A 57163-nucleotide genomic window follows, 5' to 3' on the forward strand; every position below is an offset into this window, starting at 1 on the left:
ACCTCACAACCATCACCAACGCTTTGGGCCACACCACAACGGTCACCCCCAACCCGGCCGGCCTCCCGATCGCGGTAACCGACCCACTCGGCGCCACCACGAAGCTCACCCGCAACGCCTTCGGCCGCCCCACCACGCTGACCGACCCCATGGGCCACACCACCAAAACAACCTGGACGGTGGAAGGCCAACCAGCACGGCGCGAACGCCCAGACGGCACGATCGAATTTTGGACCTGGGACGGCGAGGGCAACCTCCGACACCACGTCAACCCAGCAGGCTTCACCACGTCCTACGAGTCGACGCACTTCGACTTGCCGGCGGCCCGAACCGGACCCGACGGCGCAAGGTTGGAATTCACCTACGACGCCGAACTCCGCCTCACCGAAGTCACCAACCCACAGGGTCGCACCTGGCGCTACGCCTACGACTCGGTAGGCCGCCTCGCCGCCGAGACGGACTTCAACGGTCGAGAATTGACCTACCATTACGATGCAGCCGGCCGGTTGATCCGACACAGGAACGGCGCGGGAGAGATCATCGCGTACACCCGCGACGCCACCGGCTGGGTCACTTCGCAGCGCCACGACGCAACCCAGTATGAAACGATTTACCACTTCGACGCCGCCGGCCGCCTGATCCGGGCTATCGCTCCGGAAGCGGATCTGATCCTCACGTATGACGCCCTTGGTCGTATCACGGCCGAGACTACCAACGGCCGTACGTTGTCCAACGCGTACGATGCGGCGGGAAACCGTATTCGCCGGACAACCCCCGCCGGCCACGTCACCGAATGGACCTACGATCCTTCGGGCCGCCCGACGGCCTTACATATTGCTGGAAATAGGCTCGAATTTACCTTCGATCCCGCCGGGCGCGAAACAATCCGTCGTTTCGGAGACCGGGTAACCTTCGCTCAAGAGTGGAACGAGACTCATCACCTCATCTCCCGGACAACCTGCGTCGGAGATCCGGCCGGCAGGATCGCTGCTTCCTTGGACCCGGACCTCGGCGTCATCGAACGTTCTCGTCAGAATTACACCTTCCGGGCCGACGGCTTCGTCACGTCGATCGACGAACCGAACATCGGCCTCAAGACGTATGACCTGAACGAGGTGGGCCGCGTCACCGCCGTTCGCGCGCATGGTTGGACGGAACGCTATGCGTACGACCGGGCCGGAAATCAACTTCATGCCGACTGGCCCGAATCCGAAAGCGCCGGAGGCGGGCGGGAAGTCGTCGGAACCCTGATCCGTCGCGCCGGCCGTATCCGCTATAAATATGACGAACAAGGGCGCATAATCCAACGGACACAAAAGACCCTGTCCGGAAAATCCAAGTCCTGGATCTACGCCTGGGGTCCGGAGGATCGACTGACGAGCGTCGTCACGCCGGACGGCATCACCTGGCAATACATCTATGATGCGCTGGCCCGCCGGATAGCCAAGCAACAATTGACGCCCAGCGGCACCGTTGCGACTGAAGTGCTCTTTTCCTGGGACAACTCATTCTTGGCAGAGCAGGATACGCCGGAGGACGCAACGACCACCTGGGAGTACGAATCCGGGGATAATCACCGTCCACTCCTGCAGGTCGACACTTCTGTAGGAGAGGAAGGAAAAAACGTGTGCTGCCTCGCAATCGTGTGTGCCCTCGACGGAACTCCCGTCGAACTCATCGACACCGAAGGGGCAGTTGCCTGGCATTCCCGGCATACGCTGTGGGGTGCGAGGATTGCGGCCACTCCCGGAGACTTGGACTGCCCACTCGGTTTTCCGGGACAGTACCGCGATTCGGAGTCTCAAATATTCCATAGTGTTTTTCGACAATATGATCCAATCCTTGCTCAATTTTGCAGCCCCGACCCTTTGGGTATCGAAGCGTCACCCAACCATCACGCCTACGTTATAAACCCTGTCGCGTGGTCCGATCCGCTCGGACTGGCCCCCCAGGGCGCCAAGGATCCCATAAGTCTCGGTCCGGGATTCACGGCAAGAATTGATGTATTTCCCATGGGGTTGGGGACCGACTTCGAAATCCATGTCTACAAGGGCGGCGTCGACTACGGTGTCTACGGCAGCACTGGGTGGTTCGCCAAGCATGGCCACGGAACGGACATCGAAGTCCCCGCCGCGATCGAAAATTCATTGAGGGGGATGGCTATCGAAATGCTCCGCAGGACCAATAGATTGGGTCCACGCGGAACCGAAGACATCTCGGGCGATAATTGGCATCGCCCGAGGCTGACGGGCGGAGGATGTAAATGAAATTCATCGAGATCGAATGGCGGGACGACATTCGAGGATTTTGGCTGGACCCTCGGTCATATCTTGGTGAATTGCCGAAAATGAGTTCGCAACTTCCCCAGGGAGCCCGAGGATTCGCCACCGATCCGGGGCACTACGATTTCAGCAGCCCCAGATGCGTGAAGGATTTGGGGTTCGAAACCCTTGTAACCCCATCGGACAGTCGACAGGGTCTCGAGATCCTTTTCTCGCCCAATCCATGGAAGCACGAGGAAGCGCTTCGTATCCGATATGACGGCGTCGAAAGCCTGTCTGTGGATTGGGAAAGTCAAGCCGCGGGCGGCGGCGTCAAAGATTCCCTGCTGCTCGATGAAATCCTGCCCGCCGATGCGGGGTGCCGGCACGAGATCGCCCTCACCGGCGCAACCATCCTGATCGCGTGCGCCGACCTGACCGCATCGTGGGAGCCTCACAACCCATAAGACAACGAACCGGCATTTTTTGTGGAGCCGGCGGCTGTAGGCACCCTGAAATGCGCGGCGGCCTCGGGTCGCCAGGGTTTCGGGGTGGTCGACGACGATGGTGGGGTGGGGCTGTGCGGTGGGAGTTCGCGGTCCGGGGGACTGCGGAGGTGTACGCGTTTTCGGGTGGGATCGTGGACGAGATGGTGCGGGCGTTCGCGGTTTCGGAGGAGGAGGCGTTTCTCCGAGTGGATCGGCACATGCGGCCCTACCGTTGGGATTTCACGGAGGAGGGCGACCGCCGGTTCCTGTTCGAGTACTCCGAGGAACACTGGGCCGGCGAGATCTACCTGGAGTCGGATCCGTGGCTGCAACGGTCGGCTGACGATCACAGCCGGTCGCGGCCTCGGCCGATGCCCGAGGCCGGGGATCCGGAGTTCGGGGGCTTGGCGCTGGGGGACGATCTCGCGCCTGTCGAGATGTTCGTGACGTGGGACGGCGAGCTCGACGACTTCGCGTCCATCGTGGCCGGATCGCGGCAGAGCACGGGTGGGCGTGCCGCGCGGATCGAGAACGAGCGTGTGGTGATCTCCATCATCGATGAGTTGCACGACACCGAGTCCGACCGGGGATATGTGTCGATGACGTGCCGGCCGAAGCACGGCACATCCTGGGCGGACCTGTCCGAGGATTTGCGGGCGATCGTCTACCGGCTGCACGCTGCGGGATTGCAGTACTCGCGGGTGACCGTGGCCGATGCCGGCGGACCACTCAGGATTCTCCGACGGGATCGACGCACGTTCCATATGTTGCGGAGGGCGTGAGGTCGGGTTCGGCCGTCGGGTCGCCGAACTCGATGCTCATCCGAGTCGCGCCTGCCTCCTGTAGGCGCCAGGCCATACGGCGTACGTCCCGCAGGGCCTCCTGCCACGAAACTCCTGCACGGGGCGTGCAGATCAGCGCCCACATCGGAATCGCCTCGGGGTCGTCGGGGGCCGGCTCCGGCAGGCGGGCGATCCGGACGTCGACGGCGGCGAGTTCGATCGCGTCGGCTTCGGATGAGGGGGCGCCGCCGGATCGTGTGCAATGGGCCGTGCCCGCAAGAGGGTTGCCGTGAGGACGTCCGCCTCCACCACCCACGCGACCAGGCACACCAGCGCCGTCCTCAGTCGCCGATCACCTCGCGGACCAGTTGCGGATCGACGGGCTCGGCTGCCGCCTCGGGAGCGAACTCGGCTCGCTCGATCACCTCCGCGAGCCGATCGCGGTCCTCCCACCCGTCGGCGATTGCCGAGGCCCACTGATTGGCGCTTGCGCGGCGAAGGAAGCGGGCGGCGTGTTCCCGCGGCATTCCGGCCACGGCGTCGAGCAGCGTCGACACCACCCAGCGGAACGCGTCACCGGCATACCAGTGGTGGCTGTCGGCCAGCTCTCGAACCACCTCCGTAAGCGCCTCGCACACTTCGTCGTCGCCGGTCACCGTGGGCCCTTGTCCAACCGGAACCCGCCCACGCGGCAAGAGGCCCGCGTCGATCAGCGAGGCCGCGACGTGCATCGCCATCGGTCCTCTACGGCGAAGCAGAACTCGGTGTGCGACTCGCGTCCGGCCGGGGGCTCGTATGGAGCGGGCACCACGTACACCCGGACGGCGTCGCGGTCGGGGACGAAGCCGATCTTCGCCAACCAACTACGGGTGCCGGGCTCGCCAAGCCACCTCGGATTCAGATGCGAGACGTCGACTCCCGGCTGGGTGTCGTCGAGCCCTGCGGCGACAAGCACCATGATGTACGGCTCGGATTGGGCGATGCGCTCGACGATCTCCTCTTCCGGGAGATCGGTCCACTCCATGAGCGTTTCGAGTGCCTCGGATTCGGGGTTTCGCGCGACGAAGGCGGCAAACATGACCACGTCGCCTGCGGTACGCATATTGCGCCCCCGCGACGGAACCGCACGAAACCGACCGGGATCCGCATCCACCGCCATCGTCGGCCCGTGCGACACATCAGTCCCTATGAGTTCGCCAGACATGCTGCGACAGTATCCGGCGCGTAAATCACCAGGTCCCGGAGGCGAATCGCTCACGGTGGCGGTGGCGCCGGCGGTGGGCGGGGGCCTCTTGACATCGGCGCTTCGGTTGCGGGGTGCCGGTGCGGCGTTGATCCGGCCCGAGAGGCGGGCGGCACCCGGCGTTTCAGGGCTGCGAGACTCGAAGTCCGCGACGATACGGACGTATTGCTCGGCGAGAACCGGCCGGCAACGGAGCAGCGCACAAGGGGTTCGGTCGGGTTCCCGAAGAGCCTTCCCGAGCAGGTCGCGCGGGGAGTTTTCGAACCGGCGGCTCCATTCACATGGAAACAACCCGAACAAGTGACCGAGGGGGCTAGGGTTTGACGACCATCATCTCCGAGGAGGTAGGAAGTGTTTAGAGAACTAATCGTCCCATCGGATGATGATTTCCTTACCCACCTGGGCGTTACTCTGGAATCCTTGGAGCCCCACGGCACTCGGCAATTGATGTGGGAGCCATCGTCCGGCGCCAGTATCGCATTCTCCTTCTATATCCCGGGGCGCTCGGTTCGTCTGATCTGGCGTGAACAGGGGAGAGTCGTCGCCGATGTGTTTCGGGAGGGAGCCACGCAGATCTCACTGAAATCCGACAAACAGGAAGCCCATATGTGGATTCAATTTTTCATGGATTCACTAAACGGGGAACTGAAGGTTTGGCTCTACCCGAAGATTCGACTACAGGATCGGATATTACTGACCTGAAGAAAACTTTCGCGTCACAGGTCATTCCGTCGACGTTTTTCGATCGAGATCTTTTAATCAGAGAGGTTTCCGGGATGAGCGCGATCGTTGAGTTGTGGAAAAGACAGTCTCTTCCAATTTATGACGGCCTTTACTATGCAAATGGTCGATCATACGATCTGGCTCAAGACCCGTCTTCGCCGAGTGGAGTCACGATGGGGCAGGCTTTCGACCTCGATTCCCTACTCCGGACTGCACCGGATCGGGTCACGAGCATCGATGTGACCAGAGTGGAGCAGATCAGCGAAGCGGAAGGCTATCTGTGCTGCGGCGAAGGTTCTTATGGTTCAGAAGGATTCTTCGCCAAAACCGACAGCGCCAAGCAACTGCTGTGGGTTGTGTATCTGGAAAACTCCAACCCCTTTCACGAAATCGAGATTCGGGAAGGCATGGCAATTTTCCGATCCACCTCCGGTACATGTATCACTGCCCCAATATATCTCTTAGGTTCGGGGCATGTTGGTCCCCGCCTCGATCCGAACCATCCACATGCCTGAAAACCCGGGGATGATCACAATGGATCCCTCGAATGCTCACATATCTGCCCTGGAACCACATGGCAGTCGTGGCTATGGGGACACGCCGCTGGGGAGCAAGAGAGATCGGTTGATCGGGGCCTTCGTGGATCTTGTTGCAGGCCACGATGATTTGACCTATGCGATCGAAGTCGGACGGCAGAGCAGGCGGTGGGATGCTCTCGACACCTACGCCGCTCGGATGGCGTCGATCGCCGTTCGGGAACGTGACTCCGACATGCTTCGGCGAGGGCTGGTCGCGGCACTGATCGCCATGAAATCGACCGACGATGAACGTGAGGCCCTCCCGACCCTGAGTCTCCTCTACCGGGCGTGGGAAATTCTGGACGATCGGGGCTTGTGTTTTCGGGCGCCGCGCGATCTGCAAGTCCGAGAAGAGGATGATCCTTTCGTCGCCTTCGCTCGGCGCTCCCCCGATGACCGGGGAATCCGAGCAATGGGCTACCGCGAAGGGAGCGACTCCGAAGGGTTTCGATTCCTTGATCAATGACTCGGCGGAGATGAGCGTCCGGGGTCGTGGGCGCCATTTGTTCCGCTCCGCGGCCGACCCCAACGCCCTCTCGTCGCGCCGCCGACCGGCAGTGGTTGTTTGTTGTCCTCCGGGCTGATCTGGCCTGTCCTGGCCTTCCCGCGTAGCCGGCCGTTTCCGGCGCGTGGTGCCGTTGCGTCTCGGGTTGCGGGGGGCCGGTGCGGGGTTGGTCCGAGTCGGTGATGGGCCGCCGCCGGCGTTCGGGGCTCCGAGGCTCCGGGCTCCCGACGGGACGAGCGTCTTGCTCGGCGAAAACCGGCTGGCGACGGTGGGCGGAGAGGCGGTCGGGTCGAGTTCGCCGGCCGGCCTTTCCGAGTGGGTCGGCTGTTTCCGGCTCGCGTTGCTCTGTGAGTCTCGCGGGTGCCTGATGCGGGGCCGGTCCGAGTCGATGGTGGGCCGCCGCCGGCGTTCGGGGCTCCAAGACTCCGGGCTCCCGACGAAGCAGGTGTGTTGCTCGGCGAAAACCGGCTGGCAGCGGCGGGGTGGGAGGTGGTGGGGTCGAGTTCGCCGGGGGGCTTTCCGAGTGGGCTGGGGCGTTTGGGGAGGGGTTGGGATTCGGGACCGGATCTCGGCGGTGGTTGTGGGCTTCGAACTTGGGTGACCTGTGGTTTTGGGTGGGCGGGGTGGGGAGTTGGGCGTCGAGGGCCGGTTTCGAGTGCTTCGGGCACTGCGGCCGCTCGGAGGCCGTGGAGGGGACCGCAAGTGCCCAGTGGGGGCGGAAACCGGATCTCGAGGCGCCTCAAACGCGCCGATTTTGGGCTGACCTGCGGTTTTCTCTCACACCGAGGCCACGGCAGCCCACGCCGTCCGGTTTCGTGAACTCTCGCCCCTCACGCACGCTGACCGCACTTCAAAATGCCCTGCCCGGCCCACTCGGGAAGGCTCTCCGGCGGGCCCGACCGCACCGCCCTCCCTGCCCGCCGCTGCCGGCCGGTTTTCGCCGGGCAAGACGCCCGTCTCGTCGGGAGTTTGGAGTCTTGGAGCCCCGAACGCCGGCGGCGGCCCATCACCGACTCGGATCAGCCTCGCACCGGCCACCCGCAACCCAAGACGCTGCGCCCGCCGGAAAAGCGGTCGAGGTGCCCGGGTGGGGACTTCGGGGGGACGTGGTGGGGACGGGGAGGGGCGGATTGGGGTTTTGGCGTGATCGTGGGCATATCGGCGGTAGCGTGGCCGGTATTGGTCCATGCAGCCCTCGGGGGTGGCACGTCATGACGGCGAAACCCGGCAATCCGGCGCTTGTTCGCGCCCGATACGCGCATGGGTGGATTGCGCAGCGGCATCTCTCGGCCGCCTTTCGGGAGTGTGCGGCGGGGTTGGGGCTGCGGTTGGACGTGAGTGCGCGGCAGGTTCGACGCTGGGAGTCGGCGAATCCGCCTTGGCCGACGCCCGATTACGTACGGGTGCTGGAGAGTATGTTCGGCGTGCCGCTGGATCGGCTGGGGTTCGTCCGCCCGGCGCACCTGGTCGATGTGGATCCGGACGGCTACGACGAAGGTCGGGCCTTTCATGAACTCCGAGGTGGCGAACAACCTGGCTGGTGGCGCTCCGAGTCCGACGAGATCGCGGCGAACGCCCACTATGCGCGACTGGTGGAGGCAGAGCAGTCCGCGGTGGCAGTGCGGTCGTATCTACCCACCCTGCTGCCTGGGCTGTTGCAAACCTTCGAATACGCCTTCGCCGTGATCAGGGCCAGTTCGCCGACCCTGACACAGGACGACGTGTTGCGCCGTACGAAGCGCCGCGTGGAACGACTCGGGTACGTCGGCAAGTGCTCGCCTGTGGGACGCTCCTTGTGGTTCATCGTCCACGATTCGGCGCTGCGCAATCCGGTCGGTGGATGGCATGCGCTCGCCGATCAACTCGGCCACATACTGGTCGTCCTTTCGCAGCGACCCGATGTAAGTCTCCAGGTGCTTCCCGATGATGTGGGCGCACATCCGGGGCTCAACTCCGGGCCATTCACCTGGTATGACTTCGGGCGCGAACGTGTCGTCTATTTGGAAGATCTCACCGGCCGCTCTTGGACGTCACGTCCAACCTGTCTAGCGACCTACTCCCTGGCCTACGATCACCTGCAAGCGGCTGCCCTGACGGTGGACGAGTCCATCGAACTCATCGCGAAGAGGGCCCGGGAAGCGGAGATGAAGGCGTGGACCACAGGGACAGGCCGGCTCGGTGGAGGGTCAGCAGCCACAGCGGACACGAAGACTGCGTCGCCGTCGCCCACTTCGGACACATCGGAGTCCGAGATTCCAAGGTCGCCGACGGACCGATAGTCACCCTGTCCCCGGCCGCGTGGCGTGCGCTCCTCTACGGAGTCCGTCCGCGCTGATTGGGGACCTCTCGCCGCGAGCCGCGTATCCGCCGGAAGCAACTCGGCCCATGGCCGACTGAGTTAGCCATGCGCAACCGCCAAACCCCCGCATCCACACGGTTACACGGGCGGACCCGAACTCGCCCGGTATCCCGCGGGACCGTAGGGCCTGTGTAACACCCGCCATCGAGGTCCGCCGTGACGGCCCCCACCAGGGCAAACGTGGTGTTGGAGCGGCGCCGAACAGGGTGTGTCGGCTCTTTATGGTTCTCCTACGTGACCATGTCACCGGTCTGTGACAGCGCCGTCGTGGGTCGACGACTCCCGTATCGCCCCGGTGTTCGAGCTCGCCATAGTGATCGAGCAAGCACCGCGGGGCCTCGCCGGCTCCGGGCTTCGATCAACGGACACCAAGGGGACGTTCAATGTTCGGGAACCGCAGCAGGGCCCTCCTCCTCTCCGCCGCCGTCGTCGGCGGCGCGATGACGATGACGGCATGCCAGGGCACCGACTCGGGCAACGCCGCGCAGGGCAACCCGCCCGCCGCCGCACCGGCCGGCCAGACCGTCACCCAACCGCCCGCACCCGGCGCATCGAACACCGGCGGCAACACCTCCACCGGCTCCGGCTCCACCGTCAAGGACTCCGCCTCGGGGAAGACCGTCACCCCGAACAAGGCCACCGGCACCACCTCCGGCGGCGCCGGCAACTCCGGCAGCGGCCCCGCCAAGTGCCGCACCGACGACCTCAGTTTCCTCGCCGACGACGCCACCATCGACGGCGACGACGACCGCACCGTCGCCGTCACCCTCAACAACCTCGCCGGCGACTGCACCATGACCGGCTTCGCCGGCGTCGACCTCAAGACCACCGCCGGAACCATCTCCGCCGAACGCACCGACGAACCCGTCGTCCCCATCATCCTCAAGCGCGACACGTCCATCTCCTTCGGCATCCACTACCCGGCCAACGACTCCGGCGGCTCCGGCATCCGCATCACCGGCCTGCTCGTCACCCCGCCCGGAGAGACCAAGTCCGCCGACATCCCCTGGCCCGGCGCCACCACCCTCCCCGTCACCGACGGCACCGGCACCCCCGTCACCGTCGGCCCCATGGGCAGCGCCGGCCAAGGCGGCTGACACCCACCCGGCCCACCGTCACAGGTAGACCGGATGCAGCCGGCCCGAGCGCGCCACGTTGAGGCGTGCGTCGTGGCCGGTGCGGGCGAAGGCGGAGACCAGGCGGCCTTCGACGGCGCCGAGGGCGAGATCGTGACGTCGGCCCGACCCGTTCGGGGTGGCGGGTGCGCGCGGGGCGGGCACGTACTCCTGGACCAGCCAGCCGGATTCGAAGGCGTGCTCCACGGCGCGGGCCCAGGCGGCGTCCGGGGATTCCCGGCCGATGACGACCCCGCGGCCTCGCGTGTCGAGCGGGTGCTTGAGGACGTAGCGTTCCCGGTCGCGGGCCACGGCGCGCAGGACGGCGCCGTCGCACAGCGCGAGATTGCGCGACCAGGGGATGGCCGGCCGGACGCGGCGGTGATCGGCCGCGTCGAACAGGCCGGCGAACCGCGGGTCCGACAACACGGCCAGGCAGAGCTTGTTGTCCCCGAGGAATCGGCCGCGCAGGCCGTTCTGTACGAAGAGACTCCCCTTCCGCACCGCCCGCAGGTACGGCAGCGCGTCGGCGCCCATCCGCAGCAGGTCCCGGGTCGAGATCTTGGCGTAGGCGTGCGCGATCGGCTCGCCGTCGACGACGGCGGCGCCGCCGGGGTCGATACGCAGATCGCGCGGATCGGCGTGCACCACCCGGATCCCGATCGCGGTCAGACCGGCCTCGTAGTCGTTGATCTCGTTGCGATTGGCCCCACGCGGACACAGCAGGGCGACCGAGCGTGGTCGGACCCCGGTGTGCCGCAGCGCCAGATCGGCCGGCCAACTGCCGGTCCAGGTGGGCACGTCGGCGGGCAACGGCGGGGGCAGCGCGAGCCCGTGTCGGGTCAGCAACACCCGCCACGCGGCCCGGCCCCGGCCCGCCGCGGTGAGCCCGGCGGGACAGTTCGCGTTGGTCTCCAGTACCCGCAGCCCTCCGTCGGGGTGGGGCAGCAGGTCCAGCCGCATCAGATGTACGCGGTGATCGCGCGCCGCGTCGACCTCCTCGCGCAGCGGTTCCGGCACGGTGAGCACACGGCGCAGTCGCGGATCGTGGTCGTACGCGCGCAGGATCGTCTCGATCAGCCGGTGGTACGCGGCGAGGAAGGCGTCCAGTTCCGGGCGCAGTCCCGGCCGCAGGCACAGCGGCGGTCCCAAAGGGTGCGGCCGTTGGGCAACCCCGTCCCGCAGGACCAGGGAACGGGTCAGTTCCCGGCCCTGCGGCGTATGTGCCAGCCGAGCCGCGTATCGTGCGAACGATTCGTCGAGACCCGGCCAGACATGGGATCCGGGCCCCGCCGGCGAACGGCGCAGGGAATGACGCGTTGTCGCGGGCACGATGCCGGTCCTCCTGACCTTCGTGGCCGACCGGCCCGGACCGGCGGCCGGCCCACGCCGCCGATCACGTGCACAGCAGACCGCACAACAGATCCGCGTAGGCGTGCGTGATCCCGCGCGGCGAGCGGTCGTGCTCGGTTCCTTCGAGCGATCGCCATCGCGAGATGCTGGGATTCACCTCGATGATCACGGGACCGTCGGGGCCTTCCAGCAGATCCACCGACGCGATGTCGAGCCCGAGCGTCGCGGTCGCGCGCAGCACGAGTTTCTCGACCCGGGGCGGGAGTTCGGCCGCGGCCCAGCCGTGCGGGTAGAGCGGGTGATGGGTGTTGCCGTCGGGCGCGGTGTTCACGTGGAAGTAGCACGCCGCGACCCGCGACCCGATGACCACCACCCGTAGATCGCGCCCGGGGTTGGGAACGAAGCGCTGCACGCACAGCGCCCGGTGGCGTTCCAACAGGTGCCACACCAGGATCCCCGGGCGGGTACCGAGTCCCCCGGCGTGCGGACTGTCGGACCCCGCGGCCCGCAGGCGCAGGACGTCGACCGACGCGTGCCCGTACGGCGGCTTGACCACGACATCCCGCCATGCGCCGAGACAGGCGTCCACGTCCTGGGGGGTACGCGCCACCCGCGTGGCCGGTACCGGCAGTCCCGCCGAGGCCAGGGCCGCGATCTGGCGCACCTTGTTGTCGTAGGCGCCGAGGCTGCCCACGGGGTTGACCAGGCGCGTGCCGGCATCGGCCAGGAGCCCGAGCCAGGCGAGTTCGTCGGCCAGATGCCCCAAAGGGTGGCGGGTGAGCACCCGTGAGCACACCACCGCGAGCCGGGGCACCTGCAAGCGCCCGTCCTCGCGCAGTACGCCCGCCGGGACACAACTCGGGGTCAGGCCGGCCCAGTCGACCGCCTCGACCCGCAGCCCCCGTTCCGTCAGTTCGGCGCTCAGCGCCGCCGTCTCCCAGGGCGTATCGGTGCGGTCGGTCCCGTCGGGCCGATCGAGGATCCACACATCCGCCGCCACCGCGTCGGTACCGTCTGTCACCACGGGCCTCCCGGTTCGACTGTATCCACTCACCGAACCCGGCAAACCGGACAACAACGAACCGCGCCGCCGCACCCCGGCCGCACCGCGCCGACCCGCAGGCCACGTGGGGCCCGCGCAGGGCGCCGCACAGCACTCGCGCAGCACTCACACACTGCGCGCACAGGGCCCACACGAGGACCGCTCAGCGCATCCGCCCGCCGACCCGCAGGGCCTCTCCCGCCGTAACAGGCGGCGGTTTCCGGCCACTTCTGGTTTGCTGGGATCAAACGTTTTCAGTCACAAGCCGGAAAGGGCTTGGTTCTGCGTGGAGTTGTTCGCGATTGTCTTCGTCTCCGTGGCCGGTGGGGGCGTTCTCGTCCGCGCGCGCACGGTCGTCCGGATGTACGAACTCGCCGCATGGCGACGCTGGTTGCCGCTGAGCCTCGCGCTGCTCGGAATCGCCGTGAGCCTGCTGCGGGCCGAGGACGTGGTGCCGGTCGCCGCGTTGATCGCCCTGCCGTGCTACGTGGCCTCGGTGTTGTTCACCCAGGCGGGGATCCAACACGCCGTGGACGAGGAGGCGGCCCGACACCGTCGCCACGACGTCGTCATGATCCCGGCCCCGGACCCAGACCGAACACCCGCCAGCGCTTGGGGGTGACCACGCCCAGGCTGGTGCCCTCGCGGGACAGCGGGCGCTGCTGTTGCGCCAGTCCCGCCTCGCCCAGGATGTGACGCATCGCGAATTCCCAGCGCTCCTGCGCCCATTCGTCCTCGCGCATGGCGACCTCGCCCCACACGATGACGTGCGCGATGTCGCCATCGCGCGCCATCGACAGACACACCCGCGGATCGTGTTCCAGGTTCGCCTTCTTGGTGCGACCGGTGAGGCTGAGGTAGAGGTACTCGTCGTCGTACGCCAGCATCACCGGGGTCACGTGCGGCTCCCCCGTCGGGGTCACCGTGCCCACGTGCACCCAGTGCTCCGGGTCGCCGAGCATCGCGTCCAGAGCGGTCTTCAGTTCGGGGTCGATCACGGAGGATCCGCCTTTCGCAGCACAGGGGCCTCACCGCCACCGTACTGCGCCTCCCACCCCACCGGTCACGGGATCACCGTCCCCACGGTGTTCGGAATCCGTCTAGAAGTCGTCGGGATATGGCGCGGACACCACCTCGACCGCGCTCGGCGCCGGTGTCGTGTACCCGGGCAGCAGTTCGGACAGCAGCGCCCGCACCGCCTTCGTGTCGTTGACCGCCGCCGCCTCGTACAACTCCGGCAGCCGGACCACCGCGTCCAGGGCCTGGCCCGGCGGCACGGTCGCCTGGATCCGCCGGTGCTCGGTCGGCAGTCGTTCCTCGCCGGCGGCGAACAGCGCCTCGTTGAGCTTCTCGCCGGGCCGCAGGCCGGTGAACCGGATCGGCACGTCGGGCAGGTTCACCTGTTCGGCGAACTTGTGCACCAGGTCCACGATCCGTACCGGCTCGCCCATGTCGAGGACGAAGATCTCTCCGCCCTGGGCCATCCGACCCGCCTCCAGGACCAGCCCGACCGCCTCCTCGATGGTCATGAAGAACCGGGTGACGTCGGGGTGCGTGACGGTGACCGGACCGCCGGCGCGCAACTGCTCGGCCAGTACGGACAGCAGCGAGCCGCGGCTGCCCAGCACATTGCCGAACCGCACGCCCGCGAACACCCCGGGCGCCTGCGTATTCGCCTGCACGATCAGTTCGGCCAGCCGCTTGGTGGCGCCGAGCACCGAGACCGGATCCGCCGCCTTGTCGGTGGAGATCAGCACGAAGCGCTCGACCCCGATGTCCAGCGCCGCCCGGACCAGGTTCTCCGTACCCAGCACATTGGACTTCACCGCCTCGCACGGATGCCGTTCGAGCAGCGGCAGGTGCTTGTGCGCGGCGGCGTGGAAGACCACCTCCGGCTTGAGCTCGTGGAACAGCTGCTCGATGCGCGGCCGATCCCGGATGTCGGCGATCACCAACGACTCGTCGTCGAGCAACGCCTCGCCCCACACGTCGAGTTGCAGCCGGTGAAGGTTGGACTCGTCGTGGTCGAGCATGTACATCCGGCTCGGTCCGAAGCCGTACACCTGCCGGCACAGCTCGCTGCCGATCGAGCCGCCGGCACCGGTGATCAGCACCCGGCGCCCCGCGATCACCTCGCGCACCGACGCCGAGACCACGTGCAGTTCCTGCCGACCGATCAGCCGGTTCACGTCGAGCATGCGCATGTCGCTGCCGACCACGTCGCGCCGCAACGCGACCAGGAAGGACGGCAGATACCGCACGGCGGCGCCGAGTGCCGCCGCGCCGGCGGCGATTTTGCGGAACTCCTCGTGCGGAAGGCCCGGGATGGCCAGGACGACCACCTCGATGCCGTGCTCCAATGCCACGTCGGTCAGGGCGTCGAGACCGCCCAGGACCGGAAGCAGATGTTGTGGATTGTCCGCGTCGGCGACCCGGACCCCGTCCTTGTCGGGATCGTCGTCGAGAAATCCGATCGGACGCAACCCGAAATCGGGTGTCCGCAACAGATCCCTCGCCAACGCGCTGCCCGCCGACCCGGCCCCCACGACCAGGGTTCGCAGACCCGCTCCAGATACGTCCGTCGCTGCCGAACTCCGACCCATCAAGCCCCCCTCGGTCAGGGGCAGCGTGATCGGCCTCGGATCGTGCACCGACCACACGCGGCACCGACACGCCGGTGCAGCCAGGCGTCCCGCCTCGTCGCACCACGCCCACCCCGGCGGTCGTACGCAACTGCCCCTATTGCCCCCACAACCCCGACGGCCCCACCGATCACGGCGTCACTTGCGGCCCAGGCGCATCGGGTGGACCAACAGCCGCGCAGGCAACCACCGGCACTCGGGATTCAGCGTAAGGCCCGCCTCGGGCCGCCGTCGCGGTTTTGCCCAAACGCCCGAGAGTTTGGTGTTTGCCGTTTGCGCGAGGGAACTCCACCCGCCTCCGCCACGTCCCCATCTGTTCCCCGAGCACGAGGGCCGAGCCCCACCCGCTCCGTTCCCCGAGCGCGAAGACCGAGCCCCACCCGCCCCGTTCGCCGAGCACGAAAATCGGCCCCGCCCGCGTCACACGCGGATGGGGCCGATCCCGAGTCCTACCCGACGATCAATCGACCACCGGCGGAGCCGCGGTGCGGTCGCCCACCCACGTCTCCTCCTCCTCGCGCAGGTAGTCGGCGCGCTGCCGCCGGTTGCGCTGATCGCGCTCCCCGCCGCCCGCGCCCATCCCGCCGCCGCCGCGCATCCCGCCGCGACCGGCGCCGGCCTGACCGCCCACCCCCGCGCCGGCCCGGCCGGCCAGACCGGTGCCGCCGGAGGAGAACTGGCCCGCCGCGCTCGCGGTACGCGGGGTGCCGCCCATCACGCCACCGCTCTGCCCGGTGAACCGGCGCCCACCCGCGCCCCCGGGCTTGCCGCCGGACGGGTGCTCGCCGCCACCGCCGCCGCCCGGACCGCGCCCGAAGGGCCGTCCGCCGGTGACCGGCTCGGTCGACGACCGGACGTTGGGGTTGCGCCCGTTGCCGGGAAGCGGGTTCGAGGTCAACTGGGCCTTGCCACCCCCGGACTTGCCGCCCGGCGGGATGCCGCCCTTGCCGCCGCCCAACGCCGGCGGGAAGCCGCCGGGCAGACCACCGGGCGGATTCTGGAAGGGACCGCTGCCACCGGGACCGGGCAGACCGGGACCCGTGGGGCCGGGCGGCCCGTCCAACACCGGCGTGGGCCCGCTCTGGAACGGACCGGTGCCCTGGAGGTCGGTACCGGCCGGCGGCACGTAGCCACCGGGACCCCCGGACCCCGAGCCGCCCGGACCCGAGGCGTCGACGCCGGAGTGCACCACGCCGCCGTCCCCGTTGGGCCCGTGCCCGGGGATCAGCGTCCCGCCGTCACGACCCGTCGTGGCCCGCACCGTCGAGTTGTTGCCGACCCGCCGAGGGTCGCCGGTCGTGCCGCCGCCCCCCTTGTGCGTCACGTGCGGCAACGCGGGCAGCGGCGGGAATTCCACCGCCGGTGCCTTGGTCAGCGTCTCGGTGGTCACCGTGTAGGTGCTGCCCAGGCTCTCCATCCGCCGGATGGCCTCCTGGCGCGCCTTCTCCAACTCGGTCTGCGCCGAGGCGACCAGAGCCTTCTTGTCGGGGCTGTCGCCGGGTTGGCACATCAGCTTCTTGTCACCGTTGCTGTCCACGATGACCTTGGCGTTCGCCGGCACCTCCGGCATGGTCAGCAGCGCGAAGCTCAACTCGCTGCCCGCGTGGTCCATCGCGGTGCCGACCGTGCCCGAGTGCTCGGCGAACTTGCGCGTCGCGACCATGACCTTGCCGGCCCAGTCGCGGAAGCTGTCGGCCGACTTGCCCTTCCACTCCAGTCGGCTGATCCGCGTCTCCAACGCCGTCGTCAGCGTCTCCAACGTCTCCTTGGCATCGAGCAACGCCTTTCCCGACGCCGTCAGTTCGGCGGGTCGCGCGCCGTCGATCATCTTCTTCAGCGCTTCGTGCGAAAACTCGTCGAACTTGGTGGGACCGTCTCCCCACCCACCGCCACCGCCCGCATCCGCAACCATCTCGTCACCCCGTCCCCGTAGTTCCCGTCACGTCGAATCGGCCCCGCTCAGGGGGACTTCGCCGGCGGCGCGGGAGCCGGCGCGTTGTTCGCGTAGTCCTGTTGCAGAGCCTTGTACTTGGCGGTGAACTCCGCCTCGTTGCCCTCGTACGTGCCCTGCACGTACTGGACGGTCATCTGCATCGCCTCGATCTGGCGCTTGAGCTGCGTCGACAGGTCGATCAGCTCGGAGCGCACGTCGACGTAGGCCGACCACAGCCGGATCGCCTCGCCGAAGTTGCCCGAGGCGTCCAGCTCGACGCGGTTGTCCACCAGCTTGTGCGGTGCCGCGGTGGATGCGTCCAGGTCGTCCAGCGCGCGCTGCACGTCCTTTTGGAACTGCACCATCGATTCCAGTCCGACGGACAGCGCCTGCATGTCCGACGACGAGACCCCGACGGGTCCGCCGTCACCGGTGTCCGCTATGAGGACCATCTGCCACACTCCCCCGTGCGTGGAGCCGATACCTCACCCCGTCACCACGCAGCTAGTTACCAACGCACCGCGCGTGCCCCATCCGAGGCGGCGCATCGCGGCACACCCGTATCAGTGTCCTCAGACTACCCAGCCGATATGACCGATGGGTACGGGGTAACCCTCGCTTCGGACGGTGACCGGGTATCGATTCGGTGAACCACGAACGGGCGGAATACCCGACATATCCCGTCGCCGGGTCTCCCGATGCGAACTATTCGGCCTCTTCGGCCAGTTCCAGCCAGCGCATCTCCAACTCGTCCCGCTCGTCCCGGATCGCGCGCAGTTCGGCGTCGAGCGCGGAGACCTTGTCGAAGTCGGTGGCATGCTCGGCCAGGCCGTCGTGCACCTTCTTCTCCCGGTCGGCCAGCTTGGACAACTGCCGCTCGACCCGCTGGAGTTCCTTCTTCGCCGCCCGGGTGTCCCCGCCGCTGCGGCGGACCGGCGCGGCGGCCGTGGCGCCCGCCTCGACGACGGCGTGCCGGCGCTGGAGGTATTCCTCGATGCCGCCCGGCAACATCCGCAACGTGCGGTCGCCGAGCAGCGCGAGCACGGTGTCGGTGGTGCGCTCGACGAAGTAGCGGTCGTGGCTGACGATCACCAGCGAACCCGGCCAGCCGTCGAGCAGGTCCTCGAGCTGGGTCAGCGTCTCGATGTCGAGGTCGTTGGTCGGTTCGTCCATGAACAGCACGTTGGGCTCGTCCATCAGCAGCCGCAGCAGCTGCAACCGGCGCCGCTCACCGCCGGACAGGTCGGAGACGGGCGTCCACTGCTTCTCGCCGGTGAAGCCGAACTGCTCGCACAGCTGACCGGCGGTCAGCTCCTTGCCCTTGCCGATCTCGACCCGCTCGCGCACCTGCGAGACCGCCTCCAACACGCGCAGCGTGCCCGGCAGTTCGACGACCTCCTGGGAGAGGTAGGCGAGCTTGACGGTGCGCCCGACCACGATCTTGCCCGCGGCGGGTTGGCGGTCCTCGTAGGCCGCGTCCTTGAGCGCGCGAAGCAGCGAGGTCTTGCCGGCGCCGTTGACCCCGACCAGGCCGATCCGGTCGCCCGGTCCCAGGTTCCAGGTCAGGTGCTCCAGGAGGATCTTGGGGCCCGTCTCGATCCGTACGTCGAGCAGTTCGAACACGGTCTTGCCCAGGCGCGCGTTGGCGAAGCCGCGCAGCGCCAGGGTGTCGCGCGGCGGCGGCTCGTCGGCGATCAGCTCGTTCGCCGCCTCGATCCGGAACTTGGGCTTGGAGGTGCGCGCGGGGGCGCCGCGGCGCAGCCAGGCCAGCTCCTTGCGGACCAGGTTCTGCCGCTTGGTCTCCTCGGTGCTCGCGATCCGCGCGCGCTCGGCCCGGGCCAGGACGTACGCCGAGTAGCCGCCCTCGTAGTCGTGCACCTTGCCGCCCTGCACGTCCCATGTGCGGGTGCAGACCTCGTCCAGGAACCAGCGGTCGTGGGTGACCACGACGAGCGCGGAGCGCCGGGTCTTGAGGTGTCCGGCCAGCCAGGCGATGCCCTCGACGTCGAGGTGGTTGGTCGGCTCGTCGAGGATGATCAGGTCGTGCTCTTCGATCAGCAGCTTGGCCAGCGCGATCCGGCGCCGCTCGCCGCCGGACAGCGGGCCGATCACCGAGTCGATGCCGCTCTCGAAGCCGGGCATGGACAACCCGCCGAACAGCCCGGTCAGCACGTCGCGGATGCGCGCGTCGCCCGCCCACTCGTGCTCGGGCCGGTCGCCGACGATCTCGCGCCGTACGGTGGCCGTCGGGTCGAGGTCGTCCTGCTGGCTGAGGATGCCCAGGCTGAGCCCGCCCACGTGGGTGACCCGGCCCGAATCGACCGGTTCCCGCTGGGCCATCACCCGGATCAGCGTGGTCTTGCCGTCACCGTTGCGACCCACGACCCCGATCCGGTCGCCCTCGGCCACGCCGAGGGACACTTCGTCGAGCAGGGTGCGCATGACGTACGCCTTGCCGACTGACTCAAGATTGACCAGGTTCGCCATCAGACCGAACCGCCATACCGCAACGCTCGCATTCGACCAAGCCTAACGGTCTCCACTACACCGTGTTCTCGCGCTCCACCGGAACGACCCGGCGCGGCAGTACCCGGGCCCCGGGCACCGCGCCGAACGCGACCCGCGCGGCCCGGCAGGTGCCCGATCCGGTCAGCCGCTCGGCCACCAGGTGGGCCGTCTCCCGGTCCGGCGCCAGGAACGCGCAGGTGGGTCCGGAGCCGGAGACCAGCGAGCCGACGGCGCCCGCGGCCATCCCCGCCGCGAGCGTCGCGGCCAGCGCGGGCCGCAGCGACAACGCGGCCGGTTGCAGGTCGTTGACCAGGTTGGCGCCCAGCGCGTGCGCGTCGCCCGCCCGCAGCGCGGCGATCAGCTCGGCACGCGGCTCCGGCGGCCCGACCGGCTCGCCGGCCGACGCGCGCAGGCGGTCGCACTCGCCGTAGACGGCGGGCGTGGACAACCCGCCGTCGGCGAGCGCGAAGACCCAGTGGAAGCGCGCCGTGGTCGGCACCGACGCCAGCCGCTCGCCCCGTCCGGTACCGATCGCGGTCCCGCCCAGGTCGGAGAACGGTACGTCGCTGCCCAACTCCGCGCCGAGCCGGCGCAGCATCGGGCGCGGGGTGTCGCCGCGCCACAGCGTGTCGCACGCGAGCAGCGTGGCCGCGGCGTCCGCGCTGCCGCCGGCCATGCCACCCGCGACCGGGATGCCCTTGCGGATGTGGATGCCCACGTTCGGCTCGCGGCCGAGCCGGTCGGCGAGCAGGATCGCCGCGCGCGCGGCCAGGTTGTTGTGGTCCAGCGGGACGTCGCCGACGCCCTCGCCCTCACAGGTCACCGCGAGCCGATCCGCGGGCGTGACGGTGACCTCGTCGTACAGCGACACGGCGTGGAAGACGCTGACCAGCTCGTGGAAGCCGTCGGGCCGCACGCCGCCGACCGCGAGCTGCAGATTGACCTTCGCGGGAACGCTGACGGTGACGGAAGACACGGCTAGTGGAACTCCTTCGTGGCCCTGTCGGGCCTCTTCGGACGCGGGCCGTGCGAACTCCCCGGCACCGTCGCCGATGGTATCGACGGCGGCACCCGGCACTCAGTCGCGGGGCTCGTTCGGGGCGACTTCGGGGCGGCTGTCGAGCCCGCTGTCGGGCCGGTGCTCGGCGATCCGGGCGAACTCCGCCACCCCCAGCGCCTCGCCGCGCGTACGAGGGTCGATCCCGGCCGCGCGCAGCGCCTCCTCGGCCCCGGCCGCCGAGCCGGCCCAGCCCGCCAGCGCGGCCCGAAGCGTCTTGCGCCGCTGCGCGAAGGCCGCGTCCACCACCGCGAACACCTCCGCGCGGGTCGCGGTGGTCGGCGGCGGCTCGCGGCGGACGAACGACACCAGGCCGGAGTCGACGTTGGGCGCGGGCCAGAACACGTTGCGCCCGATCGCGCCCGCGCGCTTGACGTCCGCGTACCAGGCGGCCTTGACCGACGGCACCCCGTACACCTTGCCGCCGGGCGTCGCCGCGAGCCGGTCGGCCACCTCGGACTGCACCATCACCAGGAGTCGATCGAGCGAGGGGAAGGTCTGGAGCATGTGCAGCAGCACCGGCACCGAGACGTTGTAGGGCAGGTTCGCCACCAGCGCGGTGGGCGCCGGGCCGGGCAGTTCGTCGACCGTCATGGCGTCGGCGTGCACGAGCGCGAAATCGGCCGCCCGCTCCGGCATCCGGGCCGCGATCGTGGTCGGCAGGTGCCGGGCCAGGACCGGGTCGATCTCGATCGCGACCACCCGCGCGGCGCTCTCCAGCAGGGCCAGGGTCAACGAGCCGAGGCCGGGGCCGATCTCGACGACCACGTCGTCGGGCCGCACCCCGGCGGTGCGCACGATGCGGCGCACCGTGTTGGCGTCGATCACGAAGTTCTGGCCGAGCTGCTTGGTCGGACGCACACCCAGGGCCTCGGCGAGCGCACGGATGTCCGCGGCACCGAGGAGTCCCGGTCCCGCGGGAAGATCACTCACGAGAAGAGCCTACTGCCGCACAGCGGCCACGGACTCGCCCCGCGCTGGACATACATGAGCTTTGCCCGGTATGTCTGCTCGGACGCCGGCGCCTGACTGGCCACCCCGCTGCCGCCCATCGACTGCCACGTCTGCGCGTCGAACTGGTAGAGGCCGTGATAGGTCCCCGACGCGTCCACCACGTTCGCCCGGCCGCCCGACTCGCACTGCGCGAGCGCGCCCCAGTTGAGCTGGTCGGCCCCCGCCACCGAGTCCGGCTTCTCCTTGGTGCCGACCTTGACGATCTGGGTGACCGGCTCCTTGATCACCTTCTCCGAGATCTTGCGCGGCTCCTGCTTGACGCCGTTGATCGTCTCGTAGGAGAAGGTGATCTGCCGCAGCCCGGTCACACCCTTGGTGGCGACCTCCTCGGTGCCCTTGAACTGGGTCGGGTCGTCCTGCTTGGTGGTCTTGAACGGGATCTTCTCGTCCTTGGTCACGGTGGTGCCGGTGACCCGCAGGATCGAGATGGTCTGCCCCTGCTGCGGGTACGCGTCGGTCGGCACGTCCATCCGGTCCTGCGGCCCTATCGCGATGCCCGCCTGGTCCAGGGCGGCCTGCACGGTGGCCGCGTTGGTCCGCAGCGGGATGGTTTTTCCGTCCACCAGGAAGGTGATCGCGCGTTCGGTGCGCACGTCCAGGTCGAGCCCCTGCCGGCCGATCGGCAGATCGCGCGAGACGGACAGGTAGGCGCCGTCGGCCCGCACCCCGACCTGCTCCAGCGCCTCGGACACCGACTTCGCGGTCACCCAGACCTGCTGCGGCCGGCCGTCGACGGTCAGGGTCAGCAGGCGGCCGTAGCGCACCGCGATCCGGTCGCCGTCCTCGATGCCCGCCTTGCGGCCGGGCGCGACGATGTCGTGCTCGCCGACCTTGACGTCCTGGCGGTCGAGCAGCCCGGAGACGTCGGAGGCGAATGTGTGCACGGTGCGCTCCTCACCGTCCACGACGAGCTTGACCGTCTTGTCGTAGGCGACGAAGGCGGTGGTGCCGCCGACCAGGACGGCGACCACCAGGGCCTGCGGGACGAGCGAGCGCAGGGACGGGCCGGGGCGGCTGCCGCCCCTCCCCGCCCGGGCGGAGGTACGCCTGCGGGCGGAGCCGGCGGAACGACTCAAGGGTGCTCCTGAAGGGGTTTCCGGGGTCGGGTCCGGGGGGTGTGGTTCCGGTGCGGGCCGAGGTTCCGCCCGACGAGCACCGGACTGTACACCGGCCCGGCACGCGCGCCGGCCGCCGCCCGGTCGTCCGGGTGACGAACGGCCTACCGGCGCCGGCCCGCGGCGGGCCGGCGGGCAACTACGCGGGCGCGAACGCGCGTTCGGCGTTGGCCGCGAGCGCGGCGGCCAGTTCGTCCTCGGCCAGGCCCTTGACCTCGGCCATCGCCCGTACGGTGATCGGTACGAGGTAGGGCGCGTTGGGGCGACCCCGGTAGGGCACCGGGGTCAGAAACGGCGCGTCGGTCTCGACCAGGATCAGCTCGATCGGGGCCACCGTCAGCGCGTCGCGCAGCGGCTGCGCGCTGGGGTAGGTCACATTGCCCGCGAAGGACATCACGTAGCCGTGCTCGGCGCAGGTCTTCGCCAGTTCGGCGTTCCCCGAGAAGCAGTGGAAGACCACCCGTTCCGGGGCGCCCTCCTCGGCCAGGATCCGCAATACGTCGGCGTGCGCCTCGCGGTCGTGGATCACCAGCGGCTTGCGGTGCCGCTTGGCGATCTCGATGTGCCGGCGGAACGACTCCTGCTGGGTGGCCACGCCCTCGTCGCCGGTGCGGAAGTAGTCGAGGCCGGTCTCGCCGACCCCGCGCACGTGCGGCAGCGCGGCGAGCCGGTCGATCTCGGCGATCGCCGCGTCCAGGGCGGCCGCCCCGCCGGGCGGGCGCCGCTGTCCGGACCACCCGTCGGGATCGCCGAGCACGATCCGCGGCGCCTCGTTCGGGTGCAGCGCCACGGTGGCGTGCACCCGCTCGTGCGCGGCGGCGGTCTGCGCCGCCCAGACCGAGGACGGCACGTCGATGCCGACCTGGACGAGGGTGTCCACCCCGACCGCGGCGGCGGCCGACAACGCGTCGGCCGGCGTCGTGTCCTGGAGGTCCAGATGTGTGTGCGCGTCCCAGACCGGCACCCGCAGCGGATCCGGCGCGGGCGGCGGGGTGGTGTCCCGAGGCCCGCCGTCCCGCCGCTTGCGCTTGCTCACCTACGCGTCCGCCTTCTTCTCTTCCAGCCTCGGGAACAACACCGCGCCCTTGGTGACCACGGCCCCTTCGGGCAACTGCCCCCAGCGGCCCGCGTCCTGCACGTGCTGCGCGTCGAGCGCGCCCAGGTGGGCCTCGGCGCCGAGCGAGTCCCACAACTTGTGCGCGGTCTCCGGCATCACCGGGTTGAGCAGCACGGCGAGCGCGCGCAGCGACTCGGCCGAGGTGTACAGGATCGTGGCCAGCCGGGCCCGGCCCTCGGGGCTCTCGTCCTTGGCCACCTTCCACGGCTCCTGCTCCGTGATGTAGCCGTTGACCAGCTTCACGTAGCCGAACACCGCGTCCAGGCCGGCCTGGAAGTCGAGGGCGCGGACCCGGTCGTCGGCGAGCGAGACGGTCTCGATCAGCGCGCTGTGCAGCACGCCCTCGGCGTCCCCGTCGGCGGTGGAGGCGGGCAGCGCGCCGTCGAAGTACTTGCCGACCATGGCCGCCACGCGCGAGGCCAGGTTGCCGAAGTCGTTGGCCAACTCGGAGGTGTACCGCGCGGAGAAGTCCTCCCACGAGAACGACCCGTCCTGGCCGAACTGGATCGCGCGCAGGAAGTAGTAGCGGTAGGCGTCGACCCCGAAGTGGTCGGTGAGCTGCCGCGGCGAGATGCCGGTCAGGTTCGACTTGCTCATCTTCTCGCCGCCGACCATCAGCCAGCCGTTCGCGAACACCCGCCCGGGCACCGGCAGACCGTTGGCCATCAGCATCGCGGGCCAGATCACCGCGTGGAAGCGCAGGATGTCCTTGCCGACCAGGTGTACGTCGGCCGGGAAGGTCTGCTCGAACTTCGCCTGGTCCGCGCCGTAGCCGACGGCGGTGGCGTAGTTGAGCAGCGCGTCGATCCACACGTAGATGACGTGCTTGGGGTCCCACGGCACCGGGATGCCCCAGTCGAACGTGGACCGCGAGATGGACAGGTCCTGCAGGCCCTGCCGGACGAACTGCAGCACCTCGTTGCGGGCCGAGGCCGGCTGGATGAAGTCCGGGTTGGCCTCGTAGAACTCGAGCAGCCGGGGACCGTACTCGGAGAGCTTGAAGAAGTAGTTCTCCTCCTTGAGCATCTCCACCGGGCGCTTGTGGATCGGGCACAACTTCTGCCCGTCCTCGCCGTCGAGCAGATCACCCGGCGCCTTGTACTCCTCGCACGCGACGCAGTACGGGCCCTCGTAGCCGCCCTTGTAGATCTCGTCCTTGTCGAACAGGTCCTGGACGAACTCCTGGACCCGGGCGGTGTGTCGCAGCTCGGTGGTGCGGATGAAGTCGTCGTTGGCGATCTCCAGGTGCTCCCACAGCGGCTTCCACGCCTCCGTGACCAGCTTGTCGCACCACTCCTGCGGAGTGACCCCGTTCGCCTCGGCCGTGCGCATGATCTTTTGACCGTGCTCGTCCGTGCCGGTGAGGAACCACACCTTCTCGCCGCGCTGACGGTGCCAGCGGGTGAGCACGTCGCCTGCGACGGTCGTATAGGCGTGGCCCAGGTGCGGGGCGTCATTCACGTAGTAAATGGGCGTTGTGACATAGAACGCCTTCGTGCGCTCGCCCGCAGTGTGTTCAGTGGTTCCAGTGGCCGCCATACCCGGAATCCTACGGCCGGCGGGACGCCGCCCGCCCCCGAGTATCCCCGGGGGCGGGCGGCGGCGTCCGGGCGGCCCGGACGGGGGTCAGGCGGAGCGGTGCAGCGAGGGCAGGTGCCACCGCGAGGCGCCGCGCGGGGCGGGCACCTTGGCCGGCTTCGGGGCCTTGGGGGCCTTCGGAGGCTTCGGGGCCTTGATCGGCTTCACGGCCTTGACCGCCGCGACGGGCCTGGGGGTGCCGGCCGCCGAGGCGACCCGGCCGGCGGGCAGGATCCGCAGCCGGGTCCCGTCGCAGTGCTCGCACGCGGGCTTGGTGAACGGGGACGGCACGAGAGTCCCCTCCGAGTAGTACCGGCACAGTCGCAGTCCGTGCAGATCGGTCGCGTGGTGTATCTCGTAGTCGCGCTCCCAGCCGCGCCCGCACGACATACAGACGAAGGAGTAGGACTCGTGCACCACCGTCGGATTCTCCATGACGACCTCCTCACACGGGTGGGCCCGCCGACTCGTTCGGGGGCTTCCCGTGACCGGTATCCATGGAATGCCCGAGCGGGCGGCAACGTATCGACCCCAACGGTTCCTTGACGGGGGGCACTACGGAATATGGAGATTCCGAAAGACTCATCACTCGATCGAGTGCAGTGCCCTACCTGCCCGTTGCATACGCTTGACCGTCGCGCCGAGTGCGGGCACGGAGGGGCGAATACACCCTGTTGCGGGTGATCCACACAGCGTTCGCGACGGGTTCGCCGGGGTGCGCGGAGCCGCCTACTTGCCGGACTGGGCCGCCTTGGCCGATTCCGCCTTGGCCGCCACCACCGCGTCGAAGACGGTGCGCTTGGGCACACCGACCTCCGCGGCCACCGCCGCGATCGCCTCCTTGCGGGGTTGTCCGGCGGCCTCGCGTCCGGCGACCAGCGCGACGAGGTCGGCCGGGCCGAGCTGCGACGGGTCGGCCGGCGGCGCGCCCGCGACCACCACGGTGATCTCGCCGCGCACGCCCGGCTCGGCCCACACGGCGAGTTCGGCCAGGGTGTCCCGGCGGACCTCCTCGTACGTCTTGGTCAACTCGCGACACACCGCGCCGCGCCGCTCGGCGCCCAGCGCCTCGGCCATCGCCGCCAACGACTCGGCGAGCCGGTGCGGCGCCTCGAAGAACACCATCGTGCGCGGCTCGGCGGCCAACTCGGCGAGGCGCCGGGACCGCTCCCCGGCCTTTCGGGGCAGGAAGCCCTCGAAGCAGAACCGGTCCACCGGCAGACCGGACAGCGCCAGCGCGGTCAGCACCGCCGACGGTCCCGGTACGGCCGTCACCCGGATGTCCTCCGCCACCGCGGCCTCGACCAGGCGATAGCCCGGGTCGGACACCGACGGCATCCCGGCGTCGGTAACCAGGAGCACCCGCTTGCCCTCGCGCAACGCCCGGACCAGGTCCGGGGTGCGCGCCGCCTCGTTGCCCTCGAAGTACGACACCACGCGCCCCGGCACCTCCACGCCGAGCGCGCCGGCCAGTCTGCGCAGCCGGCGGGTGTCCTCGGCGGCCACCACGTCGGCCGTGCCCAGCTCCGCGGCCAGTCGCGCGGGCGCGTCGCCCACGTCGCCGATGGGGGTGCCGGCCAGTACGAGTACGCCGCTCTGAGAGGTGTGCTGTTCGTGTTCCACGCGGCCATCCTCTCCTTTCGCGCGCCCGGTCTCGTCCGCGCGTCAATACGATGCTCCGGTGACGAGTGACGTGGCGACGGATCAGCCGACCCGAAAGCGTGCCCCCCAGGGGGATGCGGAGTCCTCCGGCGACGCGGGCACCGCACGCCCGGAGCCGCGCGGTTGGGCCTGGTCACTGGCCCGGTTCGGGTATCGGGATCGGCCGCCGACGTCGTTGCGTGAGCGGTTGGTGCCGGCGTACACCGACAACAGCGCCTACACCGGTGGCGGCTGGCTGCCCTGCATCCTGGTGACACTCCTGGCCGGATTCATCCGATTCTGGAACCTCGGCAAGCCCAAAGCGGTGATATTCGACGAGACGTACTACGCCAAGGACGCCTGGTCGCTCCTCAAACTCGGCTACGAGGGCACCTGGCCCAAGGAGGCCAACGACCGGATCCTCGCCGGCGACACCGACACCCTCCAGACCCAGGGCTCCTACATCGTCCACCCCCCGATCGGGAAATGGACCATCGCCCTCGGCGAACAACTCTTCGGACTCACCCCCTTCGGATGGCGCTTCGCCCTCGCCGTCCTGGGCACCCTGTCCGTCCTCATGCTCTGCCGCATCGGCCGCCGCCTCTTCCGCTCCACCCTCCTGGGCTGCGTCGCCGGACTCCTCATGGCCCTCGACGGCCTGCACTTCGTCATGAGCCGCACCTCCCTGCTCGACCTCGTCCTGATGTTCTGGATCCTCGCCGCCTTCGGCGCCCTGCTCATCGACCGCGACGACACCCGAGCCCTCGCCGCCCACATGTTCAAGGACGGACCCGACGCCGCCCGCGCCGCCACCATGAAACTCGGCCTGCGCCCCTGGCGCATCGTCGCCGGCATCTGCCTCGGACTGGCCTGCGGCACCAAATGGAGCGGCGTCTACGTCCTCGCCGCCCTCGGCATCCTCACCGTCCTGTGGGACGCCGGCACCCGCCGCGCCTGCGGCGCACGCCGCCCCTACCGCGCCACCCTGCGCCACGACGTCCTCTTCGCGTTCGCGTCCACCGTCGCCGTCGCCCTCGGCATCTACATCTGGTCCTGGACCGGCTGGTTCCTCACCGACAACGGCTACTTCCGCCACTGGGCCGACGACCGCGCAGGACTGTCCCCCGACCACATCCTCGGCATCCCACTCCCCCAATTCGGCATGTCATGGGTACCCGCACCACTACGCAGCCTCTGGCACTACCACGCCGAAATGTGGTCCTTCCACACCGGCCTTGACAGCCCCCACCCCTACCAATCGAACCCGTGGAGCTGGCTGGTCCTGGGCAGACCGGTGGCCTACTACTTCGAAACGGTCCACCAGGGCACCGCGGGCTGCACCGAACAGGACTGCTACCAAACGGTGCTCGGCATCGGCACCCCGCTCCTGTGGTGGACCGGCGTGGTCGCGGTCGGCTATCTGCTCTTCCGCTGGGCGGGTCGGCGCGACTGGCGCGCGGGCGCGATCCTGTGCGGCCTGGCCGCCGCCTACCTCCCGTGGATGGCGTACCAGCAGCGCACGATCTTCCTCTTCTACGCCGTCGCGTTCGTCCCGTTCCTGTGCCTGGCCGTGACCATGATGCTCGGCGCACTCCTCGGCCCACCCGGAGCCACCGAACGCCGACGCGCATGGGGCACCGCCGGAGTCGTCGCCATCATCGCCCTGATCGCCTGGAACTTCCTGTACTTCTACCCGATCTTCACCGGTGAGACGATCACCCGCAGCGGATGGCTGGACCGTATGTGGTTCAGCACCTGGATCTAGGGCGCGATGTCGCCGTCGACGCCCGAGGGAGGCTGCACCGGTGCCCGTCACGCGGGAGCAGGACATACGCAGGCGAGCCATCGACGCGACCCGCGACCTGGCCGCGGAGGGCGGCTACGACAGCGTGCAGATGCGCGACGTGGTCCGCCTGTCCCGGCTCTCCTCGGCGACCATCTACCGGCACTTCTCCTCGAAGGACCACCTGCTCGCGGCCACCCACCTGGAGTGGATCGCGGCCCTGGAACGCAGCGGCGCGGCCCGTCCGGACGGCGCGAACGCGGCCGAGCGGGTCTGCGCGATCCTGCGCGACACCTGCCGCACGATGGCCCGCCACCCCCGCCTGACCGCCGCCCTGATCCACGCCCTCGGCTCCTCCGACCCGGGCGTGGGCGACTGCCACCGCGAGATCAACCGCATCATGAACACGATGTTCCGCACGGCCCTGGCCGACGAGGTGACCAACGCCGACGAGTTCGTCCACTTGCTCGGCATCGCCTGGGAAGGCGCCCTGTTCAGCTGGGCCTTCGGCCGAATGACCATGACAGAGGTGGAACACACAGTCTGCCGAGCCACCCACCTACTCCTACTCGGCACCACCACAGAGGCCGACACAACCCCTGACGGGCCACCCGAACCCAATCCACCCAACGCTTGATGACACCCACCACAGACACCACGCCCCGCAGCCCCACCCTCGGGCCCAACCAAACCCAGCCCGTCCGGCGCTAGAAGACGCCCACCGCAGCCCGAACCGGCGAACACAACCCACCCCAGCCCGTCCGGCGCTTGAGCACGCCCACCGCAGACACCACGCCCCGCAGCCTCGTCCCCCGGACCCAACCAAATTCAGCCCGTCCGGCGTTTGAGGACGCCCACCGCAGGCACCCGGGAACCGCAGCCCGAACCGGCGAACGCCACACCTTCCAGCCCGTCCGGCGTTTGAGCACGCCCACCGCAGGCACCCGAGAACCGCAGCCCGAACCGGCGAACACAACCCACCCCAGCCCGTCCGGCGTTTGAGGACGCCCACCGCAGGCACCCGGGAACCGCAGCCCGAACCGGCGAACGCCACACCTTCCAGCCCGTCCGGCGTTTGAGGACAACCGGGTCGGGCCGAGCAACTAGCCCGTCCGGCGCATCAGGACCGGCCGGACGGGCCCACCCGCCCGCACTACGAAGCCCGACTCGCGCGCTCCGCGACAGTCAGGTCCAACGGCGCCAACTCCGGCCGCTTCGCCGTCACGTGATCCCCCGACGACTGCCCCCGAAGCCGCCGCCCGATCCACGGCACCAGGTGCTCCCGCGCCCAATGCACGTTCTCCAACCGCGCCGCCCCCGCCGTCACCGCGACCTCCTCCGCCGGCCACGGTGCGTCCGGGTCACCGTCCACGGCCAGCCCCAGCGCCCGCCCGACCTTGAGCGCGACCCGATCGTGCCCCTCGGGCGACAGGTGCAGCCGATCCTCGCTCCAGGCTCGCCGATCGTGCAGCGAGGTAAGCCCCCACATGTCGGCCACCGCACAGTCGTACCGATCCGCGACCGCCCGCAACAACTCGTTGTAGGTGGCCACCTTGCCCCGGATCAACTTGAGCACCGGCACCCACCGCGTATCGAACCCGGTGAACACCACCACCCGCGCGCCCGTCGCCGTCAGCGCGGCGACCGCCTCCTCGTACTCCGCGGCAAGCTTGTCCGGATCGCTCCCGGGCCGCAGCACATCGTTGCCCCCCGCGCACAACGTCACCAGATCGGGCCGCGCCGCGATGGCCAGCGGCACCTGCTCCTCGACGATCTGATGCAACAACTTCCCACGCACCGCGAGATTCGCGTACCGCAACCCCGGCCGCTCCACCGCCAGCCGAGCCGCGAACCGATCGGCCCACCCGAGATAGTTCCCGTCGGGCCCGGGATCGCCGACGCCCTCCGTAAAGCTGTCGCCGATGGCCACATAAGAGTTGATTTCGGACAGGTTCCCGTGTGGTTTCAATGACTCGGCCATGTCACCCGATGTTGGCACCGCTCACCTCGCCTACGCGACCGTAATAACCACCCGAACACACTCCGCTACGCGGCAGCACACACCCGTGCACCACCACCGAGAGCACTCCTTCGAGCAAGGCGCCTGGATCGTCGCGCATTCCCCCTCCGGCCGAAAAAGGTCACCGTTCACGAGTCGGGGCGAGCGTGTGCGGGACGGCCGATGGGAGACGGTCACCGACTGCGAGTTCCGGCACGAGAGCCAGGACACACGGCTCACGCCCGGGGGACGCACGACGTCGTCACTCACGTCTGCCCCCTGTACGTCGCCCCGCCCCTCTTCCATTGCTGCGGACAGGGGGTGGGCTGATCAGGCGCCGCCCCCCGTCACAACTCGGCTTCACCAGCGCCCTGTCGAGGTGTCGGCCGGTGTCGGTATCCGGCCGATGAGGTCGACGTGCTTCCGGCCGCTCCGGACGGTGATCTTGCGGTTGGGGTAGCGAATCGCCAGGTCCCGCCGAGCGGCACCGATATCTCCGACGACCGAAACCGTCAACTCCCCCGATTTATCGCTCACATCTGCGATCTGGTACTCGCTGCTGCGCATCTCGGCGATGTCGCGTTGAACGACGTCCACGCCGGCTATTCGTACCACGTCCGGAGAAATTCGATAGGAGCGACAGACGAACGATGCGGACCGACGCAGAGCACCACTTCCATCGCGACCTGACCGAGGGTTTCACCGCGCTGTGGGAACTCCGGCGACTGGCCATAAGCGTGAAGTCTCCTCCCCTGGTACCGAAGCCTCTTCGACGAGGAGCGCCCGGACGCGGCCAGGCAGCGCCTTGCGAACGGACCGTAGCGGACCGGGCCGGCCACCGGATACGGAGCACGCATGGCGAAAGCCCCGCCGGAGTTCCGGCGGGGCTTTCGTGAGGTGTGGACCTGTGGGGATTTGAACCCCAGACCCCCTCGATGCGAACGAGGTGCGCTACCAGACTGCGCCACAGGCCCAACGAGGAGAAACATTACCACCTCTCCGAGGCGGCTCGTGCACGGGTATTCACTCGTTGCCGGCCCGGCGCCACTCGTGTTCGTAGAGCGGAAGGGAGTCGACCGAGGCGCCGTAGCCGGTGCGGGTGTCCTCGGCGTATTGGTCGAACAACGGGGTGGGCGGGTGTGGTGCCTCGGCCGGCTGCGGGTCCGGGACGGCGTGGATCTGGGGGCGCTCCGGCTCCTGTTCGGTGTCGCCGCGCGGGACGACCGGGGCCGTCACGTAGGTGGGCAGCGGGACGGGGACCGGGTCCCACGCGTCCCGATCCGGGCCGTCGCCGGTGGCCAGTTCGGCGATCCACTCGGCCAGCGCGGGCTCCTCCGCCGCGCGCTCGCGGCGACCCCGGGCCGAGCCTGCCGGGCCGGCTGCGCCACCGGCTCTCGCAGGGCCGGACGCACCCGGCGCACCGGAGCCCGAACGCGGGGTACGGGCCTGCCGCCCGTCGGCACCCGTCGGCGGCGTCGCGGGTCGGGGATCCGCCGTGGCGCCGTCGGCGGCCTCACGCGTCCGGGCCCGCGCCTCGTTCGCGGCGCCGGCGTCGGCCGGCGCGCCCGACCTGCCCGCCGGTCGGCCCAACCGGCGCAGACCCGCCTCATAGCGGCGGCGCTCCTGGACCCGCAGATGCACGATGTACGCCGACAACAACACGCCGGGCACGGCCGGCACCCACACCCAGGCGAGGCCGGCCACACCGGCCAGGATCGCACCGGCGGTGAAGCCGGCGAACAGGCTCGCGATCACCCGGCGGCGACGGGTGAGCAGCGCGGCCCGCCCCTCGTCCCGACGCACCGGCACCGCGGGGCGCCTGCCCGTACCGCCACCCTTGCCCTTGGCCGCGGCAGCGGACCCGGCGCCCGACCCGCTCGCCTGCTGCGGCACCGACGCCTGGCCGCCGGAGGGCTGCCCGGCGGAGGCCTGCCCCTCCGAAGACTGACTCGAAGACGGCGAATTCGAAGCCTGCGCACTCGAAGCCTGCGCATTCGAAGCCTGCGCTTCGGCACCCGACGGCCGGCGCCCGCGCCCGGACTCACCGGCGGCGCGACGCTCGGCGCCCTCCGCACCGGTACCGCTCTTGTCGGCCAGCGCCCGCGCCGAGCGGCGCTCGAAGGCGCTGCGACGGGACAGGATCCGGATCGCGGTGGTGAAACGCTCGGTCGGCCGGGCCTCGTTCAGCTCGTCCTGTCGGCGAAGCCACATGGGCACCAGATAGGCAGCCCAGGCCCCCACGATCGCTGCGTAGATCAGGCCGCTGCCGTTCACGCTTCACACGCTAAGCCGGATGGGCACCGCATCGTCGGATTAGGCACGGTGTGTCGTGCGATCCGTTCTGATGCCCATGTGACGGATGTGACTACCGGGGCCATCGAGGCGACCGGATCGCTCGGGGTCGCCGAGACGCCCGAGGCCGACCGGGCAGCCGTGCCCCCGGAGGCTCCGGGGTCTGCCGAGGTGACACCGCTCATATCTCCGGGAGAGTAGCGAAGTCGCGAGATCGATGTGTCGATATGGCGGGATCGACATCGAAGAGTTTCCGAAGACGCCGGCACCTACCAGGTGAACCCCCGGTTCTCCCGATAGGCGCGCCACCGCATCAACAGCCCCTCCGGGACCTCCTCCGCGTTCAGCGCGTACGCCAGGTGGTCCCGCCAGTCGCCGTCGATGTGCAGGTAGCGCGGGCGCAGACCCTCCTCGCGGAATCCCAGCTTGTCCACCACTCGCCGACTGGCCCGGTTCTCCGGCCGGATGCACACCTCCAGGCGATGCACGCCGAGCCGGAAGAAGCAGTGGTCGGCGACCAGCGCGACGGCGGTCGGCATCACGCCGAGCCCGGCGACACGCTCGTCGACCCAATAGCCGACGTGCGCCGAGCACATCGACCCCCAGGTGATCCCGGCGACGGTGACCTGGCCGACCAACTGCCCGTCGTACAGCACCACGAACGGCAACATCCGCCCCGCGCCGGCCTCGGCCCGCAGGAAGCGGACCATCTGCCGGAAGGTCGGCCGCCGCCCGGCCGCCGACCCCGGCGGCACGGTCGCCTCCCAGCGGCGCAGCCACTCGCGATTGCGGGTGTGCACCTCCTGCCAGGCGGCCGCGTCCCGGGCCCGGATCGGCCGCAGCGTCACCCGGCCCTCGGCGAGTTCCACGGACCGGCCGCGGGTCAGCGCGTGCCCCATGGCGGCTGCTGCGCCCCTCCGTAGCCCCCGCCGCCCTGGTAGCCGCCCCCGCCGCCGCCACCCTGGTAGCCGCCGCCCGCGCCGTAGCCGCCCTGGTACCCGCCGCCGCCGGGCGGAGCCTGCTGCGGCCCGCCGCCCCCGAAGCCGCCGCCCCCGGCCCCGCCGCCGAAACCGCCACCGCGCGCGTGGTCGCCGCCCTGGAGCTGGGACACCACGTGCGGCAACACCTTCGCCAGCACCGTGATCCCGTCCTGCGCGCCGCCCGGCGAGCCGGGCAGGTTGACGATCAGGCTGCGGTAGGTCCAGTGCGAGTCCTGGGTGATCGCGACGCCGGCGATGCCGCGCGACAGGATCGAGGTCGGCACCTTGTCGAAGTTCTCCATCCGGATCGCCTCGGCGATGCCGGGCACCTCGAAGCTGATCACCCGACTGGTCATCTGCGGGGTCTGGTCGAACGGGTTGAGCCCGGTCCCCCCGGTGGTGATGATCACGTCGTAATGGCCCGCACACGCGTCGCGCAGCGCCTGGGCGACCGGCTCGCCGTCCGGCACGATCTGCGGCCCGCGCGTCTCGAAGCCCATCTGTTGCAGCCCGCGCACGATCACCGGGCCGCTCTCGTCCTGGTAGGTCCCGGCCGCCGCGCGCGTGGACACGGTGATCACCATGGCTCGCATCAGACTTGCCCTCCGTCCCGTTGTGTGGCCCCTGCCCCCGGGTCCCGCTGCCAGTCCCCGGAGACTCCGCCCGTCTTCGCCTCGACCCGTACATCGGTGATCACCGCGCCCGGGTCCACCGCCTTGACCATGTCCACCACCGTCAGCGCCGCCACGGAGACCGCCGTCAGCGCCTCCATCTCGACGCCGGTGCGGTCGGCGGTGCGCACGGTCGCGGTGATCGCCACCGCGTCGTCGTGCACCGACAGATCCACCGCGACGCCGTGCAGCGCGATCGGGTGGCACAGCGGCACCAGGTCGGGGGTGCGCTTGGCCGCCATGATGCCCGCGATCCGGGCGGTGGCCAGCGCGTCACCCTTGGGTACGCCCTCGCCGCGCAGGAGTTCGACCACCCGCGGCGATACCAGCACCCGGCCCGACGCGGTGCCCGTGCGGACCGAGACGTCCTTGGCCGTGACGTCCACCATGCGGGCCGCGCCGGCCTCGTCGAGGTGCGTGAGGTTCTTGGCGCCGCGCGTCAACTGTCCACCCCATAGGTGAGCCCCCCGTTGTGGTGGGGCGTCGAAGTGCCGTCCGTGTCCGACTTCCGTGTGCGTCGAACCGGCGTTTCGTGCTGGGGCAACGTTAGAGGCACAACCGGGCGCCCCGCATGCACGGCCCGCCCGGACCGCGATCGCGGCGCCCGAACCCGAGTGCCGCCGACCGCTCAGCCGAGCAGCATCACGGACACCTCGGCGCCCTCGGCCACCGCGGTGACCTCGGCGGGAAGGCTGATCAGCGCGTTCGCCCGGGCGAGGCTGCCGAGCAGGTGGGAGCCGATGCCGCCGACCGGATCGACGGTGCCCTCGCCCACGCCGTCGGCCGGCGGGGTGTACCGGGCGCGCAGGAACTGACGCTTGCCGTCGGGCGAGGTCAGCGCCGTCGAACAGGTCGCCCGCACGGTCGGGCGCTCGGTGACCTCGGCACCCTGCATCCGCAGCAGCGCCGGCCGGACGAACACCTCGAAGGACACGAACGCGCTGACCGGATTGCCCGGGAGGGTGAAGATCGGCGTCTCGTCGGGGCCGATCACGCCGAAGCCCTGCGGCATCCCCGGCTGCATCGCGACCTTGCCGAACTCGACCGTGCCCAGCTCGGACAACACTTCCTTGACCACGTCGTAGGCGCCCGCGCTGACCCCGCCGGTGGTGACCACCAGGTCCGCCCGGATCAGCTGGTCCTCGATCGTGTCGATGAGCACCTTGGGGTCGTCGGGTACGTTGCCGACCCGGTACGCGATGGCGCCCGCCTCGCGCGCGGCGGCGGTGAGCATGTAGCTGTTCGAGTCGCGGATCTGCCCGGGGCCGATCGGCCGGCCGGGCTGGATCAGCTCGCTGCCGGTGGACAGGATCACCACGCGCGGCCTGGGTCGGACCCGGATCCGCTCCCGGCCGATCGCGGCGAGCAGGCCGACCTGGGCGGAGCCGATCGTGGTCCCGGCGTCCAGCACGGTCTGCCCCGCCGACACGTCGTCGCCCCGCCGCCGGATGAACTGCCCGCTCGACGGCGCCTTCGTGATCCGCACGGTCGGCAGCCCCGCGTCGGTCCACTCCACCGGCACGATCGCCTCGGTACCCTCCGGCACCGGCGCGCCGGTCATGATCCGCGCGCACGTGCCCGATCCGAGCGCGACCTTCGGGGTGTCGCCGGCGGCGATGTCGTCCACCACCTCGAGCACCACCGGGTACTGCTCGCCGGCGTCGGCGACATCGGCCAGCCGCACCGCGTAGCCGTCCATGGACGAGTTGTCGAACGGCGGCAGGTCGCCGGTGGCGGCCACCTCGTCGACCAGGAGACTGCCGTGCGCGTCGAGCAGTTGCAGTTCGAGGGGGGCGAGCGGAGCGATCCGTTCGAGGATCCCGCTCAGATGGTCCTCGACGCTTTTCATCCGTGCATCTCCTCGTTCACGTACTGCCTCAACCAGGCCCGGAATTCGGGCCCCAGATCTTCACGCTCGCATGCCAGCTTGACGATGGCACGCAGATAGTCGGCCCGGTCGCCCGTGTCGTAGCGGCGCCCTTCGAACAGCACGCCGTGCACGGTGCCGCCCTCGTTCGGCCCACGCTTGGCGAGCACCCGCAGGGCGTCGGTCAACTGGATCTCGCCGCCGCGACCGGGCGGGGTGTCCTCCAGCACGTCGAACACCGCCGGGTCCAGCAGATAGCGGCCGATCACCGCGTAGTTGCTCGGCGCGGTGCCGGTCTCCGGCTTCTCCACCAGGTCGGTCACCCGCACCACGCCGGGCTCGGAGACGCCCTCGGCGAGGGGTTCCACCGCCGCACAGCCGTACAGGTGCACCTGCGCCGGGTCGACCTCGATCAACGCCACGACGCTGCCGCCGAGTTCGCCGCGCACCCGGAGCATCGTGGCGAGCAGCGGATCGCGCGGGTCGATCAGGTCGTCGCCCAGCAGCACCGCGAACGGCTCGTCGCCCACGTGCGGCCGGGCGCAGGACACCGCGTGCCCGAGGCCGCGCGGGTCGCCCTGGCGCACGTAGTGGATCGCGGCCAACTCGCTCGACTCGCGGACCAGCTTGAGCCGGTCCACGTCGCCCTTGGCGGCCAGCGCGTGTTCGAGTTCGTAGGCCCGGTCGAAGTGGTCCTCCAGGGCGCGCTTGTTGCGCCCGGTGACCATCAGTACGTCGGTGAGCCCGGCCGCGACGGCCTCCTCGACCACGTACTGGATGGCCGGCGTGTCCACGACCGGCAACATCTCCTTGGGCGTGGCCTTGGTCGCCGGCAGGAATCGGGTACCGAGGCCGGCGGCGGGCACGACCGCCTTGGTGAGCCGGAACGCATGACGCGCAGACATGACCGCACACTAACGGGTGAGGTCGCCGGGGCCTCATGAAGGCCGGCGATTGGCCGGTTGTCGGCCGGTGGCCCGGTCTCGGCCGGTTCCGGGCCGCAGAACCGGTCGCCGCCGGCCCGTTTGGCCCGGGCCAGCGCCCGGTCGGCGGCGCGCAGCAGGGTCGTGGCGTGGGTGCCGTCCTCGGGCAGCACGGCGGTGCCGATCGCCATGGTCAGCGGGACCGGGTCGGTCGCCGCGCCGAACGTGCCCCGGCGTACGGCGTAGCACAGTCGCTCCGCCACCTTGGCCGCCCCGGCCGCGTCGGTCTCGGGCAGCAGGATCACGAACTCCTCGCCGCCGTACCGGGCGATGGTGTCCACCTGGCGGATCTCCAGGGCCAGCCGCTGGGCCACCTCGCGCAGCACCGCGCCCGCCCCCTGGTGGCCGTGCCGCTCGTTGACCGCGCGGAAGTGGTCGAGGTCGAGCATGAGCAGCCCCAGCGGCCTGCCGAACCGGGTCGCCCGCATCACCTCGCGGTCCAGCACGAGTTGCAGATAGCGGTAGTTCCACACGCCGGTCAGCGGATCGGTGACCGAAAGCCGCTCCAATTCGGCCCGGTTCAGCTCCAAACGGGTGACCTCGTGCCGCAGTTCGGGCAGTTCGTTGCCGGCGATCGCGCGCAACCGGCGTACGGCGACCGTCAGCGAGCCGACCGCGACCGCGAGCGCGCCGACGAGCAGGATGATCAGGAGGCGTTCGAAAGTCAGGCTCATGCGGCATCCGGGTCCGGTGCGATGGCGCGAACTGTGTCGATTGCGCGGACTCCTTCGGTAACCCGTCCAAACACGTCATTCAGGGAACAGCATGAAGGACATCCTCAACGACAAGGCCACGCTGAGGTCACAGTTGATGAACTCACGGTCACGCGTCGGGTCGGACCGGCGTGTCGCGGCGAGTCGCGCGCTCCGCGACGCGCTCCTCGCGCTCCCCGAGATCGCCGCCGCGGGCACCGTCGCGGCGTATGTGCCGGTGGGCTCCGAACCGGGCGGTCGGGATCTGGCCGAGGACCTGGCCGCCGGGTCCACCCGGCGCGTGCTGCTGCCGGTGCTGCTGGCGGACGACGACCTGGACTGGGCGCTGTACGAGGGGCCGGCGTCGCTGGTGCCGGCCGGCCGCGGGCTGCGCGAGCCGATCGGGCCGCGGCTCGGCCCGGAGGGGGTGCGCACCGCCGACGTGCTGGTGGTGCCCGGGCTCGCGGTGGACCGCCGGGGGATGCGGCTGGGGCGCGGCGGCGGCTCCTACGACCGGGCGCTGGCCCGGGCGCCGAAGGCGGCGGTCACCGTGGTGCTGCTGTACGACGGCGAGGTGCTCGACGAGGTGCCCGCCGAGCCGCACGACGTGCCCGTGGACATCGCGGTGACGCCCGCGGCGGTGTACCGGTTCACCCGGTAGCACCGCCGCGGGCGCCCGTCACGGCTTGCCCGGCGCCGCCGGACCGGCCGGGAGCAGGGTCAGCCGGTGTTTGGCCGCCTTGTCCACCGCCGCCGGCGTGAACGCCCACGGCAGCGTCCTGCCCCGGCGCCACAGATCGGTCTGATCGGTGTAGTTGTCGTGCCACACGTGCCCGGAGGCGCCGGTCAGATTGATCCACCGCGACGCGTCCAGGTCGGACATGTCCACCACCATCCGCATCGACGGCACGGTGGTCACCTCGTAGCCCTGCGCGGCGTTCCAACCGGTCGCGTTGACCAGCCCCTCGCCGCCGGACATCGCGTACGGCCCCCGGTTGAGCATCCACTTGACCACGCCCGGACCCTCGGTGCCCAGGGTCTGGTTGCGCAGCGTCAGCGTGTGCAGCCGACCCCACGACCAGGTGTCGATGTCCTTGCCGAGCCGGGCGGTGAGGTCCTTCTTCGCCTCGGTCATCGCCTTGTGCAGCAGTCCGTCGCGGGTGGTGATCGCGCCCGGGTTCTTGGAGATGTTCCACCACGGGCTCTCCGGGGTGGCCAGCAGTGTGCGTACGACCTCGTTCCACCGGTCGCCGCCGTCGGGCTGCGCGGTCGAGTCGTCGCGGTCACCGCACTGCACGTGCGTGTTGTCCGCGTTGCTCGCGCAGTCGTTGTCGGCCCGGACCGAGAACGGCATCTTGTCGCCGAACGCCAGCATCAGCACCTGACGCCACACCGCGTTGAAGTACGCCGCGGCCGTGGAGTCGGCGTCGTTGCGCTTGTCCCAGTCCTTGAGCAGGTCCTGCGCCTCGCGCACCCACGGATCGTCGATCCGCACCGCGAGCAGGGCCGGGACCAGGAACTGCGCGACCGGGTTGACGTCGTCGACCTGCATCTTCTGCATCATCGCCGGATCGATCTTGCCCGGTGCCTTGGTGATCATCTCCTCGATCCGCGCGCTGCGGGCGCCGTACCCCCAGTCGGAGGTCAGCAGATACGGGTACGCCGGCGAGGTCACCGCGTTGTTCGCGGTGACGATGTAGCCGTCCGGCGGGTCGTACACGTTCGGCAACGACTCGAACGGGATGGTGCCCAGCCAGTCGTACTTCGCGTCCCACCCGTACACCGGCCACCGGCCGTCACCGCTGCGCCGCAGCGGGATCCTGCCGGGCGCCTGGTAGCCGATGTGGCCCTCGACGTCGGCGTAGATCGCGTTCTGCGACGGCGAGTCGAAGTTCTTCAGCGCGGCGCGGAAGTCGTTCCAGTTCTGCGCCCGGTCCAGTTGGAAGAGCGCGTCCATCGAGGTGCCCGGGTCGAGCGCGGTCCAGCGCAGGGCGACCGCGTAGCCGTCCTCGCGCTGGGGGCTCAGGTCGGGGATCGGCGCGTCCTTGCCGACCTCCTTCAGGTCGCCGGACTCGTCGGACGCGTCGGTCAGGATCGGACCGTGCCGGGTGGTGCGCACGGTGATCCGGCGATCGGCGCCGCCGGCGACCTTGATGGTCTCCTGGCGAACCTCCTTGAACGGCTCCCACTTGGAGTCGTAGAGCACGCCGTCGCCCTGGACCTTCTCCAGGTACAGGTCGGTCACGTCGGCGCCGAGGTTGGTGAAGCCCCAGGAGATCTTCTGGTTGTGGCCGATGATCACGCCGGGCATGCCGGAGAACGTGTAGCCGGAGACGTCGTACTGGCACTGCGGTCCGACCGCGCGGCAGTGCAGCCCCATCTGGTACCAGACCGACGGCAGCGACGGCGACAGGTGCGGGTCGTTGGCGAGCAGCGGCTTGCCGGTGGTGGTGCGGCTGCCGGACACCACCCACGAGTTGGAGCCGACGCCCGACGACTTCTCGCTGAACAGCGAGGGCAGCTTGGAGAGCGACTCGGAGAGATTGGCCAGCGCGGACTGCGCGTTCTTGGACGGCGCCGGCGGCGGCGCGTCCTGGGCGAAGCGCTCGGTCTTGCCGTCCTTGACGATGTCGCCGTTGCGCACGATCGGCTTGTTCGTGTCGTACGGGTACGGCGGGTACAGCTCGTCGATCTGGTTGACCGTCAGCTTGTCGGACAGCAGCGCGCGGTCGATCTCGTCCTGCATGTTGGTCCGCAGGTCCCACGCCATCGCCTTGAGCCAGGCGACCGAGTCGACGGGAGTCCACGGCTCGGCCTTGTAGCCGTCGTGTACCAGACCGAGCAGCGCGTATTCGAACGACGCGTCGGCGCCCTTGTGGTCCTTCAGATACGCGTTGACTCCGTCGGCGTAGGCCTGGAGGAACTTCTGCGACTCCGGGGCGAGCGCCGCGTACTCCTGCTCGGCCACCTTGCGCCAGCCGAGCGTGCGCAGGAACTTGTCGTTGTCCACCTGCCCGGAACCGAACATCTCGGACAACCGGCCGGCGGTCATGTGCCGGCGTACGTCCATCTCCCAGAACCGGTCCTGGGCGTGTACGTAGCCCTGCCCCCGGAACAGGTCCTCGGAGGTGTCCGCGTACACCTGCGGGATGCCCTCGGCGTCGCGGACCACGTCCACCTTGCCGGTCAGCCCCGCGATCCGCACGGTGCCGGTGGTCTGCGGGAACGAGTCGCGGGACAACTGCCAGCCCCACCAGCCGAGTCCGCCGGCCGCGATGGCGAGCACCACGACGAAGACGATGGCGGTCAGCCGGAACCGGCGCCAGGCCTTGGACGGCCCCTTGGGCGTGTTCGATCGTTCCTTGACCTTGCCGGTGCCACCGGCGGCGGGCTCGGCGGCCTCGGGCGCGGACTCGGCGCTGGAGCCGGTGGCGGCGGAGGGCGCGGGCGCGGGTGCGGGTGCCGGGATCGGTGCCGGTACGGGCACCGGGGCGGGAGCGGGAGTGGCCGGCTGCGGCTCGGCGGCGCGCGGCGCGGGCGGTACGGGCGCCGCGGCGGGCGGCGGGACCGACCCTCCGGCCGGCTCCGCGTAGGGCTCCAGGGGCGGGTAGGGCTCCCCGGGGGCGGGCGACCGCGGTGGGGCGTACGGCTCTTGCCCGGCGTGGGGCTCCCGCGCCGGATACGGGTCCTGCCGCGGCGCGTACGGCTCCTGCGGGGCGTAGGGCTGGACGTGGGGCTCCTGCTCCGGCTCTTGCGGGGCGTACGGCTCGGGTTCGTCGTACGGCTCGGGCGCGGCCCGGCGCTCACGCTCCGCGCGTTCTTCCGCGCGCCGCTGGGCCGCGACCGGATCCGCCGCGGCCCACTGCGATGTGGGCCACTCGCCCGTGGGCCAGTCGTCCCACCCGGAGGATGAGGCGTCCTGGCCACCGGGGGGCTGCTCCGGGTCGGGCGTCTTCGAGGGAGGCATCAAGGTCCTTATGCGGTCGGTGCGGCAAGGGACACCTTAAAAGCCGAGTGTCGTCGACAGCACAGCCACGGGTACGAGACGGGACCCCTGTGGGGTATGGATCCTTCGCTTTGGTAAAATATTCGTCAGGCGTAGGTAATTGATCGCCGGTTCGCCGGCGCGGCAGGGCCCCCCGTCCCAAGGCCCGCTGATTCTCTGCGCATTCGCGACGCCGGCTTCGCCCGTCGTCGTCTGCCTTCATGTTCAAGCACTCCGTGCGGCCGCCTGGGGGGTGGCCGGACCGACGACCGCCGGAGGTGACGCACGTGTCCGTGCCCGAGCTCAACCAGGTCCTGCTCCTGGGTGCCATCGTCATGCTGTCCGCCGTCATAGCGGTCCGCCTGGCGACCCGCACCGGGCTGCCGAGCCTGCTGCTGTACCTCGGACTCGGGATGGTGATCGGGGCCGACGGCCTCGGCATAGGTTTCGACAACGCCGAACTGACCCAGACGCTCGGCTACGCCGCGCTGATAGTGATCCTCGCGGAGGGCGGGATCGCCACCAGTTGGAAGGAGATCAAGCCGTCGGTGCCGGCGGCGGCGGTGTTGTCCACCGTCGGGGTCGGGGTGAGCGTCGCGGTCACCGCGTTGGCCACGAAGATCGTGCTGGACGTGGACTGGTCGACCGCGATCCTGATGGGCGCGATCGTGTCCTCCACGGACGCCGCCGCGGTCTTCTCGGTGTTGCGCAAGTTGCCGCTGCCGCACCGGCTGACCGGGTTGCTGGAGGCCGAATCCGGGTTCAACGACGCGCCGGTGGTGATCCTGGTGGTCACGTTCGCCCACACGGGCCACATCGAACCGTGGTACATGATCCTCGCCGAGATCGCCCTGGAGCTGACGATAGGCGCGGCGGTGGGCCTCGCGGTCGGCCGGCTCGGCGCGTTCGGCCTGCGCCACGTCGCGCTGCCGGCCTCCGGCCTGTATCCGATCGCGGTGATGGCGCTGTGCGTGCTGGCCTACTCCGGCGGCGCGTTGGCGCACGGCAGCGGCTTCCTGGCCGTCTACCTGACCGCGCTGGTCCTGGGCAACTCGCAACTCCCGCACGGCCCGGCCACGCGGGGTTTCGCCGAGGGGCTCGGCTGGATCGCCCAGATCGGACTGTTCGTCCTGCTCGGACTGCTGGTCACCCCGCACGAGTTGGGCAGCGCGGTGGTCCCGGCGCTGGTGATCGGCACCATCCTGCTGCTGGTCGCCCGGCCGCTGTCGGTGATCGTGACCACGTCGCCGTTCCGCATACCGTGGCGCGAGCAGTTGATCCTGTCCTGGGCGGGACTGCGCGGTGCGGTGCCCATCGTGCTCGCGACCATCCCGATCGTGAAGGACATCCCCGACGCCCAGCGGCTGTTCAACATCACCTTCGTGCTGGTCGTCGTGTTCACCCTGGTCCAGGGGCCCACGCTGCCGTGGATAGCGCGCAAGGCCGGTTTCGCGGGTGCCGACGAGCCGACCGACCTCGGCGTGGAGTCCGCGCCGCTGGAGAAGCTGCACGGCCACCTGCTGTCGGTGAACGTGCCGACGGGTTCGCGGATGCACGGCGTGGAGGTCGGCGAGCTGCGCCTGCCGCGTGGGGCCGCGGTCACCCTGATCGTGCGCGAGGACGGGAGCTTCGTACCCGAGCCGACCACCGTGCTGCGGCGCGGCGACGACCTGCTCGTGGTGACCACCGACACGGTGCGCGACGAGACGGAGGACCGACTGCGCGCGGTCAGCCGGGGCGGCAAGCTCGCGAGTTGGTTCGGGGTCAAGGGCAACACCTGATGAGGCACGCGCCTCGCCGTCGGTCCGGGCCGGATACGCCTGGGATACAATCGTATGGTTGATCGCCGGCGGGGCGCCCCAGGGTGTTCCGATCGCCGATCCCACTGCACACACAACACCGACTCTGCCTGACGCAGGGCTGGCGTCGTGACCGCACGGCGGCCGAGGCACACGCTTCGGTATCTACCCCGGTGGACGCTTTCGAGGACAGCTCTCGGCACACCGGGGTTCCCCCTGTGCGTCACCAGGTGGCAGGAAGCGACAACCCGCGATGCCCACGATGCCCACGCATCGGACCGCCGCACGCGCCCGCCGGGGGCGGTGCGCATGATCTCCACGTACTCCACGCTGCTGCGGACCCCGTCCGCCTGGCGATTCCTGGCTCCCGCGCTGATCGCGCGGCTGCCCTACGCGATGCTCGGCCTGGGCATCGTGCTGCTGGTCAAACACACCACCGGCTCGTACGGCACGGCCGGCGCGGTCTCCGCCGCGGCCGCCGTGGCGCTGGCCTTCGTCGGCCCGCAGACGGGTCGGCTCGCCGACCGCTTCGGCCAGGCCGCGGTGGTCGTGCCCGGCGCGCTGCTGCACGGCGCGGCGGTGTCCGGGCTGATCGTGGCCGCGCTCGCCGAGGCGCCGCTGTGGCTGCTGTTCACGACCGCGGTGCTCTCCGGCGCGACGGTGCCGCAGATCGGCTCGATGGTGCGGGCCCGCTGGGCGGCGCACCTGGAGCGGTCGCCGCTGCTGCCGACCGCGTTCGCGTTCGAGTCGGTGACCGACGAGTTCACCTTCGTGGTCGGCCCGGTGGTGGCCACGTTCCTGGCCACCGGTGTACACCCGGCGGCCGGCTTGGTGGTCGAGGCCGCGCTGACCGTGGTCGGGTCGTTGTTGTTCGCGACACAACGCGGCACCGCGCCCCGGCGGGTGGTGCGCGCGGCCGGTGACACGCCGCATACGTCCGCGCTGCGGATCGGCGGGGTACGCCTGCTCGTGGTCGCGTTCATCTGCATCGGCGGGGTCTTCGGCACCGTGCAGGTCTCGGTCACCGCGTTCGCCGAGGAGGCCGGCCGGCCCGGGCTGGCGGGCGCGCTGTACGCGGTCTTCGCGGGCGGCAGCCTGATTGCCGGGGCCGTCTACGGCGCGATCGCCTGGCGGCGGGCCGCGCACCGCCGGATGGTGGCGATGTTCGCGCTGCTCGCGCTCGGCACCGCGCCGCTGTGGGCCATCCCGTCGGTGGGAATCATGGTGCCCGTCGCGTTGCTGTGCGGACTGGCGATCGCACCCACCCTGATCACCGGCTTCACCCTCGTCGACACGCTGGTCCCGGCCGCGGCCAAGACCGAGGCGTTCACCTGGTTGACCGGAGCGATCGGGCTCGGCCTCGCGCTCGGCTCGACGTTCTCCGGGATGCTCACCGACGCGCGCGGCTCCGGCGCCGGGTTCGCACTCACTCTGGCATCGGCCGGCATCGGCTTTCTGGTGGTGCTGGCCGGGCAACGGCTGCTGAAGCCGAACACGGATGTGACACCCATTGCACCGACGACCACCACCGTGGTGGACGGAACTCCGGTGGATGCTGCACCATTGGCACTCGACAGGTGAGAGTGCCAGTACCCAGCTGACCTGTCTGTCGAAGGAGGACCAGACCGTGCCGACGTACCAGTACCAGTGCACCGCCTGTGGCGAGGGCCTCGAGGCCGTCCAGAAGTTCACGGACGACGCGCTGACCGTGTGCCCCGCCTGCCAGGGCAGGCTGCGCAAGGTCTTCTCGGCGGTGGGCGTGGTGTTCAAGGGCTCCGGCTTCTACCGGACCGACAGCCGCGGCTCGAGCACGTCGTCGACGCCGGCGACGGCCGGGGCGTCCTCGACGGGTTCGACGGGTTCGTCCTCCTCCTCGTCCTCGGAGGGCTCGTCGTCGTCTTCGTCGTCGACGTCCTCGGCGTCGTCGTCCTCGTCGTCCTCGTCCGGCTCGTCCGGTACGACGTCGACGGCGGCCTGAGCGATGACGACCGGCGTGTTGCCGGCGGGGGTGGCCCCGGCCGAGATCGGTGTGATCGGCGGTTCCGGGTTCTACGCGTTCCTCGACGACGTGGTCGAGGTGCGGGTGGACACGCCGTACGGCGCGCCCAGCGACGCGCTGTTCCTGGGCGAGGTGGCCGGCCGTCGGGTGGCGTTCCTGCCCCGGCACGGCCGCGACCACTCGATCCCGCCGCACCGGATCAACTACCGCGCCAACCTGTGGGCGCTGCGGGCCGTCGGGGTCACGCAGGTGCTCGCGCCGTGCGCGACGGGCGGTCTGCGGGCCGAACTGGGCCCGGGCACGCTGGTGGTCCCGGATCAGCTGATCGACCGCACCTCCGGCCGCACCCAGACGTTCTTCGACGGGCTGCCGCTCGCCGACGGCAGCGTGCCGCCGGTGGTGCACACCACGTTCGCCGACCCGTACTGCGCCGACGGGCGCGCGGTGGCCATCGCGGGCGCCCGCGCCTCGGGGTGGGAGCCGGTGGACGGCGGCACCCTCGTGGTGATCGAGGGTCCGCGCTTCTCCACCCGGGCCGAATCCAAGTGGTACTCGGCCCAGGGCTGGTCGATCGTCGGGATGACCGGGCACCCCGAGGCGGTGCTCGCGCGCGAACTGGGGCTCTGCTGCACGGCCATCGCGCTGGTCACCGACCTCGACGCGGGCGTCGAGGCGGGCGAGGGGGTCACCCACGCCGAGGTGATGGAGGTCTTCGCGGCCAACGTCGGCCGGCTGCGCACGCTGCTGTTCGACGTGGTGGCGGCGTTGCCGAAGACGCGTACGTGCTCGTGTGGCACGGCGGAGGTCGAGCGGCCGGCATAGGCGGGTCGCCTGCCGGTGAGTGGTGTGTGGTCGGCGGGTCCGGCCGTGTGTGATGTGTGCGAAGGCCGTCTCCCGGTTGGGGGGCGGCCTTCGTGGTGTCCGGCTCTCGTGGTGCTCGGGGGCGGGTCGCCCGGTGGGGGGAGCCGTGTCGCTCACGTGGGTGAATTCGTCGTCCACAGGGCGGCGGTCGTCCACAGGCGTCCGGGCGGTTCGGCGTGGGCGGTTCGGCGGGCGGCACGGTGGGGGTGCGGCTCGGCCCTCGTTTTCCCGCCCCGGTTCCGACGGGGGTCGGGCCGCATCGTCCCTGCCGTGTGCGCCGCCCGCGTTGGAGGTGTGATGTCCGCTTCGGGATCGCTCGGATCTCCGTCCGGTCCGTCGTTCGGCCGGGCCGGCGGGCCGGCCCTTCGCGGGTCGCCGGGGGTGTCCGCCCGGCCGCCGTGGCGCCGCGTGGTGGCCCGGCATCGGCGCGGGTTGGCCGCGTTGTCCGCAGCCGTCGCCGCGCTCGCGGTGATCGTGGCGGTCCGGCCCGCGTCCGTGCCCACCACGCCGATCCTGGTGGCCGCGCGGGACCTGCCCGCGGGCAGCACGCCCGGGCCCGCCGACCTTGCCCTGGTGCGGATGCCGACGGCGTTGCGCCCCGAGGGGGTCCTGCGCGCGGTCCGGCAGGCCGAGGGGGGTGCGTTGACCGGTCCGCTGCGGCGCGGCGAGCCGGTGACCGACGTGCGGTTGACCCGCCCCGGCGGCCCGACCGATACGGGCACGGTCGCGCTGCCCGCGCGCTTCGCCGACGCCGACGCGGTGGCCGTACTGCGTCCCGGCGACCGGATCGACGTCCTGGCCGCGCCGCCGCCCGAACACCCGGGCCCCGCGCGGCCGATCGCCGCCGGCGCCGTGGTGGTGGCCAAGCCGCCCCCGAGCGATTCCGGATTCGGGGCCTCCGGGTCCGGAGCGCTCGTTATCCTCGAGGTTTCCCGCGCCGTGGCGAGCGAACTCGCGGGCGCGGCAACCGGCCCGGGGCTCACTTACACCATCCGCAGGTCCTGAGCGGCGTTGTTGCGACGGATCGCGAATGACACCAGACTCGTGCGAGTTGTCCGGCTTCATGGGCTATTCCGCAATTACTACGATTATTACCGCTGTTGGTGGTGATCGTTGATCGGATCGCCCGGTCGAGGCCTCGACCGATCAAGATCGATGGGAATCAACCAGTGGGCGGCTTCAAGAAGTTCCTCATGCGCGGAAACGTCGTCGACCTGGCCGTGGCCGTGGTCATCGGCGCCGCGTTCACGGCGGTCGTGAACGCGTTCGTGAAGGGGATGATCAATCCCGTCGTGGGTGCGCTGGGCACCAAGAACCTGGACAGCTACACGACCTGCATCAAGGGCCCGTGCGGCATCGACGCGAAGGGCGAGACGACCGGCGTCCAGCTGTTGTGGGGTTCGGTGCTGGGCGCGGCGCTGACGTTCGTGATCACCGCGGCGGTGGTCTACTTCCTGCTCGTGCTGCCGATGAACCACATGCTGGAGCGGCGCAAGCGGGCCCTCGGACACGCGGGCGAGAAGGAGTTGAGCGACGTCGAGATCCTGCGCGAGATCCGCGACCTGCTCGCCGAACGGCTCGAGCCGCAGCAGGACTCCGGCCGCGGCGGCGACACCGGATCGTCGGGAGGCTCCGGGGGCTCTGGGACCTCCGGTGGCTCGGGGACCCCGGGAGGCTCGGGGGCCTCGCGTTCGGACGCCTGACCGATCGGTACAACGGCGGGCCCGCACCCTCGTGGGAGGGTACGGGCCCGCTCTTCGCTCGTTTTCGTGCGCGCGTCCGGCGCCTGTACCGCCCCGGCTCAGAAGTGGTGCGGCGGCTTGTCGTCGAGGAATCGGCGGATGTCGGCCGGGTCGGCGCCGGTGCGGTGCTCGCCCCAGCCGCTGTCGGTCTCGTCCGAACTCGTCTCGGGCAGCAGGTCGTCCCAACCGAAGCGGTCGTGCCGCTTCGGCTCGTCCGGTCCGCTCGCCTCGCGTACTTCCGCCTCCGCCATCGCACCAGTGTGCCGGCGCTCCGGCGCGGACCGCGTCACGCGGCCTCGAGCCCCTGGGCGGTGGCCAACTCGCGCAGCTCGACCAGCGCCTGCTTCTCGATCTGCCGAATCCGCTCGCGAGTGAGCCCGAGTTGCTTGCCGACCTCGGTGAGCGTGTGCTCCTTGCCGTCGGCCATGCCGTAGCGCGCCCGCAGGATGGTGGCCGTACGGCCGTCGAGCCGACCCACGAGGTCCGCTATCTGCTCACGGCGCAGCGTCGCGAGGGTGATGTCCTCCGGGGTCAACGGGTCGGTCTCCTGGACCAGTTCGCCCAGTTCGGTCTCGCCGTCGTCACCCACGGGGGTGTCCAGGCTGATCGGGTCGCGCGCCCAGCCGATCACGTCGACCACCCGCTCGGGGGTGCTGCCCACGATCTCGGCGATCTCCGGGATCTCGGGGTCGCGACCGTGGTCACGGGCGAACTCGCGCTGCACGCGGCGGATCTTGCTGAGCTCCTCGACCAGGTGCACGGGCAGCCGCACGGTGCGGGCCTGATCGGCCATCGCCCGGGTGATCGCCTGTCGGATCCACCACGTGGCGTAGGTGGAGAACTTGAAGCCCTTCGCGTAGTCGAACTTCTCGACCGCGCGGACCAGGCCCACGTTGCCCTCCTGGACCAGGTCCAGGAACGGCATCCCGCTGCGCGGGTAGCGCCGCGCGACGGAGACCACCAGACGCAGGTTGGCCTGGATGAACAGCTCCTTGGCCGCCGCCCCGCGCGCGATCAGCGCGTCGAGTTCGGCCCGGTCGACCCCCTCGGGTACGGCGTCCTCGTCGATCAGTTTCTGCGCGTAGAGTCCGGCCTCGATGTCCTTCGACATCTCCACCTCGCGCTCCGCGTCCAAGAGCTTCGTGCGGCTGATCTCGTCCAGGTACACACCGACCGTGTCGCGCTCGACGTCGGCAGCCTTCCGCGTGCGGGAAGCCGCCACTCGCTCGGCGCCCTGTCGGGCCACACCACGTGTAGTCGGCATGTTCTAGCCCTCGCTTTCATTCGCGTTCGTCTATATTTCGAACGAACGAGAAGCCTGTGGTATTCCATCCGGAGATGTACTGTTGAAAGGTTGGCCGATAGCGGCCTTTGTCAGCGCCTGCCCGGCCTCGGGCTCCGCATGCACGCTCCGGAGTGCCTACGATCCGCTCAACGGCCGAGGGGCCCCGGATGTTCCGAAGGCCCGGGTGGGAGCGGGTGTGCGAGCTCCGGGAGCACGGCCTCGACCCGGCGGCGGGCGTCGCTTCATCCACCGTCGGGCGGTCCGGTGCGACGCGGCGTGCGGCTCCCCCACCGTCCTGTTTCGGCCGGCCGATCTCGGCTCGCCGTGCGCGAGCGGCACCCGTCACGGCCCGCCGGTCGGCGCGGGTCAGTGCGTGTCGGAAGCGGGTTCCAGATCGCGGGGGATCAGCCGCCAGGCCAGTGCCGCGGCGACCAGCGCGACCATGCCGCCGGCCAGGAAGGTGGGCGTCATACCGGCCGTGAACGCATCGCCCGCCCGGCTGAGCAGGCCGCCGGTGCCGAGCCGATCCGCCACCACCGACGCGTCCCCGATCGACTCGCGCACCGCCGACCGGTCGGCCGCGCCGAGGTCGAGGCCGGGCAGGTTGGCGCGGTAGAGCGCGGAGGCCATGCTGCCGAGGATGGCCACGCCGAGGGCGGCGCCGAGTTCGTACGCGGTCTCGTCGATGGCGGCCGCGCCCCCGGCGTCCGCGGCCGGCGCCGAGGACATCAGCACCACCGAGGCGACGGTGGCCAACGTGCCCACGCCGAGCCCGATCACCACGAGCGAGACGCCGATCAGCGGGTAGTCCACGTCCCGGAAGTGCTGCCCGATCCAGGGCAGCGCCAGACCGACACCCATCAGCGCGAGGCCGATCCCGAGCACGTTGCGCGGCGGGAAGCGGTGCATCAGCGGGGGCACCACCATCGAGGCCACGATCAGCGCGATCGGCGCGGGCAGCAGATGCAGACCGGCGGACACGGGGCTGTACCCGCGGACGTACTGGAACCACTGGCTGAGCAGGAACAGCGCCGCGCCGAGGCCGAGCATGCCCAGGAAGATCGCGGTCGCGGCCATCGTGAACGCGCGGTTCGTGAACAGCCGAACCTGGAGCAGCGGGTGGGCCAGGCGCAGTTGGCGCCGGACGAACACGGTCAGCGCGACCACCGCGATCGCGAGCAGGATCCACGCTCCGGGGTCGGCCGCGCCGCCCTTGCCGAGTTGTTTGACGCCGCCCGCGAGCGTGCCCATGCCCACGACGGACAGCCCCACCCCGGGCCAGTCCCACGCGCCGGAGCGCGGCGAGCGGGACTCGGGCAGCAGCCACAGGCCGAAACCGATCACCGCGACGGCGATCGGCACGTTCAGCAGGAACGCCGACTGCCACCCGTGCGACTGTACGAGCAGTCCGCCGACCACCGGCCCGAGCGCCATGCCGCCGCCGAAGACGGCCGACCACACGGCATAGGCGAAGGCCCGCTCCCGGGCGTCGGTGAACACCTGGCGCAGGATGGTCAGCGTGGAGGGCATGATCGCCGCGCCGCCGACGCCGAGCAGCACCCGGGCGGCGATCACGTGCCAGGCCGCGGTGGCCGCCACCGCGAGCAGCGAGGCGATCGCGAAGATCGCGAAGCCCACCAGAAGCAGCCGCTTGCGCCCCCAGCGGTCGCCGAGCGCGCCGGCGGTGACCAGCAGGCCGGACAGGGCGAGGGCGTAGGAGTCGATGATCCACAACTGCTCGACCGAGCCAGGCCGCAGATCGGCGACCAGGGAGGGGAACGCGACGTTCAGGATCGTCGCGTCCATCGAGATGATCAGCAGGCTCCCCGACAGGATCGCGAGCACGGCCCAGCGCAGCGGGTCGCGTGCGGGACGAAGGGGGGTGGAGCCGGCCATGAGACATCCTCAATTCTTGTGAGACATCAATGTCTCATGTCTCGATCGACGTGTCCACCGCTCCCCCGCCGGGCGTCTCCCGCTCGCCTCCCGGGAGTACGACGTGCATCAACGACTCGCCGGGCCGGAATCCGAGGCGCTCGTACACCGTCCGGGCCGGATTGCCCTCGGTGACCGCGAGGCCGATCGAGGGCACCCCGGCGCGCGCCGCGAGGCCGAGCGTGTGCCGCAACAGCCGCGCGCCCAGACCGGCGTACGCGGGGTCGGGGTCGCGGAAGACCTCGCTGATCCACGGCCCGAGCAGTTCGGCGTCGTTCACCAGCACCGCCGCGACCGCGCGGCCCCGATCCAGCGCCACCACGCTCGCGTCGAGCAGGGGCCCGAGCGCGCTTCCGTGGTACAGGACGTCCAGATCCTCGGGATTGGGATGCGCCGTGCCGTCGGGGTGTTCGGGCGGATAGGCGGCGATCCAGGAGTCGTACAGCGCCGAGGGCGGCACGGACGTCACCGGTCGCACCTCGATGCGCGGATCGGCCCAGCCGTCGCCGTCGGCCTGTGGATCCAACTCGCGGGCGTACCGGTGCAGATGCCGCAGCAGTCGGCCGCCCGACGCGAGCAGCACCGCACCGGTGTCCGCGCGCGCCGAGACCACCCATCCGGGGAGCGCGGTCAGGATGGCGGGGGCCGCCGCCTCGGCCGGCAGCCGATGCAGTCGCAGGTCGAGGGCGGCCGGTCGGCCCGAGCGGTTGCCGAGCCGGTAGTCGGCGACGAGCGTCCCGTCCCGGTCGAAGACGGTTCCGCGCGTGCGCACGCTTTCATCGGTGGTCATGAGGTTCATTCTTCGGTGCCCGAGCAAGTCGTTTACCTCCTCGGCCGCGGCCTCTGCCCCCTCGCCAGGATCACCCGCCGCCCCGGTCACCGCATTCCCGCGGACACCAGAACATGCGCGGAGAGTGATCGCCCCCGAAACTGGCATACATGGACAAACTCTCGCTTCGGACGGCCACCAAGGAGCAGCTCGCCTCGGCCCGCAGCACCTCGTCGGGCCGCAGCTCGGTCGCCATGCCCGGCGGCTCCCGCCGGCAGTTGCGGCAGACCCTGATCGCCCTCACGGCGGGCAATGCGCTGGATCGACACGAGAACCCGGGCGAGGCCTCCCTGATCGTGCTGACCGGTCACATCCGGCTGAGCGCGGGCGACGACTCCGTCGAGGGCACCTCCGGTGACCTGCTCGTCGTCCCCGAGGAGCCCCACACGGTGGAGGCCGTCGAGGACTCGGCCGTCATCCTGACCGTGGGCACATCGGGAACTACAGCTGGCGCTTGATCCACTCGCCGCCGCCGAGCGGGTAGTCGTAGCCGGGGCGGGCCGAGCCGGCGCTGGTGCGGAACGGCTTGCCCTTGTTGTCGACCTTGACCGTGCCGCGGCGGCCGTCGGCGGCGGACCAGTCCAGGGTGAGATCCCAGCGCACGTCGTGGGCCCTGGTACGCACCGTGACGTAGAAGACCTCGGGATCGGTCGCGCTGACCTTGTACGGGAAGTCGCGTTGGCCGTTCTTCGTGGTGACGGTGGGGCTGCCCCGGTCGAGGTCGATGTCGAAGGACTTGGTGTCGACGTCGCCGCCGCAGCCGACGCCCATCGAGTAGTCGTTCCAGGCGAGGGGTGCGCCCTTGGCGACGACGCGGACGTGCAGCGCCTCCAGGACGATCGTCTCCCGGTCGCGGCCCTGGACGGTGAGGGCGATCTGCTGCTCGTCCGAGGAGACCGCGCCGTACGCGCCGGCCCAGCGCACCGCGTTTTCCTCGTTGGCGGGCGGGCCGACCTGTTCGGGGGCGCTGTCGACGAGGAAGTGTTGGCTGCACGGGTTGCTGTAGACGTAGGGGCGTACGGCGACGCCGAGCGGGTCGTCGCCCGCGGCGGCTCCCGTGCTCGGCGTGCCGCCCTTCGAGGCGCCGGGCGCGACCTTGGCGGGCGGGGTGGTGTCGGCGGCCGGGGCCGAGGCCGATCCGGTGCCGGCGGTGGGCGGGAGCGCGGGGGCGGGCCCGCCGGGCCGGTCGCCGGCGGCCGGCGGGGCGGAGGGGGTGGGGCCGGCCGCCTTGTGGGCCCCGGAATCGCCGTCGCCGTCACTGGACAGCGGGTACGCGACGACCAGCCCGGCGCCGAGCACAGCCGCGGCCACGGCGAGGCCGACCGCCGCACGGCGACGGCGCACGGGGGCGGGACCCGGGCCGTGCGACGGCCCGACAACCGCCACCCCGTCGCCGCGCCCCGGACCTCGGTCGGAGGCGGCGACCGACGGGCGCGCGGGGGTAGGCGCAGGGCCGTGCGGCGGCCCGACGACCGTCACCGCATCGTCGTGCCCCGGGCCTTGCTCGGAGGCGGCGATCGAGCCGGCCGGGGGCGCTCCGCACGAGGCCGAGGGGCCGACCGGAGCCGCTTCGTGCGAGGCCGCCGAGCGGGCCGGGGACGTTCCGGAGGCGGGACCCGCAGCGGCACCGACTACCGGGCCCGAGCCCAACCCCGGCACGGCAACCCCGCCCGGCCGACCGACCGAGTCCTCCACCGGCCCGGCCTCGCCCCCGTCCGCCGACGCCGCACCCGACCGACCCGACCCGACACCCCGACCCGAGCCCACCGCCGACGCCGCGTCCGAAGACAAAGCCTCGTCTGCGACCGCCCCGGGAACCTCGGCCGCACCCGAACCCTCGATCGGGGCCCGGTTCGGGCTCGCGCCCGCACTCGGAACCTCAGCCGGAGCCGGACCCGGAGACGCGACCGCAGCCGGGTCCGAGATCGGAGCCGAACCCTCAGCCGGTACCAGCGCCGGACCCGACGCCTCGGTCGGGGCCGGAGCCGGAGCCTCAGTCGGAGCCCGGCCCTCGGCCGGAACCCAGGCCGAACCCTCAGCGGCAGTCGGACGTGGGACCTCGGCACCAGCCGACGCCTCAGCGTCAGCCGGAGCCGAGACCCCGGCGGGGCTCGGAGGCGGAGTCGCGCCCGAGGACGAAGCCCCCGCCAGAGGCAGGGTCGGACCCAAGGACGAAGCCCCAGCCCGAGGCGAAGCCGGCCCCGAAGCCCCCACCGGAGGCGAAGCCGGATCCGAAGGCGAAGCCGGGCCCGAAGTCCCTACCGGAGGCGAAGCCGGATCCGAAGGCGAAGCCTCCGCCCGGGGCGAAGCCGGATCCGGGGGCGAAGCCGGGCCCGAAGTCCCCACCGGAGGCGAAGCCGGACCCGAAGGCAAAGCCTCGGCCGGAGGCGAAGCCGGGTCCGGGGCCGAGGTCCCGGTCGGAACCGGAGCCGGAGTCGGAGCCGCCAACGCCGGCGGCGGTGGGCCGGCCGTGTCCGTTCGGCGTCCGCGCATCGCGTCGGCCAGGATCCAGTGTCGGTGCAGCTCCACCAGTTCCTGGGGCGTCGCTCGGCACACCCTCGCGAAGCGCTCCACCGGTGCGTACTCGTTCGGCACCGCGGTGCCGTTGCAGTAGCGGTGCAGTGTCGAGGTGCCCATGTGCAGCCGCTTGGCCAGCGCCCCGTAGCTCAGCCCCGAGCGGTCCTTCAGCCCCCGCAACAAACGCGCGAACGCCTCCGTTTCCGCTGCTCCCGCTGCCTCCGCCACCCGTTCCTCCATCGCCCCGTGTCCCAAGCCGGCATTCCAGGAGCCCGGCATTTCCCCTGGTCAGACCCGGTTTCGCCGTTCCGGCGTCCCCAATCGGCCGCTGTCCGTAGCGGCTGGGACGAACCCTGCCACAGGCTCGGGATCGTTCAAGCAGCGCATCACCCGAACTCCCGAGGAGCCCGATCACATGTCCCGCGTCCGCACTTCCCGCACCCGTCTCGCCGGTGTCACGACGCTCGCACTCGCCGCGCTCCTGCTGACCGCGTGCAACAACGACTCGGACAAGGACGGCAAGCCCGCCGCCGCCCCCGCCGCGACCACCTCACCGAGCGCCCCCGCGGCCACCGCACCGGCCACGACGCCGGCCACGTCGGCCCCCACCGGTCCCCCCTCCTCCCGACCCGCCTCCTCGAACACCAAGCCGAGCTCGGCCGCCGGCAAGGACTCGAGCGGCGGCACCGACCCCGGCAGCGGGGTCACCTGCGAGGGCTCCAACACCAAGACCGTCGCCGCCCCGCTGAACCGCCCGATCAACCACGTGCTCCTGACCGTGACCAACACCGGCAGCAAGACCTGCTTCCTGTACCACTACCCGGCCCTTCGCTTCGGCGGGGCCCAGTCCGTACCCCCGGTCATCGAGGAGTCGAAGCCCCAGGCGGTCGTCACGCTCAAGCCCGGCGAGTCCGGCTACGCCTCCGTCAACCTGTCCACCGCGGACGGCAGCGGCGGCACCGGCAACACCGAGAAGTCCCTCACCGTTTACTTCCACGGCCCCTCGGGCACCGAAAGCGTCGGCAGCGGTGCCACCCCGTCGCTGCCCGCCCAGGGCCTGTTCGTCGACGACTCCCTCAAGACCACCTACTGGCAGCAGTCCATGGACGACGCCACCAGCTGGTAGCCCGCCCGGGGCGCCGCGCCGCAACGGCCCGAAAACGCCCCGACGCCCACCCGACGCCGTCCGCTATCCTGTGCGCGGGATCCGATCCCGGGGACCGAAAGCCCATCGCCCCCGGACCCGGTTCCCCGCCCCGCCTCCATAGCTCAGGGGATAGAGCACCGCTCTCCTAAAGCGGGTGTCGCAGGTTCAAATCCTGCTGGGGGCACCGTCGGTCAGGTCGGGGAAACCCGGCCTGACCGGTTGTGTGTGGGGTCACTGGTCCAGGTATGCGAGGACCGCGAGCACTCGGCGGTTGTCGCCGTCGGCCGGTAGTAGGCCCAGCTTGGTGAAGATGCTGCTTATGTGCTTGGCGACGGCCTTCTCCGAGATGAACAGGGACTGGGCGATGCCGGCGTTGGAGCGGCCCTGGGCCACCCACACCAAGACCTCGCGCTCCCGACTCGACAGGGTGCTCATGCTCTCGTCGCGCTCCTTGCGCACCAGGAGCTGGGAGATCACGTCGGGGTCCATCACGGTGCCGCCCTCGGCCACCCGCCGGATGGAGTCCAGGAATTGCGCTCCGTTGGTCACCCGGCCCTTGAGGATGTAGCCGATCCCGCAGCCGCCGCTGCTCAGCAACTCGCGTGCGTACAGCGGCTCGACGTACTGGGAGAGGAGCAGCACGGGCAGGTCGGGCATCTCGCGCCGGGCGGCGAGGACCGCACGCAGGCCCTCGTCGGTGAAGTTCGGCGGCAGTCGGACGTCGACGATCGCGACGTCCGGTC

The 57163-nt window shown here is 70.4% G+C and carries 50 protein-coding genes, 2 tRNA genes and 3 pseudogenes (2 of these 55 cut by a window edge); 21 read left to right on the plus strand and 34 right to left on the minus strand.

Annotation, left to right across the window (positions count from 1 at the left end; genetic code table 11):
- The 3 genes from B4N89_RS12075 to B4N89_RS12085 all read left to right on the plus strand — a co-directional run.
- Window positions 1–2267 carry the 3' portion of a DUF6531 domain-containing protein gene (locus tag B4N89_RS12075; RefSeq protein ID WP_078975861.1) on the plus strand. It extends 2167 nt beyond the left edge of the window, so the window shows 2267 of its 4434 coding nt (coding positions 2168–4434); the start codon falls outside the window, past its left edge; its stop codon occupies window positions 2265–2267.
- Window positions 2264–2728, plus strand: a complete 465-nt coding sequence (locus B4N89_RS12080; protein WP_078975862.1) for a hypothetical protein — start codon at window positions 2264–2266, stop codon at window positions 2726–2728. Before B4N89_RS12075 ends, B4N89_RS12080 begins: the two co-directional genes overlap by 4 nt.
- Window positions 2729–2901: 173 nt before the next feature.
- Window positions 2902–3531, plus strand: coding sequence for a hypothetical protein (locus tag B4N89_RS12085; protein ID WP_143657932.1), 630 nt, complete (start codon window positions 2902–2904; stop codon window positions 3529–3531).
- Between the two features lie 341 nt (window positions 3532–3872).
- On the opposite strand, the gene B4N89_RS12090 is transcribed toward B4N89_RS12085, so the two are convergent.
- The gene (locus B4N89_RS12090) at window positions 3873–4187 is read right to left on the minus strand and encodes a hypothetical protein (RefSeq protein ID WP_161500701.1); all 315 of its coding nucleotides are present in this window, start codon (window positions 4185–4187) and stop codon (window positions 3873–3875) included.
- A gap of 53 nt (window positions 4188–4240) precedes the next feature.
- Window positions 4241–4633 carry a hypothetical protein gene (locus tag B4N89_RS12095; protein WP_078975865.1) on the minus strand — a complete coding sequence of 131 codons (393 nt, stop codon included), beginning with the start codon at window positions 4631–4633 and terminating at the stop codon, window positions 4241–4243.
- A gap of 749 nt (window positions 4634–5382) precedes the next feature.
- Between B4N89_RS12095 and B4N89_RS48950 the strand changes: the two genes are divergently transcribed.
- The 5 genes and pseudogenes from B4N89_RS48950 (at window position 5383) to B4N89_RS12110 (ending at window position 10036) form a co-directional block, all read left to right on the plus strand.
- On the plus strand, window positions 5383–6012 hold the full coding sequence (locus tag B4N89_RS48950; RefSeq protein ID WP_143657933.1) for a hypothetical protein: 630 nt from the start codon (window positions 5383–5385) through the stop codon (window positions 6010–6012).
- Window positions 5972–6541: a hypothetical protein gene (locus B4N89_RS12100; protein WP_143657934.1), complete on the plus strand. Its 570-nt coding sequence runs from the start codon at window positions 5972–5974 to the stop codon at window positions 6539–6541. The genes B4N89_RS48950 and B4N89_RS12100 overlap by 41 nt, the downstream gene beginning before the upstream one ends.
- 1454 nt (window positions 6542–7995) lie before the next feature.
- A pseudogene (locus tag B4N89_RS51335) lies at window positions 7996–8691 on the plus strand (DUF5753 domain-containing protein); the annotation flags it as partial.
- Between the two features lie 41 nt (window positions 8692–8732).
- Window positions 8733–8915, plus strand: coding sequence for a DUF397 domain-containing protein (locus tag B4N89_RS12105; protein WP_078975867.1), 183 nt, complete (start codon window positions 8733–8735; stop codon window positions 8913–8915).
- Between the two features lie 407 nt (window positions 8916–9322).
- A complete protein-coding gene (locus B4N89_RS12110) occupies window positions 9323–10036 on the plus strand; it encodes a DUF4232 domain-containing protein (protein ID WP_078975868.1) in 714 nt (237 codons plus the stop codon).
- Between the two features lie 18 nt (window positions 10037–10054).
- Here the strand turns inward: B4N89_RS12110 and B4N89_RS12115 are convergent, their stop codons facing one another.
- Together B4N89_RS12115 and B4N89_RS12120 are read right to left on the minus strand one after the other, a co-directional pair.
- On the minus strand, window positions 10055–11386 hold the full coding sequence (locus tag B4N89_RS12115) for a hypothetical protein (protein ID WP_143657935.1): 1332 nt from the start codon (window positions 11384–11386) through the stop codon (window positions 10055–10057).
- 64 nt (window positions 11387–11450) lie between these two features.
- Complete coding sequence (locus B4N89_RS12120) at window positions 11451–12428, minus strand: ATP-grasp domain-containing protein (protein ID WP_143657936.1); 978 nt, start codon at window positions 12426–12428, stop codon at window positions 11451–11453.
- Between the two features lie 382 nt (window positions 12429–12810).
- On the opposite strand from B4N89_RS12120, the gene B4N89_RS12125 reads away from it, so the two are divergent.
- On the plus strand, window positions 12811–13071 hold the full coding sequence (locus tag B4N89_RS12125; RefSeq protein WP_161500702.1) for a hypothetical protein: 261 nt from the start codon (window positions 12811–12813) through the stop codon (window positions 13069–13071).
- On the opposite strand, the gene B4N89_RS12130 is transcribed toward B4N89_RS12125, so the two are convergent.
- The 12 genes from B4N89_RS12130 to rsmI form a co-directional block, all read right to left on the minus strand.
- Complete coding sequence (locus B4N89_RS12130; protein WP_078975872.1) at window positions 13019–13447, minus strand: pyridoxamine 5'-phosphate oxidase family protein; 429 nt, start codon at window positions 13445–13447, stop codon at window positions 13019–13021. The two genes, B4N89_RS12125 and B4N89_RS12130, sit on opposite strands and share 53 nt — an antisense overlap.
- 102 nt (window positions 13448–13549) lie before the next feature.
- Entirely contained in the window at window positions 13550–14953 is a 1404-nt protein-coding gene (locus B4N89_RS12135; RefSeq protein WP_235618581.1) for a polysaccharide biosynthesis protein, read from the minus strand.
- A 598-nt stretch (window positions 14954–15551) separates the two neighbouring features.
- Complete coding sequence (locus B4N89_RS12140; RefSeq protein WP_078975874.1) at window positions 15552–17003, minus strand: WXG100 family type VII secretion target; 1452 nt, start codon at window positions 17001–17003, stop codon at window positions 15552–15554.
- A gap of 47 nt (window positions 17004–17050) precedes the next feature.
- Window positions 17051–17476, minus strand: a complete 426-nt coding sequence (locus B4N89_RS12145; protein WP_143657937.1) for a hypothetical protein — start codon at window positions 17474–17476, stop codon at window positions 17051–17053.
- A gap of 253 nt (window positions 17477–17729) precedes the next feature.
- Window positions 17730–19514 carry an ABC-F family ATP-binding cassette domain-containing protein gene (locus B4N89_RS12150; RefSeq protein ID WP_101897066.1) on the minus strand — a complete coding sequence of 595 codons (1785 nt, stop codon included), beginning with the start codon at window positions 19512–19514 and terminating at the stop codon, window positions 17730–17732.
- A 52-nt stretch (window positions 19515–19566) separates the two neighbouring features.
- Window positions 19567–20508, minus strand: coding sequence for a 4-(cytidine 5'-diphospho)-2-C-methyl-D-erythritol kinase (locus B4N89_RS12155; protein WP_078975877.1), 942 nt, complete (start codon window positions 20506–20508; stop codon window positions 19567–19569).
- A 102-nt stretch (window positions 20509–20610) separates the two neighbouring features.
- Window positions 20611–21522, minus strand: coding sequence for a 16S rRNA (adenine(1518)-N(6)/adenine(1519)-N(6))-dimethyltransferase RsmA (gene rsmA / locus B4N89_RS12160; RefSeq protein WP_078975878.1), 912 nt, complete (start codon window positions 21520–21522; stop codon window positions 20611–20613).
- Window positions 21519–22679: a resuscitation-promoting factor gene (locus B4N89_RS12165; RefSeq protein ID WP_235618582.1), complete on the minus strand. Its 1161-nt coding sequence runs from the start codon at window positions 22677–22679 to the stop codon at window positions 21519–21521. The genes rsmA and B4N89_RS12165 overlap by 4 nt, the downstream gene beginning before the upstream one ends.
- Window positions 22680–22857: 178 nt before the next feature.
- Window positions 22858–23754 (minus strand): TatD family hydrolase, encoded by an 897-nt coding sequence (locus B4N89_RS12170; protein ID WP_078975880.1) that lies wholly within the window; start codon window positions 23752–23754, stop codon window positions 22858–22860.
- Window positions 23755–25374: a methionine--tRNA ligase gene (metG, locus tag B4N89_RS12175; RefSeq protein WP_078975881.1), complete on the minus strand. Its 1620-nt coding sequence runs from the start codon at window positions 25372–25374 to the stop codon at window positions 23755–23757.
- 87 nt (window positions 25375–25461) lie between these two features.
- Window positions 25462–25848 (minus strand): hypothetical protein, encoded by a 387-nt coding sequence (locus B4N89_RS12180; RefSeq protein WP_078975882.1) that lies wholly within the window; start codon window positions 25846–25848, stop codon window positions 25462–25464.
- Between the two features lie 294 nt (window positions 25849–26142).
- The gene (rsmI, locus tag B4N89_RS12185; protein ID WP_078975883.1) at window positions 26143–27036 is read right to left on the minus strand and encodes a 16S rRNA (cytidine(1402)-2'-O)-methyltransferase; all 894 of its coding nucleotides are present in this window, start codon (window positions 27034–27036) and stop codon (window positions 26143–26145) included.
- A gap of 58 nt (window positions 27037–27094) precedes the next feature.
- Here rsmI and B4N89_RS12190 point away from each other — a divergent pair, with 58 nt between their 5' ends.
- Together B4N89_RS12190 and B4N89_RS12195 are read left to right on the plus strand one after the other, a co-directional pair.
- Window positions 27095–28819 (plus strand): dolichyl-phosphate-mannose--protein mannosyltransferase, encoded by a 1725-nt coding sequence (locus B4N89_RS12190; protein ID WP_078975884.1) that lies wholly within the window; start codon window positions 27095–27097, stop codon window positions 28817–28819.
- Window positions 28820–28859: 40 nt separating this feature from the next.
- Window positions 28860–29474 carry a TetR/AcrR family transcriptional regulator gene (locus B4N89_RS12195; protein WP_161500703.1) on the plus strand — a complete coding sequence of 205 codons (615 nt, stop codon included), beginning with the start codon at window positions 28860–28862 and terminating at the stop codon, window positions 29472–29474.
- A gap of 516 nt (window positions 29475–29990) precedes the next feature.
- Here B4N89_RS12195 and B4N89_RS12200 read toward each other — a convergent pair.
- From B4N89_RS12200 to B4N89_RS51340, 10 genes and pseudogenes are all read right to left on the minus strand, one after another.
- Window positions 29991–30818 carry an SGNH/GDSL hydrolase family protein gene (locus B4N89_RS12200; RefSeq protein WP_078975886.1) on the minus strand — a complete coding sequence of 276 codons (828 nt, stop codon included), beginning with the start codon at window positions 30816–30818 and terminating at the stop codon, window positions 29991–29993.
- Between the two features lie 378 nt (window positions 30819–31196).
- Window positions 31197–31433, minus strand: coding sequence for a hypothetical protein (locus B4N89_RS12205; RefSeq protein WP_078975887.1), 237 nt, complete (start codon window positions 31431–31433; stop codon window positions 31197–31199).
- Window positions 31434–31736: 303 nt separating this feature from the next.
- Window positions 31737–31810 (minus strand) — tRNA-Ala (locus tag B4N89_RS12210).
- 49 nt (window positions 31811–31859) lie between these two features.
- Complete coding sequence (glpR, locus tag B4N89_RS12215) at window positions 31860–33110, minus strand: gephyrin-like molybdotransferase receptor GlpR (protein ID WP_078975888.1); 1251 nt, start codon at window positions 33108–33110, stop codon at window positions 31860–31862.
- A gap of 287 nt (window positions 33111–33397) precedes the next feature.
- Complete coding sequence (locus B4N89_RS12220; RefSeq protein WP_078975889.1) at window positions 33398–34027, minus strand: GNAT family N-acetyltransferase; 630 nt, start codon at window positions 34025–34027, stop codon at window positions 33398–33400.
- A complete protein-coding gene (locus B4N89_RS12225; protein WP_235618583.1) occupies window positions 34012–34692 on the minus strand; it encodes a MogA/MoaB family molybdenum cofactor biosynthesis protein in 681 nt (226 codons plus the stop codon). Before B4N89_RS12225 ends, B4N89_RS12220 begins: the two co-directional genes overlap by 16 nt.
- An 8-nt stretch (window positions 34693–34700) precedes the next feature.
- Window positions 34701–35168, minus strand: a complete 468-nt coding sequence (moaC, locus tag B4N89_RS12230; RefSeq protein ID WP_235618915.1) for a cyclic pyranopterin monophosphate synthase MoaC — start codon at window positions 35166–35168, stop codon at window positions 34701–34703.
- Window positions 35169–35407: 239 nt separating this feature from the next.
- Entirely contained in the window at window positions 35408–36628 is a 1221-nt protein-coding gene (glp, locus tag B4N89_RS12235; RefSeq protein ID WP_101897068.1) for a gephyrin-like molybdotransferase Glp, read from the minus strand.
- Window positions 36625–37551, minus strand: coding sequence for a UTP--glucose-1-phosphate uridylyltransferase GalU (gene galU / locus B4N89_RS12240; protein WP_078975892.1), 927 nt, complete (start codon window positions 37549–37551; stop codon window positions 36625–36627). The genes glp and galU overlap by 4 nt, the downstream gene beginning before the upstream one ends.
- 158 nt (window positions 37552–37709) lie before the next feature.
- Window positions 37710–38303 (minus strand): annotated as a pseudogene (locus B4N89_RS51340) (GGDEF domain-containing protein); the annotation flags it as partial.
- Window positions 38304–38394: 91 nt separating this feature from the next.
- On the opposite strand from B4N89_RS51340, the gene B4N89_RS12250 reads away from it, so the two are divergent.
- Complete coding sequence (locus B4N89_RS12250; RefSeq protein WP_078975893.1) at window positions 38395–38982, plus strand: 5-formyltetrahydrofolate cyclo-ligase; 588 nt, start codon at window positions 38395–38397, stop codon at window positions 38980–38982.
- Window positions 38983–39000: 18 nt separating this feature from the next.
- Here B4N89_RS12250 and B4N89_RS12255 read toward each other — a convergent pair whose 3' ends face one another.
- Window positions 39001–42288, minus strand: a complete 3288-nt coding sequence (locus B4N89_RS12255) for a penicillin acylase family protein (RefSeq protein WP_235618584.1) — start codon at window positions 42286–42288, stop codon at window positions 39001–39003.
- Window positions 42289–42641: 353 nt separating this feature from the next.
- Between B4N89_RS12255 and B4N89_RS12260 the strand changes: the two genes are divergently transcribed.
- From B4N89_RS12260 to mscL, 6 genes are all read left to right on the plus strand, one after another.
- Entirely contained in the window at window positions 42642–44087 is a 1446-nt protein-coding gene (locus B4N89_RS12260; RefSeq protein WP_235618916.1) for a potassium/proton antiporter, read from the plus strand.
- Between the two features lie 327 nt (window positions 44088–44414).
- Window positions 44415–45686 (plus strand): MFS transporter, encoded by a 1272-nt coding sequence (locus tag B4N89_RS12265; protein WP_078975895.1) that lies wholly within the window; start codon window positions 44415–44417, stop codon window positions 45684–45686.
- Window positions 45687–45732: 46 nt separating this feature from the next.
- Complete coding sequence (locus B4N89_RS12270) at window positions 45733–46083, plus strand: FmdB family zinc ribbon protein (RefSeq protein ID WP_078979302.1); 351 nt, start codon at window positions 45733–45735, stop codon at window positions 46081–46083.
- A gap of 3 nt (window positions 46084–46086) precedes the next feature.
- On the plus strand, window positions 46087–46926 hold the full coding sequence (locus tag B4N89_RS12275) for an S-methyl-5'-thioadenosine phosphorylase (protein WP_078975896.1): 840 nt from the start codon (window positions 46087–46089) through the stop codon (window positions 46924–46926).
- A 336-nt stretch (window positions 46927–47262) separates the two neighbouring features.
- Window positions 47263–47970, plus strand: coding sequence for an SAF domain-containing protein (locus tag B4N89_RS12280; RefSeq protein ID WP_078975897.1), 708 nt, complete (start codon window positions 47263–47265; stop codon window positions 47968–47970).
- Between the two features lie 164 nt (window positions 47971–48134).
- Window positions 48135–48668: a large conductance mechanosensitive channel protein MscL gene (gene mscL / locus B4N89_RS12285; protein ID WP_078975898.1), complete on the plus strand. Its 534-nt coding sequence runs from the start codon at window positions 48135–48137 to the stop codon at window positions 48666–48668.
- Between the two features lie 98 nt (window positions 48669–48766).
- Here the strand turns inward: mscL and B4N89_RS12290 are convergent, their stop codons facing one another.
- From B4N89_RS12290 to B4N89_RS12305, 4 genes are all read right to left on the minus strand, one after another.
- On the minus strand, window positions 48767–48958 hold the full coding sequence (locus B4N89_RS12290; RefSeq protein WP_078975899.1) for a hypothetical protein: 192 nt from the start codon (window positions 48956–48958) through the stop codon (window positions 48767–48769).
- Between the two features lie 35 nt (window positions 48959–48993).
- A complete protein-coding gene (locus B4N89_RS12295; RefSeq protein ID WP_078975900.1) occupies window positions 48994–49971 on the minus strand; it encodes a sigma-70 family RNA polymerase sigma factor in 978 nt (325 codons plus the stop codon).
- 387 nt (window positions 49972–50358) lie between these two features.
- Complete coding sequence (locus B4N89_RS12300) at window positions 50359–51888, minus strand: MFS transporter (protein ID WP_078975901.1); 1530 nt, start codon at window positions 51886–51888, stop codon at window positions 50359–50361.
- A 34-nt stretch (window positions 51889–51922) separates the two neighbouring features.
- Window positions 51923–52717 carry a GNAT family N-acetyltransferase gene (locus B4N89_RS12305; RefSeq protein ID WP_161500704.1) on the minus strand — a complete coding sequence of 265 codons (795 nt, stop codon included), beginning with the start codon at window positions 52715–52717 and terminating at the stop codon, window positions 51923–51925.
- A gap of 149 nt (window positions 52718–52866) precedes the next feature.
- On the opposite strand from B4N89_RS12305, the gene B4N89_RS12310 reads away from it, so the two are divergent.
- On the plus strand, window positions 52867–53214 hold the full coding sequence (locus tag B4N89_RS12310; protein ID WP_078975903.1) for a LuxR family transcriptional regulator: 348 nt from the start codon (window positions 52867–52869) through the stop codon (window positions 53212–53214).
- On the opposite strand, the gene B4N89_RS12315 is transcribed toward B4N89_RS12310, so the two are convergent.
- On the minus strand, window positions 53198–54100 hold the full coding sequence (locus B4N89_RS12315) for a hypothetical protein (RefSeq protein WP_321170729.1): 903 nt from the start codon (window positions 54098–54100) through the stop codon (window positions 53198–53200). The two genes, B4N89_RS12310 and B4N89_RS12315, sit on opposite strands and share 17 nt — an antisense overlap.
- A gap of 1133 nt (window positions 54101–55233) precedes the next feature.
- Window positions 55234–55513, minus strand: a pseudogene (locus B4N89_RS51345) (helix-turn-helix domain-containing protein); the annotation flags it as partial.
- A gap of 175 nt (window positions 55514–55688) precedes the next feature.
- Between B4N89_RS51345 and B4N89_RS12325 the strand changes: the two are divergent.
- Both B4N89_RS12325 and B4N89_RS12330 read left to right on the plus strand, forming a co-directional pair.
- Window positions 55689–56399, plus strand: a complete 711-nt coding sequence (locus B4N89_RS12325; protein WP_078975904.1) for a DUF4232 domain-containing protein — start codon at window positions 55689–55691, stop codon at window positions 56397–56399.
- Between the two features lie 132 nt (window positions 56400–56531).
- Window positions 56532–56604: transfer RNA gene (locus B4N89_RS12330), tRNA-Arg, on the plus strand.
- A gap of 47 nt (window positions 56605–56651) precedes the next feature.
- On the opposite strand, the gene B4N89_RS12335 is transcribed toward B4N89_RS12330, so the two are convergent.
- On the minus strand, window positions 56652–57163 hold the 3' portion of the coding sequence (locus tag B4N89_RS12335; protein ID WP_078975905.1) for a LuxR C-terminal-related transcriptional regulator. The gene runs 133 nt beyond the window's last position; the window shows 512 of its 645 coding nt (coding positions 134–645); its start codon lies beyond the right edge, outside the window; the stop codon is at window positions 56652–56654.

The sequence above is a fragment of the Embleya scabrispora genome (assembly GCF_002024165.1).
In the GTDB taxonomy this organism is placed as follows: Bacteria; Actinomycetota; Actinomycetes; order Streptomycetales; family Streptomycetaceae; genus Embleya; species Embleya scabrispora_A.

Excerpts from the sequence above, each read along its gene's own strand:
- B4N89_RS12140 (WP_078975874.1), bottom strand. The coding sequence starts at position 17,003 with ATGGTTGCGGATGCGGGCGGTGGCGGTGGGTGGGGAGACGGTCCCACC.
- B4N89_RS12325 (WP_078975904.1), top strand. The coding sequence starts at position 55,689 with ATGTCCCGCGTCCGCACTTCCCGCACCCGTCTCGCCGGTGTCACGACG.
- B4N89_RS12225 (WP_235618583.1), bottom strand. The coding sequence starts at position 34,692 with ATGGTGATCACCGTGTCCACGCGCGCGGCGGCCGGGACCTACCAGGAC.
- B4N89_RS12290 (WP_078975899.1), bottom strand. The coding sequence starts at position 48,958 with ATGGCGGAGGCGGAAGTACGCGAGGCGAGCGGACCGGACGAGCCGAAG.
- B4N89_RS12110 (WP_078975868.1), top strand. The coding sequence starts at position 9,323 with ATGTTCGGGAACCGCAGCAGGGCCCTCCTCCTCTCCGCCGCCGTCGTC.
- galU (WP_078975892.1), bottom strand. The coding sequence starts at position 37,551 with ATGTCTGCGCGTCATGCGTTCCGGCTCACCAAGGCGGTCGTGCCCGCC.
- B4N89_RS12125 (WP_161500702.1), top strand. The coding sequence starts at position 12,811 with ATGTACGAACTCGCCGCATGGCGACGCTGGTTGCCGCTGAGCCTCGCG.
- B4N89_RS12265 (WP_078975895.1), top strand. The coding sequence starts at position 44,415 with ATGATCTCCACGTACTCCACGCTGCTGCGGACCCCGTCCGCCTGGCGA.
- B4N89_RS12095 (WP_078975865.1), bottom strand. The coding sequence starts at position 4,633 with ATGCGTACCGCAGGCGACGTGGTCATGTTTGCCGCCTTCGTCGCGCGA.
- B4N89_RS12260 (WP_235618916.1), top strand. The coding sequence starts at position 42,642 with ATGCTGTCCGCCGTCATAGCGGTCCGCCTGGCGACCCGCACCGGGCTG.
- B4N89_RS12255 (WP_235618584.1), bottom strand. The coding sequence starts at position 42,288 with ATGCCTCCCTCGAAGACGCCCGACCCGGAGCAGCCCCCCGGTGGCCAG.
- B4N89_RS12295 (WP_078975900.1), bottom strand. The coding sequence starts at position 49,971 with ATGCCGACTACACGTGGTGTGGCCCGACAGGGCGCCGAGCGAGTGGCG.
- B4N89_RS12275 (WP_078975896.1), top strand. The coding sequence starts at position 46,087 with ATGACGACCGGCGTGTTGCCGGCGGGGGTGGCCCCGGCCGAGATCGGT.
- glp (WP_101897068.1), bottom strand. The coding sequence starts at position 36,628 with ATGAAAAGCGTCGAGGACCATCTGAGCGGGATCCTCGAACGGATCGCT.
- B4N89_RS12145 (WP_143657937.1), bottom strand. The coding sequence starts at position 17,476 with ATGGTCCTCATAGCGGACACCGGTGACGGCGGACCCGTCGGGGTCTCG.
- B4N89_RS12250 (WP_078975893.1), top strand. The coding sequence starts at position 38,395 with ATGAAGGACATCCTCAACGACAAGGCCACGCTGAGGTCACAGTTGATG.
- B4N89_RS12220 (WP_078975889.1), bottom strand. The coding sequence starts at position 34,027 with ATGGGGCACGCGCTGACCCGCGGCCGGTCCGTGGAACTCGCCGAGGGC.
- B4N89_RS12180 (WP_078975882.1), bottom strand. The coding sequence starts at position 25,848 with ATGGAGAATCCGACGGTGGTGCACGAGTCCTACTCCTTCGTCTGTATG.
- B4N89_RS12305 (WP_161500704.1), bottom strand. The coding sequence starts at position 52,717 with ATGACCACCGATGAAAGCGTGCGCACGCGCGGAACCGTCTTCGACCGG.
- moaC (WP_235618915.1), bottom strand. The coding sequence starts at position 35,168 with ATGGTGGACGTCACGGCCAAGGACGTCTCGGTCCGCACGGGCACCGCG.
- metG (WP_078975881.1), bottom strand. The coding sequence starts at position 25,374 with ATGGCGGCCACTGGAACCACTGAACACACTGCGGGCGAGCGCACGAAG.
- B4N89_RS12280 (WP_078975897.1), top strand. The coding sequence starts at position 47,263 with ATGTCCGCTTCGGGATCGCTCGGATCTCCGTCCGGTCCGTCGTTCGGC.
- B4N89_RS12100 (WP_143657934.1), top strand. The coding sequence starts at position 5,972 with ATGTTGGTCCCCGCCTCGATCCGAACCATCCACATGCCTGAAAACCCG.
- B4N89_RS12300 (WP_078975901.1), bottom strand. The coding sequence starts at position 51,888 with ATGGCCGGCTCCACCCCCCTTCGTCCCGCACGCGACCCGCTGCGCTGG.
- B4N89_RS12080 (WP_078975862.1), top strand. The coding sequence starts at position 2,264 with ATGAAATTCATCGAGATCGAATGGCGGGACGACATTCGAGGATTTTGG.
- B4N89_RS12200 (WP_078975886.1), bottom strand. The coding sequence starts at position 30,818 with ATGGCCGAGTCATTGAAACCACACGGGAACCTGTCCGAAATCAACTCT.
- B4N89_RS12310 (WP_078975903.1), top strand. The coding sequence starts at position 52,867 with ATGGACAAACTCTCGCTTCGGACGGCCACCAAGGAGCAGCTCGCCTCG.